This window comes from Streptomyces aidingensis (assembly GCF_900112355.1).
GTDB lineage: Bacteria > Actinomycetota > Actinomycetes > Streptomycetales > Streptomycetaceae > Streptomyces > Streptomyces aidingensis.
This window is the reverse complement of sequence record NZ_FOLM01000004.1, coordinates 276,881-334,551: the sequence shown is the minus strand read 5'-3', so window position 1 is coordinate 334,551 and position 57,671 is coordinate 276,881. Positions and strand designations below refer to the sequence as shown.

The following is a 57,671-nucleotide window of genomic DNA, read 5'->3' as shown; positions in this document are numbered from 1 at the left end:
GCGGGGGTGGATGTCTCGGCCAGGCTGCGGAGGTCCCGCTGTGTCAGGAGTCCGATGTCCCCTTGGCGTCGGCGGTCGAGCCACCGGACGACGCGCCAGGCGATGACGGGGCCGGCGACGGGCACCTGACCGATCAGGTCGAGGGGCATGCGTTGCGGTCCGACGCCGGCATAGGCCAGGTCGCGGACGAGATGGAACATGGTGTCCGCGTGATCGCAGGCAGCCGGGCCGCGAGCACTGGCTTCCCAGTCGACGACGTGGACAGCTTTCCCGTCGACCAACAAGTGTTCCGGCTTGATGTCTCCGTGCAGGTAGACGGTGGAGTCGTCGTCCAGCGGAGCGAGCATCGAGGCGAGTTCCTCCCACCAGGGCTGTCGGCGGCAGGAGACCGACAGTTGCTCCAGCAGGAAGTCGCGGTGGGTATGAGATGCGGGGCCGGTGGCTTGCCAGCCCGCCCCGGGAACGAGTCCGGCCACGCTGCCATGCAGCGCGGCCCCAACGGCAGCCGCCAGCTCGATGAAGATCTCCATGTCCCTGGTCGTGTCGACGGAACACGGTGCACCGGGAACGATGTCCGTCACCGCCCAGGCCGCCTCCCCGTCCTCCCCGGTGCCGTGCACGGCCGGAGTCCGCAGCCCCATCCGGCGGGCCATCCCGAGTGCGGCGACCTCACGGTCTCGCCGCCCGAGCGGCTCGATACCGCGGTAGACCTTCAGAAGCGCCGTCCCATCGAGAGTCCTGCGGGTGACCGACAGAGGCTTGACGGCGGCGGGGCCGAACGGGCCGTACTTCTCGGCTCCGCACGCCAACCGTGCCGCAGCCCTTTCCTGCTTCACTCAGCAGCCTCCCTGTCCGTCGACGACGGCCGTTGCTTGAGTCCGGGCGAACGGTCACAGCGGCCGTCCGTGTGACCTGCCCATGGAGTAGTCGGTCTTCGGCGACGCCCGGCCGGCACGCCCCGCCTGTTCTCGGGGCGCTGAGGCGCGGTGCGCTTCCGCCGTTCAGCAGAGTGCCGGAGGCGGACGGACAGCGGGCTGTCGTGGTGCCGCACCCCTGCCGCACCGCCGCCGCTCACCGCTTCGGGTGCCCTCGGCGGCTTCCTCGCCACCGCTGTGGCCGGAGGTGTCGAAGTGGCGCTGCACTCCCGTCGCAGTGAGCCGTCTTCAGGGCTGGCCGGACCGCCCTAGGCTGTTAGCGTCGTCGATGTCGGTCCCAAGGAGCTTCGGTGGGCACGGTGCAGCGCTGGACCGGACAGGAGGCGCGCGCACTGCGGCTGGCGCTGCGCATGAGTGTGCGTCGCTTCGCCTCCCACCTGGGGGTCAGCGACCGCACGGTGTCCAACTGGGAAGCGCGCGGCGAGAAGATCGCTCTCCTGCCGGACTCGCAGGCGTTACTCGATACGGCCCTGGAGAGGAGTGATCCGGATGTGCGGCAACGGTTCTGGGAATCGACCGGGACTCGCGCTGTCACACCGGCTTCCGTGACCGCCGCCGACACGTACTTACCAATACCCCTTCCGGAGCCCGGATTGGTGCACAGGCCAGAGGACTACGAAAGCCTCCTCACCGTGCTGAACGAGGCGGCCGACGCCGACGGCGTGGCCTCGGTGGCGCTGTGCGGTCCGGGCGGTTTCGGCAAGACGACGCTCGCCACCCAGATCTGCCAGGACTCCCGGGTCCGGGAGCTGTTCCCCGAGATCCTGTGGGTGGAGACGGGCGAAGGGTGCACGCCGGCCAGGGTTGTCGAGCTGATCTCGGACCTGTGTGTGCATCTGGGCGGCGGACGTCCCGCGCTGACCGACCCCGACCAGGCCGGCTTTCACCTGGCCCGGCTGCTCCACGGCCGCAGGGCCCTCCTCGTCATCGACAATGTGTGGTCGGCCGCTGATCTCGCGCCCTTCCTCCTGGGCGGGGAAGGCTGCGTACGGCTCATCACCACACGCAACGTCCGGGTGTGCCCGTCCGCCGCCCGCGTCGTACGGCTCGGCCCCATGGCACCGGGCGAGATCAGAGAACTCCTCACCCGCAACGTCGCCGCCCTGCCCCACACCGAGGCATCCCGGCTGGCGCAGATCTGCGGCGGCTGGCCACTACTCGCCACCGTCATCGGCTCCGCCATCGAACAGGATGTGGCGGCCGGCGCTCCCGCCCACCGCGTGGCCCGGGAGGCCAGCGAGACGATCCAGACGCATGGCCCGCAGGCATTCGACGTCTGGGACGCGGACCAGCGGAAGAACGCCATAGGGCAGGCCATCTCCTCCAGCCTTCGCAGCCTTGAGGACAGCGTCCGGGTCAACGGAGGAACCGGTCTCCGGAACCGCTATCTGTCGCTCGCCGTCTTCCCGCCGTCCGAGCCCATCCCCGTCCAGGTGCTCACCCACTGGTGGGGAACCGCCCACGGCTGGACTCCGCATGCCGTCAGGCAGTTCTGCCGGATCCTCGCCGACCGTTCACTGATCAGCACCTACCTCGCCGATCACGGCGCGATCGTGCTGCACGACGTGTTCCGGTCCTTCCTCCGCCACCTCATCGCTGAGGACTGGCCGGACCTGCACCGCTCGCTGCTGGAGAGCTATCGCCGGACGCCGGACGGGCGGTGGGCGTCCCTGGACGCCACGCACACCTACATGTGGCGGCAGCTGCCCCACCACCTCCATGAAGCCGGCCTCGACTCCGAGCTGATCGGCCTGCTGGCCTCCCCTGCGTACATGGTGCGCAAGGTGAGCGTGGTCGGCCATCAGGCGCTCGCGGCGGACGCGGCCGTCCTCGACTCCTTGCCTCGGCAGCACGAGGACACACACCCCGAGCACCAGGTGTGGAGCACCGCCCGGTTGATGGCTGGCGCCGGATACCTCCTCAGCGGCCTGGACAATCCGGCGGACATCGCCTCCACGCTCTCCGTGGCGCTGCGCCGGTCCTCCTACCCTGCCGCAGCCCGTTCGCTCGACAATCTGACCGCCGCCGGACCCGCCCTCCGGGTCACGTGGCTGCGGGGCGAGGACGACTTCTCGGCCGAGCCACCAGCGGACGGACACGTGGGCGCTGTCGTCGCGGTCTCCTCCGCACACCGCCTCGCCGCCTCGGGCGGTGAGGACGGAGTGGTCCGGCTGTGGGATATCGACGAGCGCCAACTGCTGCGCGACTTCCACGCGCACACCGGCTGGGTGTACGCCACCGCGCTGTCGCCGGACGGCTCGGTCGTGGCGTCCGCGGGCGACGACGCGGTGATCCGGCTGTGGCGTACCGATACCGGCACGCCGGTCGGCGTACTCGCGGGCCACAGCCGCCGAATCCGCACCCTGGCCTTCTCGCCGACAGGCGGCGTGCTCGTCTCCGGTGCCGAGGATGGGGCGGTCTGCGCCTGGGACACCGACCGTCTCACCCTCCTGCGCAAAATGCAGACCGCCGGAACGCCGGTCTGGTCCGTGGCGATCGGAGGCGAGGACGGCTCCGCCGTTGCTGCGGTCGGCGAGGACGAATTCCTGCGCCTCTTCGACCTCGGCACCGGCCGGCTTCTGGACGAGCAGGCCGGGCATCGTGACTGGGTGCGCAGTGTTGCCTTCGCCTCGGAGACCACGCTGCTGGCAACCGGCTCCGGTGATCGCTCGGTTGTCGTGTGGAACACCGCGAATCAGCGGCTCTCTCCCCTGCGCCGGACCACCGGCCTCGGTGGGCGAGTGCGCGCGGTCGCCCTGGACAAGCACGGCGATGTCGTGGTCGCGGCGACGGAGGAACCCAGGATCCAGACGTTCACGGCGGGAGGCCCGTCCGGCGAGGTACGGCCTCCCGCCGGGGTCGACTGGGTCCGGTCCGTGGCACGCACCGACGACGGCTCCCTCATCGCGGGCTGCGAGGACGGCGCCGTCCGGCTGTGGCCAGCGGGTACCGGCCACCTCGAGACGCTGGCCCCCGGTTCGAACACGGTCTGGTCCACCGCCTTCGGCGCTGCGGGCAGCGTGGCGGCGATCGGCGACGGCGCGGGCAACGTCACCCTCCTCGACGCGGCGACCTCCGCCCTGCGACGCAAACTGTCCGCCGGACAGGGCCGGGTGTGGTCCCTGGCAGCGGGGGACGAGTACGTGGCAGCCGCCTGCGGCGATGGCACGGTCAGGGCCTGGTCGCTGGACCCCGCGCGGGCGATGGAGCTGACACTCAACCGGGACGTCTCCCGCACGTGGGCGGTCGCCGTGGCCTCTTCGGCTCCGCGCCTTGCCGCGAGCACCGGGGATGGCCAGATCCGCTGCTGGGACCTCCCGGACGGTTCGCTCCTGTGGTCCCAGGACCTCCACGCCGGCCGCCTGCGCTCCATCGCGTTCGATGACCGTGGTGATCTGCTGGCGGCCTGCGGCGGTGACGGCTCCGTTCGGGTGTGGCGGGCCGTTGACGGCGAGTTCGTCACCCGATTCTCCAACCCCGGCGGCTGGGCCCGTACGGTCACCGTTGACGGACCCGGCACCCGGACCGCCGTGGGAGCCGGTACAGGGGACATCTCCGTCCGCGACCTCCGGAGCGACAGGTTCACCGCCCACCTGTCCGGACACACCGGCCGGATCCTCATGCTCGGCTTCGCCGGCGATGAAGATCGCCTGGTGTCGGCCGCGGCGGACGGCACGGTGCGGCTCTGGTCGCTGTCGGAGCAACGGCAGATCACCCAGGTCCGCGTCGATGCCTCGCTCCACTGCGCAGCCTTCGACAGGGCGACCCATCAGGTACTCGTCGGCAGCGCGGCCGGCGTCGTGACACTCGCCATCACGAACGGATGAGCGGTACAGAAAGGGCAGCGCAGCGGTGACCGCCGAAACACCTCGCAGCAAGGACCAGCAGCCGGCTACTGGCACTACCGGGCGGCCAAGCGACGCCCCGGTGATCCTCAGCAACGTCCCCGGCAGCTTCGCCTGGGGCGTGCTGGAGAAGCGCCACCCGGCGCTGATCGAACAGGTCCGCGACGCCCACCCCTACACCCCCCGGCAGCGTCGCGCTCTCGACGCGCTGCTGGAGGAGATCACGGTCGGTACCATCGAGCCCCTGCCGGAGTCCGCTCACGACGCCGGCCGGTGGGCGACATGGGGCCGCGGCCACCTCGGCCGCCGCTGGCTCGATGTGCCCTTCCTGTGGGCCGAAAGCTTCTTCTACCGCAAGCTCCTCCAGGCTGTGGGCTACTTCGAGCCCGGCCCCTGGCGCGGCACCGACCCCTTCGCACCGGTCAAGCAGGCCGAGCTGGACAGCGACCCCGTCGATCAGGAACTGGCCGCCCTCGACAGCCTCAACGGCCTCCCCCAACGACAGGCGGCCCAGGCGCTGCTACACGCCTCCCTGTGGGGCAACCGCGCCGACCTCAGCTTCCGCCTCACCGCCGAAGACCCCTCCGCCGGGGCCTCCGAGCAGCTCGTCGCCGACGACAGCGCCGCACTGTGGTCCCTCCTGGAAGAGACCGCACCCGCCAGGCTCGCCGTCATCGCCGACAACGCCGGACGCGAACTGCTGCCCGACCTGATCCTGACCGACCACCTCCTGCACCACCAACTCGCCCGGCACATCACCCTGCACGTCAAGCCATATCCCTACTACGTCTCCGACGCCACACTCGCCGATGTCCTCGCCTGCCTGCGCCGCCTCCACCAGGCCACCGGCCCGGCCCACGACACCGGCCGACGCCTCTGGCAGGCCATGACCACCGGAAGACTCGACATCCGCGCCCACGACTTCTTCTGCGCACCCCTCCCCTACCGCCACATGCCCGAGGACCTGCGGCAGGACCTCACCGGCTGCGACCTCACCCTCCTCAAGGGCGACCTCAACTACCGCAGGCTGGTCGAAGACCGGCTCTGGCCGGCCACCACCCCCTTCACCGGCCTCACCGCCTACTTCCCCACCCCCGTCACGGCACTGCGCACCCTGAAATCCGACGTCATCACCGGCCTGACCCCCACCACCCTGACCAAGCTGGAGGACAGCGGAGAACCCTGGCGCACCAGCGGCAGCCACGCCCTGGTCCAGCTTCGCCCGTAGGGTTCAGGCGGTCTCACCTTCGAGGCCCAGCAGTCGCAGCAGGTCGGCGGTCACGACCCGGTACGCCTTGCCCAGCCGGAGGACCTTCACCGGGTACTCACCCCGCTTGGCCAGGGAGTAGCCAGTGCTACGGCCGACGGAGAGAGCGCGGTTGGCGGTGTCGAGGTCGATGGCGGCCGGGAGCGCCAGCAGTTCCTCACGCGACAGCGCCTGGGACCCGCGAGCGGTCTGGGTTGTTGCCATGATGCACTCCTTGCTCTCACCTCGGCGTGTACGACCCCACGAATAGCACAGATGTTGCGGCCACATATTCCCATCGCCTAAGTTGTCGCCATGAGCAATGAAGACTGGGCGAAGCAGCTCACGGCGCGGGTCGCGGAGGAACTGCGGACCGCCCGTAAGGCCGCCGGACTGACCGTGGCGGAGCTTGCCGGCGCCTGTGCCGACCGCGGTCTGCCGGTCCCGGCCACGACCATCACCAACCTGGAGAACGGCCGGCGCCACTCCGTGGACCTGGCCGAGTTCCTGGTCCTGGCCGACGCCCTGGACGTCCCCCCGGTCAGCCTTCTGTACCCCCTGGCCTCCGCGCCCAGCGTGGAGCGGCTGCCGGGCCAGGAGACCTCGACCTGGCAGGCCCTGGCCTGGTTCACCGGCGAGACCCCCACCACCGGCCCCGCCCCAGAGGGCAGCCACCGCGAGCTGCTGGACACCTTCCGCGCCCACGCCGACGCGGTCGCCACCGCCCTGGTCTCCACCTCCCTGGCCAAGGAACGCCGCCGCAAGGCCAGCACCACCCTCGACCCCGCCCGCCGCGCCACCCTTCTGGAAGCCGCCACCGGCTACGAAGAACTGGCCTTCGACGACTGCCGCGAACTGCGCGCCTTCCGCACCACGCTCCGCGAACGCGGCCTGCACCCCCCGGCCCTGCCCGAGGAACTGGCCTTTGTGGACCAGGAGGACACCGAGGACGACCCGAAGGGCGACGAGTGAAAGGCTCCACCTCCCGCCGCTGCTCCTGCCGCGATCCGAAGACCGGCAAGCCATACGGCACCGCATGCCCCAAACGCACCAGCAGACGCCACGGCTCCTGGACCGTGGTGCACGAACTCGTCCCCCGCCAGGACGGCACCCGCCGCCGCTTCCGCCGTGGCGGCTTCGCCACCTCCACCGAGGCCACCGAAGAGCTGCGCAAGGTCGAGGCCCTGCTCGCCATCCCTGAGAAGGACGACGATGCCGGTCTGCTGGCGATCAGCGACCTGCTGGAAGCCTGCGCCAAGACCAAGGAACCGCTGCCCGACTACGACGAGATACGCCGCCGCTTCGCCACCGGCCAGACCCTCAACACCAAAACCACCGTCGGCGAATGGCTCGACCTGTGGCTGGCCGGCAAGAAGCGCCTGCGCGTCGGCGGCCTCAAACGCTACGAGACCGACGTGCGCATCCATCTCAAGCCCCACCTCGGCGACATCCGCCTGGACAAGCTGCGCGTCCACCACATCAACACCATGTTCGACGCCATCAACGAGGCGAACATCGAGATCGCCGAGCAGAACACGCAGCGCCGCGCCGCCCTGGACGAGCTGAAGGCCACCCCCAACCGCGGAGCCGAGAACCGTGCCCACCGCAAACGGCTGCGGGCGGCCATCGCCGCCATGCCACCGTTCCGCCGCACCACCGGCGTCGCCACCCAGCAGCACATCAAGGGCACCCTGCGCGCGGCACTGAACACCGCCATCGCCCAGCAGCTCATGGCCCCCTTCAACCCGGCCGAGCACGTGGAACTCGCTCCCGGCACCAAGCCCAAGGCGCTGGTGTGGACGGACGCCCGCGTCGAGCACTGGCACACCACCGGCGCGAAGCCCTCCCCGGTCATGGTCTGGACGCCCGAGCAGACCGGCCGCTTCCTGGACCACATCGCCGGAGACCGGCTGGAGGTCATGTGGCGGCTGATCGCCTTCCGCGGCCTGCGCCGCGGCGAGGGCTGCGCGCCGCGCTGGATCGACCACGACCCCGCAACCGCATCCCTGGCTATCGCCACCCAGCTCGTCCAGGACGGCTGGGAGGTCATCGAGGGCGCCCCGAAGACCAACAGCGGCATCCGCGTCATCGCCCTGGACGCCGAGACCAACCAGATGCTGCTCGACCACCGCCGCCGCCAGGCCAAAGAGCGCCTGGCCTGGGGGCCAGCCTGGCAGGACACCGGCCGCATCTTCACCGAACCCGACGGCTCCTGGCTCCACCCCGGCAAACTCACCGACCTCTTCGCCCGCCTGGTCGCCGACGCCGACCTGCCACCCATCCGCCTGCACGACCTGCGCCACGGCGCCGCCACCCTCATGCTCGCCGCCGGCGTCGACATCAAGGTCATCTCCGAAACCCTCGGCCACTCCGACACCCGCATCACCCGCGATATCTACCAGTCCGTCCTCGACGAACTCGCCCGAGCCGCAGCCGAAGCCATCGTCAAACTCGTCCCCCGCGCCCACCGCCCCACCAATCCCCGCGACCAGGGCAAGCAGACCGGAAACGAACCCTCCGGCGGCACACGCTCCGCTTGATGAGCAAGGTCTGTTGCTGTGCCCGGTGCCTCCGGGCCGGATCCTCGGCCGGAGGCACCTGTCTCGGCGGCACAGGCCAAAGCTCAGTGACACCCTGGTTCAGTCTGAGCACAAAGGTCTTCCGGCCCTCGACTAGAAGGTAGACGACGAGGTACGTGCCGCACGTAGCGGTCGTCGTCTCGTGAGAATCAAAGAACGAAAACAAGGGCAGATGAGGGAGACCGTTTCACCGTGGACGTCCCGATAGGTCACCCAGTTCAGGCGACGTGTCGTGCCTGCCCGGTGCTAACAGCTGTGTTTTCGCGTGGTCGTCAGCAACGGAGCGCGGTCTCCGCCTGGCTCCGGTTGCCGGTCGTCACGCGAGCGGTTCCGGGAGCTCGAACGTTGACTCGTCCTCGCCGCGCGCCCTAGCGATACGCTCGCGCAACTGATCGATTTGGTTGGTGGGCAGCTTGCTTCCGACCACCATGTAGGTGATCAGGTCAGCGGCGAGATTGTAGTTCTCCTTCTTCGTCAGGATGTTGTGCGCGGAGTTGATGAGGACGTCGCGCCACAGAGGAGCGGTGAGCTTCCAGTCGAGCTCGTAGGTGCGCTCTACGGCGGTTTTCAGGTTCAGGTCAGGATCGGCATTGAGGATCTGGGAGAGCGCCTGGAACAGCACGATGTGGGTGGCCGGCTTGAACAGCAATCCGTAGTCAGCATCCTTGGCGCGCAGCTCGGGGAGAAGCTTGGTGTTGTCCCGGCCGTACTTGAGCTTCGGCATGCCGTCCAGAACGGTCGTCCACCAGCCCTCGACGTGCTCGTATCCCTGGTCCAGGGTCTCCTCTGAGGGACGGACGTGGGTCTTCTTCTCGTTCAGCTCGTCCGCCATGTCGTAGTGCTCAGCGATGATGCGGACGGTCTCGTAGATGGCGCTGAGGGTGGTGAGCTGGGTGCTGCGCTCGGCGATCGTGTTGTTCTTGTAGTTGACCAATGACTCGTTCTTGTGGTTCTTGCCGGCCAGTGGACCACCGTCGTCGGCCAGGCGACGGGTCAAGATGGCGAACCCGTCGTCCTCACTGGTCAGGATGTTGTCGCCGCGACTGGTGTTCTTGGCGTAGCGGTTGACCTTGTTGAAGATCTTCCTCGTGTGCTGTGTGCTGATGCGGGGGACGATGATGACGGTTACCTCGTCATCCCCGACGTCCTTGACGTAGTCACCCTCGACGGTGCGCGCCAGGTGCACCTCGCGCAAGGCGGCGAAACGGTGTTGGCCATCGAGGATGATGCGCTCACCGCTGTCGATGGTCAGGAAGCCAAAGGAGTCCTTAGCCATCGCGGACCGGTACGCCTTCGGCAGGTTCTTGGCAACTTCGCTGAACGACTCGAACTCTGGCTCCTCCTCGGCGTCCAGCAGCAGGATGATGGCGCCAAAGAAGCGGTCCGGTGAGTTGGCCAGGTACGGGGCGATCTCGGTGCGCACGCGGGAGTCGTTGAGATCGCGCTGGAGTCGCTCGGTCAATCCGCTGGTAGCCCATTCCTCCTGCTCGCTCGCTGGCCGGGCAACCTGGACGAGATCGCTCACCTTCATGGTGGTCACGTAGTACGGGGTCGATCCCATCTTGGCGCGGATCGCCGTGTGCAGGGTCGGCATCTCAACTCCCTTGTGCTCCATCACCATCCTACGGCAGGCGGTGGATTGTTTGTGATTCCAGCGGAGTTGTTTGCGAAAACAGGGTCAGACGGTGTACTGATGGTACGTCAGCATTGACGGGTGCACGTGTGGCGGACCCCTCCACAGAGGCGTGCGTACGTTAAAACGGTGACGTACAGATAGAGTAAGGTGACGTTCGCGCCCGCGAGGTTCTCCCCTCAACTGGCTGTGCAGCAAGGGCTGTTCAGCGTGGCGCCCTGACGGTCAGGGCTGGAGGATAGGAGGCGCGAGATGGCTAGGTTCAATGAAAGGAAGCCCAGTCGACCGTGGACCGCACCTGAAGTGGCCCAGGTGGCTATCGGTGTGATCGGGCTGGTCATTGCGCTTGCCGCCATCGTGGTGCAGTGCGTCTCCTAGGCAACTAGGGAGCGTCCACGCGCGAGTACGCCCGGCCGTGGCGGGCCGCTGGATATGCAGCGAGCCCGGCCTCAACCAAGGCGACCGGGCTCGTGTTACTGCAGGGAGGGCCTGGCTCTGGCAGGAGCCGGGCCCTTCTCCCTCTCTGGTACCCGGCCGTGTTGGGCGGCTACCTACAAGTAGGGACTGTACACCAGGCCCGAGGTTCGGCGTAAGGTACAATGCGGGCTGCCAGCGTCTGTATGCACGGGAAGTGTCACTCGGGCCACGTGTCAGCACTGACTTGAGTCAACACCACCTCGCAGACCGGGTGTCTGGGGGATGGTTGCCAAGCCGATTCGTTTGGATCACCCCGCTGGCCGAGGCTGTCGTTCACGGCCTTGTGACGAAGCGCGTCAACACCCTGTCCTTGACCTTCGGCGTCCTCGCCAGCAGGTTGCTGCTCGTCCTGGCCGTTCGTGAGTTCCCCTCCGGGGGACATCGGCCATCCGAATCGGGCGTGGAGCTGTGGTCTTCATCAGCGCCCTCGTGCGGAACGTTCGGCGGCGGCGCATGCGGCCGACGGTCTGACGAGCGGTGCCGCTCCCGACCGAGCCCGCCGCTCGTTGTTCGTTTTGCGCCGTTAAACGTAACGGTGTAGTGCACGTATAAGTCGTGATCAAGGTGTGGCATGGGCTCTGTGGCATGGTCCGGTTGCGTCTTGTGTGACGCGGATCTCTCCTGGACCGTCCGGTGAACATGTCTCGCTGCGCGAGCCCGAGACGGCTGTGGCACCTGACATGATCTCCGGGCCGAGGCCCAGCGGTTCCACACCTTCAAGGCACAGCCTGTTTCTGTCCTCGCCTAGTGCGAGCAGCAGGCTTTCCGGCGCCCAGCGTAAGCGGATCTATTGGGTTGGTGGCCGAGCAATCAGAAAACGGACGAAGGCGGAGTCGGTGTGCATGCTGGCCGCGATGCCAGCGTCCAGCTCGCCCTGGTCATGCCTCTCACCACATGGGCAGGTGCTCCAGTTCTTTGCCTCCATACGAGCGGCCACCGACTCCACTGTGGAAGCCAGTTCCTCAAGCAGGCCCGCCGAGAGCTCGATCGCCTCGTCCTCCTGGGCGGAAGAGAGGGCGGCGCCCAGTTCGGTGATCAAGTCGAGGGCGTGAGTGGCGAGGGCGCTGGTGTGGTCGTTGAGGCCGGCGCATTTGGCGGCCTGGGCGGCGGCCATCACCATGCGGCCCGCTTCCCGGGGGGTGATGGGCACGGTGCCGGTGTCGTGGCGCACGGGGCGGATGGCGTGGAAGGGGGCCGGGCCGGGGGCTCCCTCCTCCGCGATGGCGCGGTCGACGGTGTCGGCGACGGCCTCCGGGGTGACCAGGTGGAGGGCTTCTTCCTCGTCCATGCCGATGCGCTTGGCGATGGTGGCGATCAGGTGGGCGACGACGCCCTGGAGGGCGACCGGCTCGACCTGCATGTCTCGGGTGAGCAGGACCGCGCCGGCTTGTGCGGTGAGAGCCTTGAAGGCCACGGTGTTCCGGAGATCTTCCGCCACGCGGCCACTCTACGGGTGTTTTGTGGGGTGTCTACAAGGAGGGCGATGGCGGACAGCGACCGGGCGTGAGGCGGTTCGGCCACGCCTGTGCACGGGTGCTGGCTCGATGGCCACCCCTTGGCCACCCCTGGGGGTTTGGGCGGGGAGGGAAGCAGTGGAGGTGAGGGGGCGTCAGGGGGAGGGAAGGGTAAAGGCCAGGTCAGAGGGGGTCTGACCTGGCCTTTGGGAGAGCCGCCTAAGGGAATCGAACCCTTGACCTACGCATTACGAGTGCGTCGCTCTGGCCGACTGAGCTAAGGCGGCGGGGCGGTGGTCAGTTTACACGGGGTGGGGGGTGGGGTGCGTCGGGGTCAGGTGCAGGTGGTGTCCGGGGGTGGGGTGGTGCCGGTGAGGAGGTAGGTGTTGACGGCGTCGTTGATGCAGGTGGTGCCGGGGTAGGCGCCGTGGCCGTCGCCGTCGTGGGTGAGGAGGACGCCGGTTTCCAGCTGGGCGGCGAGGGATTCGGCCCAGGCGTGCGGGGTGGCCGGGTCGCGGGTGGTGCCGAGGACCAGGATCGGCGGGGCGTCCGGGGCGGTGATGGGGGCCGGGGTGTGGGCGGAGGGGACCGGCCAGGAGGCGCAGAGCAGGGTGGACCAGGCGAAGTCGGTGCCGAAGGTGGGCGAGGCGCCGGTGAAGTCCGGGAGGGCGGCCTGCACGGCTTCGGGGTCGGCCAGGGCCGGGGGGTGGTCCAGGCAGGCGATGGCCGGGAAGGCGTACATCAGGGTGCCGTAGCTGCCGTCCGGGCCGCGGTCGTGGTAGGCGTCGGAGAGGGCGAGCAGGGGGGCGCCGTCGCCGTCGTCGATGGCGGCGGCCAGCGCGGTGGTGAGCTGGGGCCAGGAGGAGGGCGAGTACAGGGCCATGGCCACGCCGGTGAGGGCGAGGGACTCGGTGAGCGGGCGGTCGGGGTCGTTGGTGGGGAGCGGGTCGGCGTCGAGTTCGGCCAGGAGGGTGGTGAGGGAGTCGGGGGCGGCGAGGGGGCAGGGAGAGGTGCAGGAGGCGAGGAAGGAGGTGAGGGCGGTCTCGAAGCCGGCGGCCTGCTGGAGGTCGGTTTCGTAGGTGGAGAGCGAGGGGTCGACGGCGGCGTCCAGGACCAGCCGGCCGGCGCGGCCGGGGAAGAGACCGGCGTAGGTGGCGCCCAGCAGGGTGCCGTAGGAGGCGCCGTAGTAGTGGAGCCGCTCGTCGTCCAGCACGGCGCGCAGGATGTCGAGGTCGCGGGCGGATTCCTCGGTGGAGATGTGCTCCAGCAGGCGACCGGACCGTTCCTGGCAGCTTTCGGCGAAGGCGGTGAAGGCGTCGAGCAGCGAGTCGATTTCGGCGTCGGTGTCGGGGGTGCGGTCGGTGGCTGTGAAGGCGTCCATGTCGGCGCCGTCCATGCAGGCGACGGGCTCGCTTCGGCCGGTGCCGCGCGGGTCGAAGCCGACCAGGTCGTAGGCGGCGCGGACTTCGGACGGGAAGGCCACGGCGGCGCCGTGCTGGAGGAAGGCGATGCCGGAGGCACCGGGGCCGCCCGGGTTGAGCAGCAGTGAGCCGATGCGCTCCTCCGCGGAGCCGGCGCGGCGGCGGCTCAGGGCGAGCTGGAGGTCTTCGGCCGGGTCGATGTCCGCGTAGTCCAGGGGGACGTTGAGGGTGGCGCACTGGAAGCCCGGTTCGTCGCAGGGGCGCCAGTTGAGTTCCTGCTCGTAGTACGGGCGGAGGCTTTCGGAGACGGCCGGGGCGGCCGTGGCGGTGCCCGGACCGGAGGCGGCGGGGCCTTCGGAGCGTTCGCTGCCGAGGGCGGAACAGCCGGACAGCAGCAGGGCGGTGAGGGCCGCCAGCGTGGTGGCGGTGCGGCGGCGGGGTGCTGGGTGGGGGGTGGCCATGGGTTCCCGGTCGTGGAGGAAGGAGGGAGGGGCGGGGGCGGGGGCGGAGGTGGGGGCGGGGTCAGGCGGCGCGGAGGGTGAGGGTCATGGCTTCCAGGGCGAGGAGCGGGGCGACGTTGCGGTCCAGGGCCTGGCGGCATTCGAGGATCGCTTCGAGGCGGCGCAGGGTCTGTTCGGGGCGGGAGGCGGTGGCCAGGCGCTCCACCGCCGCGGCGCTGTCGCCGGAGGCCAGGGCCGGGGCGGTGCCGAACTGGCGGGCGAGGACGTCGCGGTAGAACGCGGCGAGGTCGGTGAGGGCCAGGTCCAGGGCGTCCCGCTGGGCGCGGGTGGCGCGGCGCTTCTGGCGTTCTTCGAGGTCCTTCATCAGGCCCGCGGTGCCGCGCGGCATGCGTTTGCCTTCGGTGCCGCCGAGGGCCGTGCGGAGGTCTTCGGTCTCGCGGGCGTTGAGCTCCTCGGAGAGCTGGGCGGCTTCCTCGGCGGCGGCGTCGACGAGTTCCTGGGCGGCGCGCAGGCAGCCGCCGATGTCGGCGACGCGTTCGGGGACGCGCAGGACGGCGGTGCGGCGGGCCCGGGCCCGCTCGTCGGTGGCGAGCCGGCGGGCGCGGTCCAGATGGCCCTGGGTGGCGCGGGCCACCTCGGCGGCGGTCTCCGGCTCGATGCCGTCGCGGCGGACCAGGGCATCCGCCACGGCCGCCACGGGCGGGGTGCGCAGGGCCAGCAGGCGGCAGCGGGAGCGGATGGTGGGCAGCACATCCTCCGTGGAGGGGGCGCAGAGCAGCCAGACGGTGCGGGGCGCGGGCTCCTCCACGGCTTTCAGCAGGACGTTGCCGGCGCCCTCGGTGAGCCGGTCGGCGTCCTCCAGGACGATCACCTGCCAGCGCCCGCCGGCCGGGGAGAGCTGGGCCCGGCGGACCAGCTCACGGGTGTCCTTGACGCCGATGGAGAGCAGATCGGTGCGGATGATCTCGACGTCCGCGTGGGTGCCGACCAGGGTGGTGTGGCAGCCCTCGCAGAAGCCGCAGCCGGGCTGCCCGCCCAGCGCCCGGTCCGGGCTGACGCACTGCAGGGCGGCGGCGAAGGCCCGCGCGGCGGCGGTGCGGCCCGCGCCCGGCGGGCCGGTGAACAGCCAGGCGTGCGTCATGGCGGAGCCGGCGAGCGGGGGCTGCTCGCCGCGCTCGTGCGCGGTGACATAGGCGTCGGCGTGCCGGGCGGCGGCGGCGAGCTGTGCCGCCGCCCGGTCCTGTCCGACCAGATCGTCCCAGACTGGCATTGCCGTGTGCCGTGCCCTTCCTGCCGTGACCGTCCCGTGGTGTGCCGCCGTCCGTGCCCGGCTGGTGATCCATTGTGCGGGACGGCACCGACAGTCAGCGGCGGCGTCCGCCCCGGCGGCCCCGGCTGCCGCCGCGGCCGTCGGTGTCGCCGGAGTCTCCCGGGGCGCCCGGGTCGTCGTCCGCGCCGCCCGGGTCACGCTCGTCGTACTCGCGCGGGCCGAGCAGTTCGTCGGCGAGAGTGGGCAGATCGTCCAGCGGGGTCTCCTCGGCCCACGGCGGGCGCTCGGCGCGCGGCAGGCGCGCCGTCTCGTCCACCGGGCGGGCCGCGGGCAGGACGGCCGTCTCGTCCTCGGGGCCGGAGCCGTCCTTCTTCATGCGGGGCAGGACGGTGGTCTCGTCGTCCGGGGAGGCGGACGGCGGCTGCTGGCCGGGCCGCGTGGCCCTGGGCAGCGGGGCGGTCTCCGCCTCCCGAGGCGCCGAAGCGTCCGGCGCCGCGCCGGCCGCGTTCGCCGCCCCGGACGACCCGGACGACCCGGACGACCCGGACGACCCGGACGCCTCGCCGGCGCGCCGGGCCTGCTCGGCCCGCAGCAGGGCCTCCTCGGCCTTGCGCTGCTTCTCCCGGCGCCGCTCCTCGGCCTCCCGGCGCAGCCTGGCCTCCTCCTCGGCCTGCCGCCGCAGCCGCGCCTCCTCCTCCTGGCGGGCCCGTTCCTCGGCCTCCCGCCGACGCCGCTCCTCCTCGGCCCGGCGCTGCATCTCCTCGGCGCGGCGGCGGGCCTCCTCGGCCTGCCTGGCGGCCTCGGCGCGGCGTTCCTCGGCCTCCCGGCGGCGCCGTTCCTCCTCCTCGGCCTTCCTGCGGGCCTCCTCCTCGGCGCGCAGCCGGGCGAGCTCGGCCTGCCGCTCGCGCTCCCGGCGCTCCTCTTCCTCCTTGCGCTTGCGCTCCTCCTCGGCACGCCGCCGGGCCTCCTCCTCGGCCTTCCTGCGGGCTTCCGCCAGGGCTTCGCGCTCGGCGTCGGAGAGCGGCAGCATCTGGTCGAGCCGGTGCCGGGCGGCCGTGGTGACGGACTCCGGATCCTGTCCCGCGTCGATCACCAGATACCGGGACGGATCGGCGGCGGCCAGGGCCAGGAAGCCGGCCCGGACGCGCTGGTGGAACTCGCCGGGCTCGGACTCCAGACGGTCGGGGGCCTCGGTGAAGCGTTCCCGGGCGGTCTCCGGCGAGATGTCCAGCAGCACGGTCAGGTGCGGGACCAGGCCGCCGGTGGCCCAGCGGGAGATCCGGGCCACCTCGGTGGCGGACAGCTCGCGGCCGGCGCCCTGGTAGGCGACGGACGAGTCGATGTAGCGGTCGCTGATCACCACGGCGCCGCGGGCCAGCGCGGGCCGGACCACCGAGTTCACGTGCTCGGCGCGGTCGGCGGCGTACAGCAGGGCCTCGGCGTGGTGGGACAGGCCGCCGGAGGAGACGTCCAGCAGGATGGAGCGCAGCCGCTGGCCCAGCGGGGTGGCGCCGGGCTCCCGGGTGACGACGACCTCGTGGCCCTTGGCCCTTATCCATTCGGCCAGTGCCTCCACCTGGGTGGTCTTGCCGGCCCCGTCCCCGCCCTCGACCACCACGAAGAACCCGCTGTCGGACGGGGCGAGTGCCGGCTCGGGGTCGGCGAAGGAGCGCCGCAGGTCCTGGCGCAGCGGCACGCCGCGCCGGTCGTCGGTGGCGCGCAGCAGCAGCGCGGCGACCGGCAGCAGCAGTACGCCGATGATCATCAGGGCGAAGCCGGCGCCGCCCTGGTCGATCACGAAGTCCCCGCGCACCACCCGGTGGTGCCCGATCAGGGCGGCGAGCAGCGGCCCGGCCAGCGCGGCCAGCGCGATGGCGACCCGCAGCACGGCATGCAGATGCTGGGTCAGCCGGGCCCGGCGGAATTCCTCGGTCTCCTGGTCCAGCAGGGTGTGCCCGGTGCGGGCGGCGACGCCGGCGGCGAGGCCGGTGGCGAGCGCGCAGAACAGCACGGTGGCCGGGTCGGCGACGATGCCGACGGCGAACAGGCCGAGCCCGGTGACGGCGACCGTCACGGCCAGCAGCCGGCGCCTGGTCAGCCCGGGCAGCGCGCCGTGCGCCAGCCGGATGCCCAGCGCGGCACCGCCGGTCAGGGCCAGCACCAGCAGTCCGTAGTAGACCGGGCCGCCGCCCAGCGAGAGGGTGTGCGGCACGGCCAGGGCGACCCCGGCGGCGATGCCGGCGGCCAGCGCGGCGCAGCCGGTGACCAGCAGCGGCACCGCGCCGGTGCGGCCTTTCTCCGGTGCCGTTCCGGCGGACGGCCGGCGCAGCCCCTCCAGCGGGGAGCGCGGGCGCGGGGTCTCGGTGCCCGGCAGCTTGAGGAAGACCAGGCCGGAGACGGAGGCGGCGAAGAAGCCGGCCGCCACATAGGAGGCCAGCGCGGCCTGGTGGGTGTCGAACCACTCCAGGCCGGTGGCCAGCAGATTGCTCACCAGGCCGGCCAGTACCAGGGTGGCGGCGCCCAGCGGCACGGCGAGGAACGCGGTGCGCAGCCACAGGCCGCGCAGCGCCTCGGGGTGATCGGGCAGCGGGCGGACCGCGGCGCCCTCGGGGGGCGGCGGTGGCAGCAGCGCGGGGGCGGCGCTGTCCCGGGTGATCACCCACAGGCGCTCGGCCGCTCCGGTGACGAAGAGGGTCACCAGGATCCAGACGTAGGCGGCGCCCGGGGTCCAGTCGATCCACAGCGGGGCGACGATCAGCGCCACCACCCGGACCGCGTCGGCGCCGACCATGGTCCAGCGGCGGTCCAGCGGGCCTTCGCCGGCGACCAGCCGGGCGAGCGGCCCGAGCAGGACGGCGCCGAACAGCAGGCCGGCCAGCAGGCGGGTGGCGAGGGCCACGGTGAGGGCAAGGAAGAACGCGCGGTCGTCGTCCCCGAAGACTCCGCCGCCGGCCGCGGCGGCCTGGACGGCCAGCAGCAGCAGGGCGAGCGTGGCCACGACGTCGGCCACGCCGCCGGAGAACTGTGCTTCCCACAGCCGGCGCAGATCGGGTACGCGCAGCAGGGCGCGTACCGCCCGCCGCCGGGAGTCCGCCGCGAGCGTCTCGTCGGTGGCGCCAGCGGTGGGGTCGACAACCTGAGGTTGCTCTGCTCGCGTCATTCGGCCAGCGTATCGGTCCGCACCCCGGGGTCCGCCACTTTGCCCGAACATGCGCGCGAGATTGCGGGTCCAGTGTTTTGTCGCTTCGGCGATGTGCCACCGCCGTCGCCGGGACGTCGCTCACGGCGCGCACACCGCATGTGCACCGGGGCGCGCACGCCCATCGCGGGGCGTGCGCGCGGGGGCCGGGCGCCGCCAACCGGGGCGCGTGCCCGGGCCCGTCAGCGTCAGCCGGAGAGGTCCTTGGCCGCCGCCGTCGGCTCGGCGGCCGTCTTCTTCGCCGTGGTCTTCTTGGCCGTGCTCTTCTTCGCGGCCGTCTTCTTCGCCGCGGTCTTCTTCGCGGCCGTCTTCTTGGCCGCGGTCTTCTTGGCGGCCGTCTTCTTCGCGGTCTTCTTCGCCGGCCCCTTGGCCCGCTTCTCGGCGAGCAGTTCGAAACCGCGTTCCGGGGTGATGGTCTGCGGATCGTCGTCCCGCCGCAGCGTGGCGTTGGTCTCGCCGTCCGTCACATACGGGCCGAAGCGGCCGTCCTTGACCACCACCGGCCGGCCGGTGGCCGGATCCTCGCCCAGTTCCTTCAGCGGCGGCCGGGCCGCCGCCCGCCCCCGCTGCTTGGGCTGGGCGTAGATGGCCAGCGCCTCCTGAAGGGTCACCGTGAAGATCTGCTCCTCGTCGGTGAGCGAGCGCGAGTCGGTCCCCTTCTTCAGATACGGCCCGTAGCGGCCGTTCTGCGCGGTGATCTCCTGGCCGCTCTCCGGGTCGGTGCCGACCACCCGGGGCAGGGACAGCAGCCGCAGCGCCTGCTCCAGGGTGACGGTGTCCGGCGTCATGGACTTGAACAGCGAGGCGGTGCGCGGCTTCACCGCGTTCTTGCCGGTCTTCGGCACGTCCTCGGGCAGCACCTCGGTGACATACGGCCCATAGCGGCCGTCCTTGGCGACGATCGGATGGCCGGTGGCCGGGTCGGTGCCCAGTTCCCGCTCGCCGGTGGGTCTGGCCAGCAGCTCCTGGGCCCGCTCCATGGTGAGCTCGTCCGGCGGCAGGTCGTCGGGCACATCGGCGCGCCGGGCCGGGGCGTCCGGCGCCGCGCCGGGCTCCGGCGGCGCCTCCAGATACGGCCCGTAGCGGCCGACCCGCAGCACCACCCCGTCGCCGACCGGGAACGACGAAACCTCCCGGGCGTCGATCGCGCCCAGGTCGGTGACCAGGTCCTTCAGCCCGGCCAGATGGTCGCCGCCGTTCGCCTCCTCGCCGAAGTAGAAGCGGCGCAGCCAGGGCACGGCCTCGGTGTCGCCGGCCGCGATGCGGTCCAGGTCGTCCTCCATCTTGGCGGTGAAGTCGTAGTCCACCAGCTGCCCGAAGTGCTGCTTGAGCAGGTTGACCACGGCGAACGACAGCCAGGACGGGACCAGCGCGGTGCCCTTCTTGAAGACATAGCCGCGGTCCAGGATGGTGCCGATGATCGAGGCGTAGGTGGAGGGACGGCCGATCTCCCGCTCCTCCAGCTCCTTGACCAGGGTGGCCTCGGTGTAGCGGGCGGGCGGCTTGGTGGCGTGCCCGTCCACCGCCATGGCGCGGGCGGCCAGCGGGTCGCCCTCGGCCACGGCCGGCAGCCGCCGCTCGCGGTCGTCCAGCTCGGCGGCCGGGTCGTCGGAGCCCTCCACATACGCCTTCATGAAGCCGTGGAAGGTGATGATGGTGCCGGAGGCGGTGAACTCGCAGTCCCGGCCGTCGGCGGCGGCCCCGCCCACCCGGACGGTCACCGACTGGCCGGTGGCGTCCTTCATCTGGGAGGCCACGGTGCGCTTCCAGATCAGCTCGTAGAGACGGAACTCCTCGCCGCGCAGCCCGGTCTCGGCCGGGGTGCGGAAGCGGTCGCCGGAGGGGCGGATCGCCTCGTGCGCCTCCTGGGCGTTCTTCACCTTGCCGGCGTAGGCGCGGGGCCGCTCCGGCAGATAGTCGGTGCCGTAGAGCTGGGTCACCTGGGCGCGGGCCGCGGCCACCGCCGTCTCGGACAGGGTGGTGGAGTCGGTCCGCATATAGGTGATGAAGCCGTTCTCGTACAGCCGCTGGGCCACCTGCATGGTGCTCTTGGCGCCCATGCCGAGCTTGCGGGACGCCTCCTGCTGCAGGGTGGTGGTGCGGAACGGTGCCGAGGGGGAGCGGCGGTAGGGCTTGGAGTCCACCGAGCGGACGGAGAACGCGGTCCGCTCCAGGGCGGCGGCCAGGGCGCGGGCGGCCTGCTCGTCCAGGTGCAGCACACCGGTGCTGCCGCTCTTGAGGCGGCCGTCCGGGCCGAAGTCGCGGCCCTGGGCGACGCGCCGGCCGTCCACCGTGACCAGCCGGGCGGTGAAGGTCCCCGAGTCGCCCGCCGGTTCCGGGTCCCGGGCGAAGGTGCCGGTGAGGTCCCAGTACTCGGCGCTGCGGAAGGCGATCCGTTCCCGCTCCCGCTCCACCACCAGCCGGGTGGCCACGGACTGCACCCGGCCGGCCGACAGCCGGGGCATGACCTTCTTCCACAGCACCGGGGAGACCTCGAAGCCGTAGAGGCGGTCCAGGATGCGCCGGGTCTCCTGGGCGTCCACCAGCCGCTGGTTCAGCTCCCGCGGATTGGCCACCGCGGCCTGGATGGCGTCCCGGGTGATCTCGTGGAAGACCATCCGGCGGACCGGCACCTTGGGCTTGAGCACCTCCTGGAGATGCCAGGCGATGGCCTCGCCCTCCCGGTCCTCGTCGGTGGCGAGATAGAGCTCGTCGGATTCGGCGAGAAGCTCCTTGAGCTTCTTGACCTGGTCCTTCTTGTCGCTGTTGACGACATAGAGGGGCGCGAAGCCCGCGTCCACATTGACCCCGAGCCGGGCCCACGGCTCGCCCTTGTACTTGGCAGGCACCTCGGCGGCGCTGCTCGGCAGGTCGCGGATGTGCCCGACGCTGGCCTCGACCACATAGCCCGGGCCGAGGTAGCCCTTGATCGTCTTGGCCTTGGCAGGCGACTCGACGATCACAAGTCGGCGTCCGCCCTTCGCGGTGTCGCTGGTCGGGGACAACGTCTTCTCGCTCTTCTCTCTCCGGTCGGTGTCGGCCCTTCCGGGCTCACCCGGGCGGCGGCCCGGGAACATACGGCTGTCTGCGGAGTGTGACGGTACCTCCCGCATGCGTGTCAAACGGGAATACCCCACAACGCCTTCCGACGGTAACCGAACGACCGGCATTCCCGCCGCCCGATCGCCCCTGGCAGGATGTGCCTGGCCGGTCCCTCCGGTTCCGTGCGGGGCGGACCGGCCGCGGTGCCGGACAGCCCGGACATCGCGCGTCCGACCGGCTTCCGACGCTTCGGAAGACTTACGGAAGAATCGACCCCCAGGGGGAGACGTGTCCAACCCGAACCCTTACGGACAGCCGTCCGAGCAGCCGGGCGGCCAGCCCGGCTACGGCTACCCGCCGCCCGTCGGGAACAACCCCTACCAGCAGCAGCCGCCGCAGGGACAGGGCGGGCAGCCCGGCTACGGCTACCCCCCGCCCGGCGGAGCCGGCTACGCGCAGCCGGGCCAGGCCGCCTACGGCTACGACCCGAACGCGCCGTACGGCTACGACGCCTACGGCCGGCCGTTCTCCTCCAAGACCAAGCTGGTGGCCGGGCTGCTTCAGCTCCTGGTCGGCGGGCTGGGCGCGGGCCGCTTCTACACCGGTCACTACGGTCTGGCCGTGGGCCAGCTTCTGACCTGCGGCGGCCTGGGCATCTGGGCCCTGATCGACGGCATCTACCTGCTGGTCAAGGAAGGTGTCACGGACTCCGACGGCCGGGTCCTGCGGTCGAGCTGAACCCGTTGGGGGTGGGTGCCATGAACCGGACGGCAACGCCCGCGGAGGCCGGGCAGCCGGATGCGGCGCGCACGGATACCGGGCACACGGATACCGGGCACACGGATACCGGGCACACGGATACCGGGCGCGCGGACGCCGGGGCGGCGGAGGCGGTCCCGGCGCCCGGCGGGCGCCGGCGGCGGCCCCGGCCGGCCCTGCCCGGCCCGCTGTCCCATCCCGCCGTGCCGCCGCTGGCCGTGCTGGGCGCCGGGGTGGCAGGCAGCGTCTACCTCTGGCACACCGATCCGCACCAGGCCGGGCAGTTTCTGCCGCGCTGCCCGTTCCACTGGGCCACCGGCCTGCTCTGCCCGGCCTGCGGCGGCACCCGGATGGCCTACGACCTGATGCACGGCGACTTCGCAGCGGCCTTCCACGACAATGCCGCGCTGCTGCTCCTGGGCATGCCGCTGGGCGCGTATCTGGGCGGGCGCTGGCTGTACGACGGGCTGCGCGGGCGGCGCCGGCGACCGCAGGTCGGCACCGCCGGGACGGCCGTCATCCTGACCGTGGCGGTGCTCTGGACGGTTGTCCGGAATCTCACGGGCTGAGGTACGGCAGATGGAGTGATCATGACGAAAACCCGATGAGATCACGGTTGCGTCAAGATCTGCTGAGCGCTGCAACCAGGCGCGGGCGGTAGCGGTCACAAACGTTGCTCATGGCGCAGAAGTTCCCGCCATGGGCGGCAGATTCACACCGTCATACCGCTCAACGGAACACCAGATACGAGGTCCACACAACATGGCCAACTACGAGACCGCCCCCAACGGCCAGCCGTACTCCGAGAAGTCGAAGATGGTCGCCGGCCTGCTGCAGATCCTGGTCGGCGGGCTGGGCGCCGGCCGCTGGTACACGGGTCACACCGGCATCGCCATCGCGCAGCTCCTGACCTGCGGCGGCCTCGGCGTCTGGGCGCTGATCGACGGCATCCTCTTCCTGACCAGCAACGACCGGACGGATGCCCAGGGCCGCGTCCTGAAGCCGTGACACCACGGGGGCGCTGATGCCGCGGCACGGCCGCGGCCATGACGCAGGTACGGGCCGTGCGGGGGATGCCCCGCACGGCCCGCCCGCGTTTCCCGCGCGGGCGGGCGGTCAGCGCTCACCGCCGGCCGGCAGCAGAAAGCCCTGCTGCACCAGGGAGCGCAGCACATCGGGCGCGGCGGCCCGCAGCACCACCGGGTCCTGATCGAGCAGCCGGGCGATGGCGTCCACGATGGTCCCGGCGGTCATGGTGCCGTCGCAGCTTCCGGCCAGTCCGGCGGCCACCGTGTCCACCGTCATGGCCCGCATCATGCCGTGCCGCTGACGCAGCACCAGATGCTCCGGGTGTTCGGCGCCCGGCTCGCCGATCTGCTCCTGCACCACCCCGTCGGCCAGCAGGAAGCGGGTCTGGAGCAGCGCGGCGTCGTCGTGGCCGCGCAGGAACTCCCGGCGGGCGAAGTGCTCGCGCACGGTGCGGCCGAGGGGCTGCCGGACCGCGTGCGGCCACTCCTCGGCGACCACCGCGCCGGCGCCGGAGGCGCCCGTGCGGCGCACGGTGATCCAGCCGAAGCCGACGCCGCGGGTGCGGCGCCCCGCGAAATCCTCCAGCCAGGCGTCGTAGCGCACCGCGTACTCCTCGCTCTCCGGGCGCAGCCCGGCGTCCCGCAGCCACAGCTCGATGTACTCGGTGACGTCCTGCTGCTCGCGCTGCACGATCCAGGCCTCGCAGCCGGCCGGCACCCAGCCGGCCACCCGCTCGCGCCAGTCCTGGCCGTCGGTGTGCTCCCAGTTGGCCAGCAACTGGCACCAGCCGCCCTCGGTGAGGTGGGCGGCGCTGCCGCGCACCAGGGCCCGGCACAGCTCGTCGCCGGCCATGCCGCCGTCCCGGTAGGTCAGCCGGCCGGCGCCGCCGGTGGCAGCAGGCGCGGCGGGCGGGGCGGGCGGGGAGATGACGAACGGGGGATTGGAGACGATCAGGTCGAACCGCTCGGGCTCCGCGCCCTGCCCGGCCCGGCGCAGCGGCTCGTAGAGCGAGCCCTGGCGCAGCTCGGCCCCGGGCGCCCCGGAGAGCGCCAGGGTCAGCCGGGCGGCGCGCAGCGCCCGGGGATTGACGTCGGTGGCGGTGACGCGGGCGGCGCGCCGGGAGAGATGCAGTGCCTGGATGCCGGAGCCGGTGCCGATGTCCAGGGCGCGGGCCGCCGGCCCGTCCACGGTGATCCCGGCCAGGGTGGTGGAGGCGCCGCCCACGCCCAGCACCACATCCGGGTCCCGGCCGCGGCTGCCGGCCGTGCCGCCCACCGCGCAGCCCAGGTCGGAGACGATCCACCAGTCCTGGCCGTCCGGGCCGGAGAAGGGGCGCACATCGGCCGTGGCACGCACCTCGTCGCCGTCCCGGCGCAGCCAGCCGTCGGCCAGCGCGGCGTCCAGCACGGCGGCGGGCAGTGCGGCGGCGGCGCGGCCGTGCGGAACCGGCTGCTGGAGCAGGAAGAGGCGGATCAGCACGGCCGTCGGGGAGCCGTCCCGGGTGGCGCGCAGCGCGGGCACGGTCTCGTTGCGGGCCAGCGCCGCGTAGGCGGGGGCGCCGAGCAGTTCCAGCACGCCGTCGGCGGTGAAGGAGGCGGACAGCAGGGCGTCGCGCAGCCGGGCGGTGTCCGGCCCGGCGACGGGCAGTTCGGTGTTGGTCACGGGTCCATCCTCGCCCGGGCCGGGGTGGCGGCCACGCGCCGGTCAGCCGTCGGTGTTGCCGGCGGATTCCTCCGGGGAGGCCTCCGGGGACTTCTCGGGAGACTTCTCCGGGGACTCCTCGGCCTGCTCCTCGCCGGCCTCCGCCGTGCCCTCGGTCCCGCCGCCGCCCTCGGTCTCGCCGGCGCCCTCCGTCTCCTCCGTGTCGGGCGGGCCCGGGGTGGGGGTCCGGCAGCTCGGCTGGGCGGCCAGCGCCTCGCCCAGCTCACCGGACTGGAGCTCGCTCAGCGCCTCGTCCCCGGACCGGGTCAGCTCCTCCACCTTGCCGGCCAGCTCGCGCAGCCCCTCGGCGAACCTGGCGCGGTCCGAGGTGTCCAGCTCCTCGGCGGTGGACTGGAGCTCGCCGTACGCCTGGGAGAGGGCGTTCAGCTCGCCCTGGGCGTCCTCCCGCAGCTGGGCGCCGTCGTCCACCGGCGGGTCGCCGGCCTCGCCCAGCGCGTCGGCGAGCGCCGCGTAGGCCTCCGAGAGGTTCTGGTACGCCGTGACGTCGACCTCCTTGACCTCCTCCGGCGTGGCGTCCTCGCGCTCGCTGACATCGGCGATCGACTGGTGCGCGGCGGCGATCTTCTCCGCCTGCGGCTGCCGCAGGTCGCAGAAGGTCTGGGCCCATGCCTCGCGCTGCTCCCCGCTGTCGTCCGCGCATCCGGTGAGGGCGAGGACGAGCAGCGTGCACCCGGAGATCCAGCCGGACACCCCCGTCACGAGCTTCTTGTTCACCGTTTCGGTCCCTTCTGCCGGTTCGGCCCCGGAACCTAGCACCGCCGGGCGGGCGGCGTGCCATCGGCACACCGCCCGCCCGGCGGTCATCACTCGTTGTCGAATATTGCCGATCAGCCGGTATCCGGCGCGGGATGCGGGCCGCCGGGCCGCCGGGCCGCCGGCTACTCCGTGCCGGCCGCGCCGGCCGCGCCGGCCACGGCCCGGGCGGCCGGGTCCCCGGGGCCCGCTCCCCCGCCGTCCGGCTGAGCACCGGCCTCGGTGTCGTCGTCGTCGCCGACCGCGATACCGCGCCGCCTGGAGACGTACACCGCGCCGACGATGACCACCAGGGCGAGGCCGGCGATCAGTCCGCGCAGCGGCGCGCTGGCGTCGTCGCCGTAGGACAGCGCCACCACCGCGGGAGCGATCAGCAGCGCCACCAGGTTCATCACCTTCAGCAGCGGGTTGATGGCCGGGCCGGCGGTGTCCTTGAACGGGTCGCCCACGGTGTCGCCGATCACGGTGGCGGCGTGCGCCTCGCTGCCCTTGCCGCCGTGGTGCCCGTCCTCGACCAGCTTCTTGGCGTTGTCCCAGGCACCGCCGGAGTTGGCCAGCAGCACGGCCATCAGGATGCCGGTGCCGATCGCGCCGGCCAGGTAGGAGCCGAGCGCGCCGATGCCCAGGCCGAAGCCGACCGCGATCGGTGCCATCACCGCCAGCAGGCCGGGCGTGGCCAGCTCGCGCAGGGAGTCGCGGGTGCAGATGTCGACCACCTTGCCGTACTCCGGCTTCTCCGAGTAGTCCATGATCCCGGGGTGCTCGCGGAACTGGCGCCGCACCTCGTAGACCACCGAGCCGGCGGAGCGGGAGACGGCGTTGATCGCCAGCCCGGAGAACAGGAACACCACGGAGGCGCCGATGATCAGGCCGACCAGGTTGCTGGGGTAGGAGATGTCCAGCGACAGGCCGGTCTCGTCGGCGATCTGGGAGGCGGTGAGCTGCGCGTCCCGCACCGCCTCGATGACGGCGTCCTGGTAGGAGCCGAACAGCGCGGCGGCGGCCAGCACCGCGGTGGTGATGGCGATGCCCTTGGTGACGGCCTTGGTGGTGTTGCCGACCGCGTCCAGGTCGGTGAGCACCTGGGCGCCGCCGCCCTCCACATCGCCGGACATCTCGGCGATGCCCTGCGCGTTGTCCGCCACCGGGCCGAAGGTGTCCATGGCGACGATCACGCCGACCGTGGTGAGCAGCCCGGTGCCGGCCAGCGCCACCGCGAACAGCGCCAGCATGATGGTGCCGCCGGCCAGCGCGAAGGCCGCGTACACGCCGAGGCCCACCAGCAGCGCGGTGTACACCGCCGACTCCAGGCCGACCGAGAAGCCGGAGAGGACGACGGTGGCCGGGCCGGTGCGGGAGGTCCGGCCGATGTCCCGCACCGGGCGCCGGCCGGGCTCGGTGAAGTAGCCGGTGAGCTGCTGGATCACGGCGGCCAGCAGGATGCCGATGGCCACCGAGGCCAGGGCGAACCAGCGCGGGTCGGCGTCGTGGCCCAGGATCTCCTCGTCGGCGCCGGTCAGTTCGGCGAAGGTGCCGGGCAGGTAGGCGAAGGCGGCGATGGCCACCAGCACCAGCGAGACACCGGCGGAGATGAAGAAGCCGCGGTTGATGGCGGTCATGGAGCTACGGTCGCCGGCCCGCGGCTGGACGACGAAGATGCCGAGCATGGCGGTGAGCACGCCGATGGCGGGGACCAGCAGCGGGAACGCCAGGCCGGCGTTGCCGAACGCCACCGAGCCCAGGATCAGCGCGGCGACCAGGGTGACGGCGTAGGACTCGAACAGGTCGGCCGCCATGCCGGCGCAGTCGCCGACGTTGTCGCCGACGTTGTCGGCGATGGTGGCGGCATTGCGGGGGTCGTCCTCCGGGATGCCCTTCTCGACCTTGCCCACCAGGTCGGCGCCGACGTCCGCGGCCTTGGTGAAGATGCCGCCGCCGACCCGCATGAACATCGCGATCAGGGCGGCGCCCAGGCCGAAGCCCTCCAGCACCTTGGGGGCGTCGGCGGCGTAGACCAGCACCACGCAGGTGGCGCCGAGCAGGCCGAGGCCGACCGTGCACATTCCGACCACCCCGCCGGTGCGGAAGGCGATCTTCATTGCCTTGTGCCGGACGCTCTCGACGGCGGCCGGGGAGGATTCCGTTCCGTCGGAGGACGGGTTGGCCTCACGGGCAGCGGCGGCCACCCGCACATTGCTGCGCACCGCCAGCCACATTCCCAGGTAGCCGGTTGCCGCGGAGAAAGCGGCGCCGATCACGAAGAAGAGTGACCGGCCGATGCGCTGATTCCAGTCGTCGGCGGGAAGGAGAAGCAGCAGAAACACCACGATCACCGCGAAGACGGAGACCGTGCGCAACTGCCGGGCCAGGTAGGCGTTTGCGCCCTCCTGGACGCCGGCCGCGATCTTCTTCATGCTGTCGGTGCCCTCGTCGGCGGCCAGCACTTGCCTGACCAGCACCACGGCGAGCGCCAGGGCTGCTGCGGCGATCACCGCGACAACCAGGATGAGTACCCGGTTGCCGTCGGTGAGCTCGGCGGCTCCGGCTGCCTCGGTGACATTCCCCAGGGGGGTTGGTGACCCCACCATTTCGTCCTCCTTGACGCTCGGGCTTGACGCTCGGGCTGATCCAGTACACACAGGTGTGGCCGGAGTGTAGAGAGAGGACCCGAATTCAGACAGGGGCCACGTAGGGCAATTCACTGGCAAAGACCAGAGCCAATACCGGAAGGGCGGATGGAGTTACGGAATACGCCATCTTTATTCAGGTGGTTCAGCCGGCCGGAAGATCGCGGAAAAGATCCACAACGCAGAAATTCCCTGGTCAGCGGGGAACCAGGGAAGTAAACAGGCGCGCGGCGGCGCCACTTGGCACATCCGGGCGCGGCATGCCTCTGCCGCCCGGGCGGGCGCCGCTCAGGCCAGGGACGGCGGCTTGGCCGGCCAGCTCATCCGGATCAGCCCGCCCCGGGCGTCCGAGGTGACCTGCACATCGTCCACCAGCCCGCGGATCACGGCCAGCCCGAGCTGATCGGCCTCGCCGTCCCCCGGGCCCTCGGCCCGCTGCCCGCCCGGCGGCGGGGCGTCGTCCCCCACCTCGATGGAGAACGCCTTCTCGCCCTCGCTCAGGGTCACCCGCACCGGTGTGTCCAGGGCGTGCGCCGCATGCAGGCCGACGGCCCGGCTGCACGCCTCGCCGACCGCCAGCCGCAGCTCGTCCAGGACCGACTCCTCCACCCCGGCGCGGCGGGCCACCGCCGCGGCCACCAGCCGAGCGGTCCGCACATGCTCCGGAGAGGCGCTGAAGCGCAGTTCGACGGTGGCCATGATTCCCCTCCAGATCGGCGTCCGGATGCCGCCCCGGCGGCCGGCGCGGTACGGCCGGGCCGGGACGGCATCCGGGTGATGCTTGTGTCGCAGCCTATGTGGTGCTCACCGGCGCACGGCGCACCGCCCGCGCGGCAGCGCGGGGCGGGCGGCCGGGAATGCCGGCTCAGTCGGTCGCCGAGACGGCGTCGTCCACCGTGGCGTGGATGGGGAAGACCTTGGTCAGACCGGTGATCCGGAAGATCTTCAGGATGCGCTCCTGGTTGCACACCAGGCGCAGCGATCCTTCCTGGGCACGCACCCGCTTCAGCCCGCCGACCAGCACACCGAGGCCCGTGGAGTCGAGGAAGTCCACCCGCTCCATGTCCACCACCAGGTGGTGGTTGCCCTCGTTCACCAGCTCGACAAGCTGCTCGCGCAGCTTGGGCGCGGTGTAAACGTCAATCTCGCCGCCTACCTCGACGACCGTCCGGTCGCCAACGGAACGGGTCGACAGGGACAGATCCACGGAACCTCCAGCACCTCAGCCAACGTACGGTCGCCCGGCAAACCCCGTGCGGCACGGGGCGGAATCGGCAGCCGCGATGGCATTCAATCACTTACCCCCGGCCCGGGACGACGACTTACCGCCATTGTCCGTCGGACCGATGACAGCCACACCCGGCCGAGCCGGGTGCCACACTCGTGGTGATGTCCCACGAAGAAGCCCCGGCCACCGCCGACGGCGGTGCGGCCCGCCCCGCGCCGCGGGCCCTGCTCGCACATCTGAGCAGGGGCGCCGGACGGACGGAGCGTGTCACCCACACAGAGCATGTGCCCGCTCGTCCCGCCCGGCATTCCCCCTGGCCGGACGGGGTTCACCCGGATCTGGCCGCGGCCCTGGCGGCCTCCGGCATCGACCGCCCGTGGCACCACCAGGCCGAGGCCGTGGCCCGGGCCCTGGCGGGCGAGTCGGTGGTGGTGGCCACCGGCACCGCGTCCGGCAAGTCGCTCTGCTATCTGGTGCCGGTGCTGAACGCCCTCCTCTCCCCGGAAATCCCCCCGGAACCGGCCCCCGCCGCCGGGCGTGCCGCGGCCCGCGGCACCCGGAATCCCACGGCCACCGCGCTCTACCTCGCGCCCACCAAGGCACTCGCCAACGATCAGCTCCGCGCGGTGAAGTCCCTCGCCGGGCCGCTGGGCCCGGCCGCCGTCCGGGCGGTGTGCTACGACGGCGACACCCCGCCCGAGGAACGGGCCTGGGCCCGGCTGCACGCCAATCTGCTGCTGACCAACCCGGACATGCTGCACCGCTCGCTGCTGCCCGGCCACCGCCGCTGGTCCGCCTTCCTGCGCTCGCTGCGCTATGTGGTGGTGGACGAATGCCATGTCTACCGCGGCGTGTTCGGCTCGCACGTCGCCCAGGTGCTGCGCCGGCTGCGCCGGGTGTGCGGCCACTACGGCAGCGAACCCGCCTTTCTGCTGGCCTCCGCCACCACCGCCGAGCCGGCCGGCTCCGCCGAGCGCCTGACCGGTGTGCCGGTCGCCGAGATCACCGAGGACTGCTCGCCCCGCGGCGAGCTGGTCTTCGCGCTCTGGGAACCGCCGCTGACCGAGGCCCGGGGCGAACGCGGCGCGCCGGTGCGGCGCACCGCCACCGCGGAGACGGCCGAACTCCTCACCGAACTGGTCGGCGCGGGGGTGCGCACCGTCGCCTTCGTCCGCTCCCGGCGGGGCGCGGAACTGGTCTCGGTGATCGCCCAGGAGCAGCTCGGCCGCCGGGACGCCGCCCTGGGCCGGCGGGTCGCCGCCTACCGCGGCGGTTATCTGCCGGAGGAGCGCCGCGGTCTGGAGCGTGCCCTGCACAGCGGCAGTCTGCTCGGCCTGGCCGCCACCAACGCCCTGGAGCTGGGCGTGGACATCGCCGGGCTGGACGCCGTGCTGCTGGCCGGCTATCCCGGCACCCGGGCCTCGGTGTGGCAGCAGGCCGGCCGCGCCGGCCGCCACCGGCAGGGCGCGCTGGCCGTGCTGGTGGCCCGCGACGACCCGCTGGACACCTATCTCGTCCACCACCCCGACGCCCTCTTCCGGCGGCCGGTGGAAACCACCGTGCTGGACCCGGCCAATCCCTACATCCTGGCGCCGCACCTGTGCGCGGCGGCGGCCGAGGTCCCGCTCACCGAAGCCGGGCTGGCCCTGTTCGGGCCGTCCGCGGCGGCGCTGGCGGAGAAACTGGCTGCCCGCGGGCTGCTGCGCCGGCGGGGCAGCGCCTGGTACTGGACCCGCAAGGAGCGGGCCGCGGACCTGGTGGACATCCGGGGCAGCGGCGGCGAGCAGGTCCAGGTGGTCGAGGAGGACACCGGACGGCTGCTCGGCACGGTGGACCGGGCCGCCGCCCACACCGCCGTGCACGAGGGCGCGGTCCACCTGCATCAGGGCCGCAGCTATGTGGTCCGCCATCTCGACCTGGAGGGCCATGTGGCGCTGGTCGAGGAGTCCAGCCCGCCCTGGACCACCTGGCCGCGCGACACCACCGAGATCGGCGTGCTGGACACCGAGCGGGAGATCCCCTGGGGCGACGCCCGGCTGTGCTTCGGCTCGGTGCAGGTCACCCACCGGGTGGTCTCCTATCTGCGGCGCAAGCTGGTCACCGGGGAGGTGCTGGGCGAGACCAGGCTGGACCTGCCGCCGCGCACCCTGCGCACCAGGGCGGTGTGGTGGACCCTCACCGAGGACCAGCTCGACCGGGCCGGCATCGGCCCGGAGATCCTGCCCGGCGCGCTGCACGCCGCCGAGCACGCGGCCATCGGCATGCTGCCGCTGTTCGCCACCTGCGACCGCTGGGACATCGGCGGCGTCTCCACCGCGCTGCATCCCGACACCCTCCTTCCGTCCGTCTTCGTCCACGACGGGCACCCGGGCGGGGCCGGCTTCGCCGAGCGGGGCTTCCACACCGCCCGGGAATGGCTCACCGCCACCCGGGACGCCATCGCCGCCTGCGAGTGCGAGCACGGCTGCCCGTCCTGCATCCAGTCCCCCAAGTGCGGCAACGGCAACGAGCCGCTGCACAAGCAGGGCGCGATACGGCTGCTCACGGCACTGCTGCGCGGGAGCGGGCCACCACCCGGTACGGACCCGCCCTGACCTCCACGGTCAGATCGGCGAGACCGGCCCCGGGCACCGCGCACCGCACCAGCCGGGCGCCCTGCGCCGCGGCCACCTCGCCCGCCCGGGAACAGGCCGCCGCCGGAGTGCCGGCCGCCCGGCCGGAGAACGCCCGCTCGGCCGCGGCCAGCACGGCCAGGTCGGCTGCGGTGGCCGCGCGCTGCCGCACCGTTGCCACCTGCCCCAGCGCCAGCACCCCGGCGAAGGCCGCGCACAGCACCCCCACGCAGGCCACCGTCCACACGGTGCCGCTGCCGCGGTCGCGAAGGTCACGGCTGTTCGGCACCGGCCACCGCCTCCCCCGCCACCCGCACGGCCAGCGGCCCGGGGCCGGACACCGCGGCCGTCACCCGCACCCGGTACCGGCCGGCCTCCGGCGTCACCCGGATCTCCGCCCCGGGCGGCGCGGCGGACCGCGCCACCTCGCGCACCGCCGCCACCGGTTCCCCGCGTGCCGCCGCCCGCGCCCCGGCCCGCGCCGCGTCGCCGCACTGCAACTGCGCGGCCACCGCGCCGAGGCCCCACAGCACCATGCCCAGCAGCGCCAGCAGACACGGCATGGCCAGGGCGACCTCCGCGGTCACATGTCCGCTCGCGGCGCTACGGCTGCGCATCCAGGGCCCGCTCGACAAGGCCGCGCAGGGCATCGGCGACCGCGCCGGAGGTGACGATCTGGTGCAGCACGGCGGCGAAGGCCGCCGCCGCGATGGTGCCCACCGCGTACTCCGCCGTGGTCATCCCGGCATCGCCGGGCCCCGCCGGGCGGGCCGCCGCCGTCCGCCACCGCCGGACTCCACGCCACCTCATCGCCATCCCCTCGCCTCCTTCGTCCTCCTGCTCCCCTTGCACACGCCCATCAGGCCGATCACCGTGCTGATCATTTCGGTCCCTTCATCCGTCCTGTTCTTTTTCTTCCGGTTCTTCTCCCGGTTCTTCTCCCGGTCCTTGCCGGGGCGGCGCTTCCTGCGCGGCTCACAGCAGGGTGCGGGCCAGACCGATCACCACCGGGGCGACGCCGATCAGCAGGAACGCCGGGAGGAAGCACAGCCCCAGCGGCCCGGTCAGCCAGACACCCGCCCGCTGGGCCCGTATCCGGGCCGCCCGGACCCGGCGTCCGCGCTGCTCGGCCGCGGTGGCGGCGAGCGCCGCCACCGCCGGGACTCCGCCGCGCCCGGCCAGCTCCAGCCGGCGGGCCAGCGCCGCGGCACCCGGCAGACGGCCCAGCCGCCCCCACACCACGGCCGGATCGCCGCCCAGCCGCAGCTCGCCCGCGGCCCGCCGCAGCTCCCGGGCCAGCGGCCCGTCCAGCGCTCCGCCGACCACGGCGGCGGCTGCGGCCGGGCCCGCCCCGGCGGCCATGCAGGCCGCCAGCAGCTCGGCGGCCAGCGGCAACCGGGCGTCCGGCCGCGCCCGGCGCTCCGGGCCGGGACCGGGCCGGTCCGGGGCAGCCGGACGAGCGGCCGGGACGAGGCCGGGCAGCCGCGCCCGCACCCGCCGCCGGTGACGCACCGCGGACCACAGCCCGAGCAGCAGCACCACCAGCCCGCCCGAGGACACCGCCCGCAGCATCCATGGCCACACGGCGTCGGCCGTCACCGGGCCGCCCCCTCGGCCCGGCGGACGATGGCGGCCGACCAGGCGAGGCCGGCCCACTCCAGCAGCCCGCCCGCCACCAGGGCGGCCAGCCCTTCCGGGGTGTGCAGCAGCACCTGGAGCGGCGCCACCCCCATCCCGGCACCGAGCAGCAGCCCGGCGGCCGGCAGCAGGGCCAGCACCAGCACGGTGGCCCGGGGGCCCGCCAGCTGCGTCCGCAGGTCCTCCCGCTGGTCGCGTTCGGCACGCAGCGCCTCGGCCACCCGCTCCAGCCCGGCGGCCAGGGAGGCGCCGCTGTCCACCGCCACCTGCCAGCAGGCGGCGACCCCGCGCAGCCCGTCCGCGCCGGGCAGTCCGGCCGCCGCGCGGAGGGCCTCCGGCACATTGCCGCCGTAGCGGGCGGCGGCCAGGATCCCGGCCGCGGCCTCTTCGCCCAGCCCCGGCACCCCCGCGGCCAGCAGTGCCCGCTCCGGCGGGCGCCCGGCCAGCACCTCGCCGGCCAGCGCTCCGCACAGGGCGATCACCGCCTCGGCGCGGCGCTCCGCCCGGCGCCGGGCGGCCCGGCGGCGCCGGACCCGCACCGCGGGGACGGTGACCAGCAGGCCGGTCAGCAGCGGCAGCGGCGATCTCCCGGCCAGCGCCGGGACGCCGCCCAGCAGCAGGCATCCGGCGGCCACCACGCTGTCCGGAACGGACCAGCGGCGCGTCAGCCGCCGCAGCGGCGGCCCGGCGGCGCGCAGCGGGCGCCGCCGGGCGGCCCGCCCCGGGGCGGGCCCGGGGGCGGGCGGCAGCAGCAGCCGTACCCGCCGCCGCGGTGGCCCGGCGACCGCCAGCCAGCCCGCCACTCCGGCGCACAGCCCGGCCAGGGCCGGCAGCGCGGTCCCGGTCGTGGCTCCGGCCGCAGCGGCCGGGACCGCGCCGGCCAGCACGGTCATCACGGGGCCGCTCATCGCCCACACCCCCGCGCCGCCCGGCTCCGGACGGGCACCGGAAGCGGCACGGCGCCCGGCGGGCTCCCGGCACCGCCCGGCCGCGGCGCCCGGCGGTGCCGGGGCGGCGGGTGGTGGCGGCGGGCAGCGGCCGGGGAGGGACCGGCGGTCATGGAGACTCCTTTCTGAGATACCGGCGGGGGCAGGCCGGCCGGGTGCCGGCCGGGCAGCGGCAGGGACGGCCCGGCGGGCGGGACGGCCGGCCGCGGCGGCGGTGCCGCTGCCCGCCGCGGCCGTGGCGCTCCGGCGGGGGCGGGGCGGCGGTCGGCGCGACGGTCACAGTGCGGCCTCCAGCCGCGGCCAGCCGGCTTCCTCGACGAAGCCGTCCGGGGACCAGCGGGCCGCCGGAACGGTCGTGACCAGACCCTCGGCCGTCCGTTCCAGCACCCGGATCTCGGCGATCCGGCGCCGTCCGGTCGCCCGGTCCCGGGCGAGATGGACGACGAGGGACAGAGCGGCGGCGAGCTGGCTGTGCAGGGCGGCCCTGGGCAGTCCCGCGGCCACCGCCAGCGCCTCCAGCCGGGCCGGGACATCGGCGGCGGCATTGGCGTGCAGGGTCCCGCAGCCGCCCTCATGGCCCGTGTTGAGGGCGGCCAGCAGCTCGCGCACCTCCTCGCCCCGGCATTCGCCGATCACCAGCCGGTCCGGCCGCATCCGCAGCGCCTGGCGGACCAGTTCCCGCAGCCCGATCTCCCCGGCGCCCTCCTGGTTCGCCGGGCGGCTCTCCAGCCGCACCACATGGGGGTGGCTTGGCCGCAGCTCGGCGGAGTCCTCCACCAGGACGATGCGCTCGCCGGGATCGGCCTCGCCGAGCAGGGTGGCCAGCAGGGTGCTCTTCCCGGTGCCGGTGCCGCCGCTGATCAGAAAGGACAGCCGGGCCCGCAGCACCGCGCGCAGCAGCCGCGCGCCACCGGGCGGCACGGTGCCGGCCGCGGTGAGCTCCTCCAGGGTGAACGCGCGGGGCCGCACCACCCGCAGGGACAGATAGGGGAAGCCGCTCGCCGCCAGCGGCGGCAGTACGGCATGCATGCGGGTGCCGTCCGGCAGTCTGGCGTCGGCCCAGGGCCGGGCGTCGTCCAGCCGCCGGCCCGCGACCGCGGCCATGCGCTGCGCCAGACGGCGGACCTCTTCGGGTCCGGCGAAGCGGATTCCGGTGCGTTCCACGCCCCGGCCGCGGTCCACCCACACCTGGTCGGGGCCGTTCACCAGCACATCGGTGATCTCCGGGTCGGCCAGCAGCGGCTGCAGCGGTCCGGCGCCGACGAGTTCGAAGCGCAGTTCGCGGGCCGCGGAGAGCACGGCGGCGTCGCCGAGCAGCCGGTCCTGCCCGCGCAGCGCGGAGGCGACCCGGGCCGGGGTGGGTTCCGCCTCGTCCTCCACCAGCCTGCGGCGCACCCGGTCGAGGAGTTCGGCGGCCCCGGCCATGGTGCGGGCGCCGGGCCGCGGCGGACGGTGCCCGGTGCTCATGACCGCTCCTCCTTGCCCGGTGCGGAGGGAACGGCGGGCAGCACGTTGCCCAGCAGGGCGGTGCAGAACGCGGCGAGCGGGGAGCCGCGGTCGGCGCCCGGCGGCTCGCCCGCGTCACCGGCGGCCAGCCCCGGCTCCTCGGGCAGCTCCCCGGCCAGCGGCAGGCCCAGCAGCGCGGCCAGCTCCGGCCCGGCCAGGCCGGCGCCCTGGCGCGACGGTTCGCGGGCCACCACCCGCAGATCGCGGATCAGCGCGCCGGAGGTGTCGGTGACCCGCCGGGCGGCGGCCACCGCGCGCAGTTCGCCCGGGACCACCAGCAGGCCCAGATCCACCCTGCCCAGCGCCTCGACGGTGGGCTCGTCCAGGGTGCGCGGCAGATCCAGCACGACCAGCCCGCCGCGCCGCCGGGCGGCGGTCAGCACGGAGCGCATGGCCGCCCCGGGCAGCGGTTCGTCGCCCGGGGAACGGTCCCAGCTCAGCAGGGAGAGGCCGCGCGGATGCGGCAGTGCCTCGTCCAGCGCGCCGGCCGGGAGCCGCCCGCGGGCCGCGGCCAGGGCGGGCCAGCGCAGGCCGGGCGCGCGTTCCGCGCCGAGCAGCACATCCAGCCCGCCGCCCAGCGGATCGGCGTCGACCAGCATGGTGTGGTGGCCGGCCCGGGCCGCGGCCACCGCCAGCGCGCAGGCCAGGGTGGAGGCCCCGGCCCCGCCCCGGCCGCCGAGCACCCCGAGGACCAGCGCCGGGCCGTGCTCGGGCTCCAGGGCGTCGGCGATGCGCTCGGCGAGCCAGGGCTCGTCGTCGGGCAGATGCAGGACATGTTCCACGCCGAGGGCGACGCCGCGCGCCCAGACGGTGTGGTCGTCCAGATCGCGGCCGATGAGCAGCACCCCGGCGCGCCGGGCGGGCGGCCCGGCCCCGGGGACGGCGGCCCGGCCGGCCCAGTCGTCCCCGGCGAGCACCAGTGCGGCGCGCTCCCACTGGGCGGCCGGCACCGTGGTGCCGTGCACCACCTCGGCCTCGGCGCCGGCCGCGGCGCAGAGCCGGAGCAGGTCGTCCAGGAGTTCGTCGTGCTCGGTCAGGATCAGCACGGGTGCGGTAGCGGCGGTGGTGGCCGGTGCGGAAGAGGTGGTCGCCGAATGCGTCATTGCGGTCCCCCCGTGTTCGGGCATGCGTGATGGGTGGTGACGGCCCGGCGTGGCCGGTCGTCGTGGCAACCACGGTGGCGCATTCCGGAAGACCTTGGTGATCTTGGACGGAATCTGTGGATAACCCTCAGCCTGTGGAAAACCCCGTCACTCACACGGGTGAAGTCGGGCATCCGGCCGTGGATTTCTCGCACAGCAGTGCAACCATCACCGTCGGTCACTCGTCTGTTTGATGAGAAGTACGGCCGGAAGGGGAAGCGAAGAGGAACCGAAGGGGAAGCGAAGAGGAAGCGAGACGGATCCGGGCGGCTCCCGGCCACGGGCCGGAGGAAGGCGGCGACAGGCCGGGAACGCAGCGCGAAGAACCGCGAAGAACCGCGAAGAGCACGGCGGGAGCCGCCGGGCGTATGGCCCCGGACATGCGACGACCCCCGCCGGGGGGGAGAGCGGGGGTCGTCTTTCACGGGCCGACTCGGGGGGGAGGAGTCGGGCCGCGTCAGCACGGTCGCGAACGATCCGTGACTTCCATGGTGTACCCGAGAGCCCTCTCAGGCAAACCCACGCGCCCTAGCGTACGCCGAATGGCTGGCGTTTATGCTCGGGCGCGTGGAAATTCCGCCGCAGCCTCGTACGGCCGCCTTCTTCGACCTGGACAAAACGGTCATTGCCAAGTCCAGCACACTTACTTTCGGCCGGTCCTTCTACCAGGGCGGACTGATGAACCGGCGCGCCGTGCTGCGCACCGCCTACGCCCAGTTCGTCTTCCTGCTCGGCGGCACCGACCACGACCAGATGGAGCGGCTCCGCCAGTATCTTTCCGCGCTCTGCAAGGGCTGGAGCGTGCAGCAGGTCAAGGAGATCGTGGCCGAGACCCTGCACGAGATCATCGACCCGATCATCTACGACGAGGCCGCCTCGCTCATCGAGCAGCACCACGCCGCGGGCCGGGATGTGGTGATCGTGAGCAGTTCCGGGGCGGAAGTGGTGGAGCCGATCGGCGAGCTGCTCGGCGCCGACCGGGTGGTGGCCACCAGGATGGTGGTCGCCGACGGCCGCTACACCGGTGAGGTGGAGTACTACGCCTATGGCCCCACCAAGGCCGAGGCCATCCGGGAACTGGCCGAAGACGAGGGCTACGACCTGGACCGCTGCTACGCCTACAGCGACTCGGTCACCGATCTGCCGATGCTGGAGACCGTCGGCCACCCGCACGCGGTCAATCCGGACCGCGGGCTGCGCCGGGAGGCCGCGGCCCGGGACTGGCCGGTGCTGACCTTCAGCCGCCCGGTGCGGCTGAGGCAGCGGCTGCCCGCGCTGCCGCCCCGGCCGGCCCTGGCGGCCGGGGCCGCGGTGCTGGCGGCGGCCTGCGCGGCCGGTCTGGTCTGGTACGCCGGGCGGCGCCGGCGGCGGCACGCACTCATGGCGCGGACCGCCGCGGGGCACACCGCGGCGGCGAACGGTATCTCGCTGTTTGCCGCCTAAAGTAAATTTTTGTCGCCCGGCTTCCGGTTTGCCGGATTCGGCGGTACAAAGGAGTCAACGGCCCGCGAGACCAGCGGTATCCGGGAGGATCACCGTGTTACTTGTGGCCCCACGGACCGGAAACATGAAAACCGGGTACCCACGCGTAGCCGACCCGCGATACGGGCCCAGCCGCAGGCAGGAACCGGGCAAAGACCCCGTCCTGATCGGCGATTGAGGTTGCACGCATGATCACCCGGCGGACATGTGGTGGCGGCGCTCCCGCACAGGGGGCGCCGTCGCGTGTCCGGCCGGTCAGGCGGCGCCCCGCTGAAGCGCCTCGCAGACCGCCACCGACTCCCGCACGCCCAGCTCCACCGCCTGCCCGCAGTGTGCGATCCAGGCGCCGACCCCCTCGGCGGTGCCGGCCGCATAGCCGCGCAGCGCCGCCGCATACGCCTCCCGGCCCAGTTCGGCCAGGCCGACCTCGGCCGGCGCCACCGCCTTGGGGTCCAGCCCGCCGCCGGTCAGCACGATCCGCTGGGCGGCCCGCGCCACCAGGCCGTTGTGCGTGCAAAACGGCCGCAGGGCCAGCAGTTCGCCGTGCACCACCGCGGCCGTGACCAGCGCCGGGACCGGCGGACCGGCCGCCGCGAGCGCCACATCCTTGAGCCCGTCCAGCCGCACCGCCAGCGCGGCGGCGTCCGGCAGCGGCAGCCCGGCGGCGATGCCGTCCGCCCCGTCGTCGGTGACCGGCTCGCCCGCCCGGCGCGGCCGGCCCACCCGGTCGCCGGCCGGGGCCGAGGGGCCGCCCGCCGCGACCAGATGCAGCCGGGCCAGCGCGCGCAGCGGCGAGACGCGCCACACGTCCCGCAGTTCGGCGGCCTCGGCGGTCACCCGCAGCCCCGCGCCCACCGTGCGGGCCTCGCCCCCGGAGCCGAAGTCGCTGCGGCGGCGCACCTCCTCCAGCGCCCAGTCGGCACCGGCCAGCGCCGCCGTGGCGCGGGCGCCGCGCAGGGCGGCCTCGGCGCTGATCTCGGAGCTGCGGCGGCGCATCACCCGGTGGCCGTAGAGCCGGTCCACGGCGGCGCGCAGCGACTCCACGGCACCGGCCACCCCGGGCAGTCCGGCCAGTGCGGACAGCGCACGCAGCGCCTCGGCGGACGCGGCGGACGCGGCGGGCCCGGGGGCGGCGGTCTCCCGCCGGGGTTCGCCGGCAGGATGGTTGGCGGCGTTCATGGCTTCGCACCCTATGCCACCGCCCGGCCCCCGGCGCGCCCCCGCCCCGGTCCGGCACCACCGCCGCCGGCCACTACCCTGTTGCTCATGAAAATCGCTTTCGTTGGCAAGGGCGGCAGCGGCAAGACCACGCTGTCCGCCCTCTTCGTCCGGCATTTGGCCGCCGCCGGGGTCCCGGTCACGGCGGTGGACGCGGACATCAACCAGCATCTCGGCCCGGCCCTCGGCCTGACGGAGGAACAGGCGGCGGCGCTGCCCCCGCTGGCCGGCCGGCTGCCGCTGATCAAGGAGTATCTGCGCGGCGACAATCCCCGGATCCCCTCCGCCGACGCGATGATCAAGACCACCCCGCCCGGCTCCGGCTCCCGGCTGCTGCGTCTGGACCGGCCCAACCCGGTGTTCGACGCCTGTGCCCGCACGGTGCGGCTGGACGGCGGCGCCGGCGGCGAGGTACGGCTGCTGGCCACCGGCACCTTCACCGAGGACGATCTCGGCGTCTCCTGCTACCACAGCAAGACCGGCGCGCTGGAGCTGTGCCTGAACCATCTGGTGGACGGCCGCGGGGAGTATCTGGTCGCCGACATGACGGCGGGCAGCGACAGCTTCGGCTCGGGCCTGTTCAGCCGCTTCGATCTGACCTTCCTGGTCGCCGAGCCGACCCGCAAGGGGGTCGCCGTCTACCGCCAGTACCGGGACTATGCCCGGGAGTTCGGGGTGGCGCTGCGGGTGGTCGGCAACAAGGTGCAGGGCGAGGAGGACGAGGAGTTCCTGCGCGAGGAGGTGGGTGACGACCTGCTGCTGACCTTCGGTCACTCCCCCTGGGTGCGGGCCCTGGAGCGCGGCCGGTCCCGCCCGTTCGCCGAGCTGGAGGAGCCGGGGCGGGCGGCGCTGCGGCTGCTGCACCAGGCCGCGGACGCCGCCCACCCGCGGCGCGACTGGGAGCGCTACACCGAGCTGATGCACCACTTCCATCTCAAGAACGCGGAGAGCTGGGGCAACGCGCGCGCCGGGGCCGATCTGGCGGCCCAGATCGACCCCGGTTTCGTGCTGCGCGAGGACGGGACGGCGGAGCCGGCCGGGCGGGCGGCCGTTCCGCAGCCCGCCTGAGCGGCGTCGGCCTCAGGCCCCGGCGCCGTCCCCGCCGGGGTCCCGTTCCGTGCCCGCGGTCTCCCCGGCGGTGGCGGCGTCGGTGGCCGCGCCGCCCAGGAAGGTCTCCCAGCCCCCGGCCGGGGCCTGCCCCACGTCCAGGGTGCGCAGCTTGTCCAGCACCGCCGGGTCCTGCGCGTCCAGCCAGTCGACCAACTGCCGGAAGGAGACGCACTGCACGTCGTCGCGCGGGCAGACCTCGGCGACGACCTCCTCGATGGCCTCCATGTAGATGCCGCCGTTCCACTGGTTGAAGTGGTTTCCGATGATCAGCGGAGCCCGGTTGCCGTGGTACGCCCGTTCGAAGCCGGCCAGCAGCCCGTCGCGCATCTGCTGCCGCCAGTGCGGGTACATGGCCGGATCGCCGTCCGGGCCGCCGGACTGGTTGACCATGAAGTTGTAGTCCATGGCGAGCGTTTCGAAGGACCAGCCCGGCACCGGCACCTGCTGGAGCGGGATGTCCCAGACACCCTCCCGCCGGGACGGCCAGACCTGCCGGCCGTTGCCGCTGGAGTCGTAGCGGAAGCCCATGTCGGCGGCGACCGCCAGCAGACTCTCCTGCCCCTCCAGGCAGGGGGTACGGCCGCCGACCAGCTCCTGTTCGTAGTCGAACGGCAGCGGCTCCCGGTCCGTCCAGCCGGTGGTGGTGCGCCAGTTCTGCACCATCCACTTGGCCTGCTCGGTCTCGCTGCGCCAGTCCTCCGGGCTCCAGGAGTCCACGCCGGTGGGGCCGCAGAAGTGCCCGTTGAAGTGGGTGCCGATCTCGCTGCCGTCCAGCCAGGCGCCGCGCAACTGCTCCAGGGTGGCGGCGATGTTCTCGTCCTTGAGGTAGCCGATGTCGGCGGCGCCGGGCTCCCTGCCGGGCGGCCGGTAGAGGTGCGCCTTGTCCTCCGGCAGCAGATAGAGGCCGGTGAGGAAGTAGGTCATGTGCGCGTCGTTCTCCCGGGCCACCTCGCGGAAGTGGGAGAACAGCTTGTTGCCGTCCTCGCCCGCGCCGTCCCAGGAGAAGACGACGAACTGCGGCGGCGCCTCGCCGGGGGACAGCGCGGCCACCTCGGGCTGACGGGGCTGCGGGCCGGTGACCGAGGTGGAGCCGTCCCCGATGAGCTGCGGCTCCTGCTCGGCGCCCTCGGGTGCGCCCGCACCCTCCTCCTGCCCCTTCTCCTTCTCCTTCTCCTGCCCCTCCTGTTCCCGCTGGCGGTCCGCGGAGCCGGATTCACCGACCGGCCCGCCGTCGTAGGTGCGGCCCGAACAGGCCGCCAGGGAGAACGCGAACACACCCGTCGCCGCGATCGCCGTCAGCCGGCGCCGGCGGGCCGCCCGCGCCCCTGGATTCCTCTGTCTGCCGCGTCCGGCCGGTCTCCGTTGTCCCGCCATGTGCTGCTCCCACCCGTTGTCCGTGTGGCCTGATGCCGGTACCCGGCGGACATGAGGGATCCGGCGGATCAGGAAGCGGCGACCCTACCAGAACTTGTCCGATTTACGGCTTAACAGGTTTTAGTACCGGCACCGCTACGGTGCCCCTTGCCCACTAGGAGGCGTTTGTACGACAAGCGGTTTCAACTACTTTTCACCCGATGGTTGGAAACCGGGCACCGCGGGACGGTCCGGACTAGTGCGGATCTTTACTCGGCATTACTCTTCGTTTACCGAGGCTTTGAGTAGTCATGAAGGCACTCTCCGTAGTCCTCCCTGGGAGACGGAGGTGCCCGCAAGCCTGCTGGCCGACCGCACCGGTGCCGCCTCGCGCCCGTGCCCGACGGACGGAGACGGAAATGTCCGCCTGCGCCCCCACGACCGATCCCCGCCGCCCCGGGCTCCCCCACCGGCCGCGGCTCTTCCCGCACCGGTCCGATGTGTCCGCGTCCCTCTCGGTCTTCCTGATCGCCCTGCCGCTCTCCCTGGGCATCGCCCTGGCCACCGGCGCCCCGCTCCAGGCCGGGCTGGTGGCGGCGGCGGTCGGCGGGATCGTGGCAGGTGCGCTGGCCGGGGCGCCGCTGGTGGTGAGCGGCCCCACGGCAGGCCAGACGGTGATCACCGCCGAGCTGATCCACAGCTACGGCTGGCGCGTGACCTGCGCCATCACCGTGCTGGCCGGCCTGGTGCAGATCCTGCTCTCGGTCCTCCGGGTGGCGCGCTTCACCCTGGCGGTCAGCCCGGCCATCGTGCACGGCCTGCTGGCCGGCATCGGCGTCACCATCGCCGTCGCCCAGGTGCACATCGTGCTCGGCGGCGCGCCGCAGAGCGCCGTGCTCCAGAATCTCGCCGAACTGCCGCGCCAGCTCGCCGCCTTCGACGGCGCCGCGGTGACCGTCGGCGCGCTGACCGTGGCCGTGCTGCTGCTCTGGCTCCGGCTGCCCGGCCGGGCCGGCGCCCGGATCCGGCGCGCCGTGCCGGCCGCCCTGGCCGCGGTGGTGGTGGCCACCGTGACCACGGTGCTGGCCTTCCCCGGGCTGCCCCGGGTGGATCTGCCCTCCTGGGACAGTCATGCGCTGGCCGGGCTGCCCGAGGGGCCGGTGCTCGGCCTGATCGCCGCGGTGATCACGGTCACCCTGGTGGCCAGCACCGAATCGCTGATCTCCGCGGTCGCGGTGGACAAGCTGGCCGCCGCCCGGCGCCAGGCGGGCGGTCCGGCCGTGCCGCGCGCCGATCTGGACCGCGAGCTGCGGGCCCAGGGTGCCGCCAACATGGTCTCCGGCACACTGGGCGGTCTCCCGGTGACGGGGGTGGCGGTGCGCAGTGCCGCCAATGTGGCGGCCGGGGCGGTCAGCCGGATGTCCACCGTGCTGCACGGCTGCTGGGTGCTGCTGGTCACCGGGCTGCTGGTCGGGCTGCTGGAGCAGATCCCGATGCCGGCGCTGGCCGCGCTGGTCATGGTGGTGGGCGTGCAGATGGTCAACCGCACCCATATCCGCAGCGTCACCCGGCACCGGGAGGCGGTGGTCTATGCGGCCACCCTCGCCGGGGTGGTGCTGCTGGGCGTGCTGGAGGGGGTGGGCATCGGCATCGCGGTGGCGATCGCGGTGGCGCTGCACCGCCTCACCCACACCCGGTTCACCCACCGCACCGAGGCCGACGGCGGCCACCGCATCCAGGTGGACGGCCCGCTGACCTTCCTGGCGGTGCCCCGGCTCAGCCGGGTGCTGGGCGAGGTGCCGGAGGGCACCGGGGTCACCGTGGAGCTGCACGGGACCTTCATGGACCACGCCGCCTACGAGACGCTGCACGAGTGGCGAGCCGCGCACACCGCGCACGGCGGCCGGGTGGACATCACCGGCCGCACCTCCTCGGGGACGGCGGACGGCCGCCCGGGCACCCGCCCCGGGGCCGACGGAAATGTGCGGCCCTGGCTGCCCTGGCGCAACTACCAGGATCCCGCCGTGCAGGAGACGGCCGCCGGGGGGCCGCCGCCGCGCTCCGGCCGCCGTCCGCCCGGCGCGGCCGGAGGGCCCGACGGCCCGGGCGCGGCGGACGGCGCGGGCGCGGCGGACGGCGCGGGCGCGGCGGACGGCGCGGGCGCGGCGGACGGCGCGGGCACCCCGGGGGTCCCGGGGGACCGGCTGCTGACGGGCGTGCGGGCGTTCCAGCGGGTCACCGCGCCGCTGATGCGGGAGGAGCTGTCCCGGCTGGCGCGGGAGGGGCAGCGTCCGGACCAGCTCTTTCTCACCTGCGCCGACTCCCGGCTGGTGACCAGCATGATCACCTCCAGCGGCCCGGGCGATCTGTTCACCGTGCGCAATGTGGGCAATCTGGTGCCGCTGCCCGGTACCGAACTGGCCGAGACCTCGGTGGCGGCGGCCATCGAGTACGCGGTGACGGTGCTGCGGGTGGGCACCATCACGGTCTGCGGCCACTCGGGCTGCGGTGCCATGCAGGCGCTGCATGCCGGGGCCGGCGCCGAGGCGGCGGGCCCGGGGAGCTCGCTGGAGCGGTGGCTGCGCAACGGGCTGCCCAGTCTGGCCCGGCTGGCCGATCCGGCCGCCCGGCCCCGGCTCGAGGGCCGGGAGACCGGGGACGAACTGGAGGCGCTCTGCCTGGCCAATGTGATCACCCAGCTCGGGCATCTGGCGCTGCACGAGTGCGTGGCCCGGCGGCTGGCCGAGGGGACTCTGGTCCTGCGCGGCATGTACTTCCACGTGGGCGAGGCGCAGACCTATGTACTGGAGTCCCGGGAGGCGCCGGCGGACGCGGCGCCGGTCTTCCATCCGGTCCGTCCCGAGGTGCTGACCAGGTGATTTTTTCCGCCGTCGGCCGTTCGGCGCGCAACCTTGCCGTTCGGCGCGCCGTTCCGGCCGTTCACCCGGAATAGGTCTATACCAGTTGCCCGGAAGCCCTTGTCAAAGGCCGACCGGGCTGATGAGGTGTGCCGTGGGACACCGCTGTCACAAGGGAGCATGTCGTGAGCAACGAAAGCCTGGCCAACCTCCTGTCCGAGAACCGGAGGTTCGCCCCGCCCGCCGAACTCGCCGCCCGGGCCAATGTGACCGCCAGTGCCTATGGCGAGGCCGCCGCGGACCGGCTCGCGTTCTGGGCCGCGCAGGCCCGCCGGCTCACCTGGGAGACCGAGCCGACGCAGACGCTCGACTGGTCCCGTCCGCCGTTCGCCAAGTGGTTCGCCGACGGCACCCTCAACGTCGCCTACAACTGCGTGGACCGCCATGTGGAGAGCGGCCACGGCGACCGGGTGGCCCTGTACTTCGAGGGCGAGCCGGGCGACACCCGCACCCTGACCTACGCCGACCTCAAGCGCGAGGTGTCCAAGGCCGCGCACGCGCTGACCGAGCTCGGGGTCCGGGCCGGGGACCGGGTGGCCATCTACATGCCGATGATCCCGGAGACCGCGGTGGCCATGCTGGCCTGCGCCCGGATCGGCGCCCCGCACTCGGTGGTCTTCGGCGGCTTCTCCGCCGACGCCCTGGCCACCCGGATCGAGGACGCCGACGCCCGCGTGGTGATCACCGCGGACGGCGGCTACCGCCGCGGCAAGCCCAGCGGGCTCAAGGGCGCGGTCGACGAGGCGCTGACCCGCCCCGGCACCGAGAACGTGCGCAGCGTGCTGGTGGTGCGCCGCACCGGCCAGGAGGTGGGCTGGACTGCGGGCCGGGACGTCTGGTGGCACGAGCTGGTGGACCGGCAGAGCGAGGAGCACAGCCCGCAGGCGTTCCCCGCCGAGCACCCGCTGTTCATCCTCTACACCTCGGGCACCACCGGAAAGCCCAAGGGCATCCTGCACACCTCCGGCGGCTACCTCACCCAGACCGCCTTCACCCACCACTCGGTCTTCGACCTCAAGCCGGAGACCGACATCTACTGGTGCACCGCGGACGTCGGCTGGGTCACCGGCCACTCCTACATCGTCTACGGCCCGCTGGCCAACGGCGCCACCGGCGTGATGTACGAGGGCACCCCGGACACCCCGCACCGCGGGCGCTGGTGGGAGATCGTGCAGAAATACGGTGTCACCCTGATCTACACCGCGCCCACCGCCATCCGCACCTGCATGAAGTGGGGCGACGACATCCCGGCCCGGTTCGATCTCTCCTCGCTGCGCATCCTCGGCTCGGTCGGCGAGCCGATCAACCCCGAGGCCTGGATCTGGTACCGGGAGAACATCGGCGGCGGCCGTACCCCGGTGGTGGACACCTGGTGGCAGACCGAGACGGGCGCCATGATGATCAGTCCGCTCCCGGGTGTCACCGAGGCCAAGCCCGGCTCGGCCCAGGTGCCGCTGCCCGGCATCTCCGCCACCGTGGTGGACGACGAGGGCCGGGAGGTGCCCGACGGCAGCGGCGGCTATCTGGTGCTCACCGAGCCCTGGCCGTCCATGCTGCGCACCATCTGGGGCGACGACCAGCGCTTCCTGGACACCTACTGGTCCCGCTTCGAGGGCCGCTACTTCGCCGGTGACGGCGCCAAGAAGGACGACGACGGCGACATCTGGCTGCTCGGCCGGGTGGACGACGTGATGCTGGTCTCCGGGCACAACATCTCCACCACCGAGGTGGAGTCGGCGCTGGTCTCCCACCCCAAGGTGGCCGAGGCCGCGGTGGTCGGCGCCACCGACCCCACCACCGGCCAGGCCATCTGCGCCTTCGTCATCCTGCGCGGCAATGTCGCCGAGGACGAAAGCCTGGCGGAGGAGCTGCGCTCCCATGTGGCCAAGGAGCTGGGCCCGATCGCCAAGCCCAAGCGCATCCTGCCGGTGGCCGAGCTGCCCAAGACCCGGTCCGGCAAGATCATGCGGCGGCTGCTGCGCGATGTGGCGGAGAACCGCGCGCTGGGCGATGTGACCACCCTGACCGACTCCTCGGTGATGGATCTGATCCAGGCCAAGCTCCCCGCCGCCGCGGCCGAGGACTGAGCCCCGCGGCAGGGCGGAACACCGGACGCCGAGCGCGGGTTCCGGGGCGAGGGCCCCGGAACCCGCGCTCCGTTGTGCCGCGCCGCAAAGGGCCGCCGCCCGGCCGGGCGTGGTAAGGGTGACAGGGGTGACAAGGACGGGGGTGCCGCTTCCGCTGACGCGCCGCCGCCCTCGCACCGTCCCGAGTAGTGTCCTGTCTGACGGTCATGACGCCTCGGGGGTCCCGGGCCGGGTCCCACGCCTGCGCAGACCGCGTCCGGCCCGGCCGGCGACCGGCCCGCACGCACGGAAGGGAAGAGGAACACGCGATGAGCGCAGCCGACGAGGGCCGCAGCCTGGGCACACTGGTGGCCACCGCCCGCAATGAGGCCGGTGCACTGATGCGCGACGAGATCGCCCTGATCAAGGCGGATCTCCAGCGCGACGCCAAACTCCGCACCATTCCGATGCTGGCCCTGCTGACCGCCGGGCTGCTGGCCCTGTTCGCCTTCCTGGCCCTCACCCTCGGCCTGGCCTACTGGCTGCACGCCTGGTGGGGGGTGCCCCTGGCGATCGCCTTCACCATCACCGGCGGGCTGTATCTGCTGCTGGCCGGCGCACTGGTGGCCTTCGCCGGGCGGGCCTTCAAGACCATGCCCAAGGCCGATGTGACCGCCTCGGTCAAGGAATCGGTCTCCGCCGTCCTCACCGCCCTCAAGGCGCATCCCGACGGCAGCGGCGGTGCCGGCCGGTGAACGGAACCGAGAACGCCGGGGCCCGCGGCACCGTGGTGCGCCGCGACGGCCCCTGGACGCACCGCGATGTCGCCGCCAACGGCGCCCGGTTCCACATCGCCGAGATGGGCGACGGCCCGCTGGTCCTGCTGGTGCACGGCTTCCCGCAGTTCTGGTGGACCTGGCGGCACCAGCTTCCGGCCCTGGCCGAGGCCGGTTACCGGGCGGTGGCCATGGATCTGCGCGGCACCGGCGGCAGCGACCGCACCCCCCGCGGCTACGATCCGGTCAATCTGGCGCTGGACATCACCGGCGTGATCCGCACCCTGGGCGAACCGGACGCCGCGCTGGTCGGCCACGACCTCGGCGGCTATCTGGCCTGGACCGCCGCGGTGCTGCGGCCCAAGCTGGTGCGCCGGCTGGCGGTCGCCTCCATGCCGCATCCGCGCCACTGGCGGGCCTCGCTGCTGCGCGACCCCCGGCAGACCGCGGCCGGCGCCTACATCTGGGGCTTCCAGCGCCCCTGGCTGCCCGAGCGCAAGCTCCAGGCCGACAATGCGGCGGCGGTGGCCGGGCTGCTGCGGGAGTGGTCGGGGCCGCGCCGGCCCGACCCGGCGGACCTGGAGGTCTACCGGCGGGCGATGTCCATCCCGTCCACCGCGCACTGCTCCATCGAGCCCTACCGCTGGCTGGTGCGTTCCCTGCTGCGGCCGGACGGCATACAGTTCAACCGGCGGATGCGCCGCCCGGTGCAGGTGCCGACGCTGCATCTGCACGGCGCGCTGGATCCGGTCATCCGCACCCGGTCCACGGCCGGCTCGGGGGAGTATGTGGAGGCCCCCTACCGCTGGCGGCTGTTCGAGGGCCTGGGCCACTATCCGCAGGAGGAGGGCCCGCTCACCTTCTCCGCCGAACTGATCGACTGGCTGCGCGACCCCGAACCCGACCGCTGACACCCGGAACCCGGCCGCCGCACCCGGCGCCCCGGCACTTCCGGCCTTGTGCTCCCCGCTTATGACCGGTGGCCACACGTATCGGCGGGACTATTGCGGCGGTGATCGCCACATGTGCCCGGCGCATAGGCCGATTTCGCTCCCTCCGCGGCGGTTACCGACCTTGAGCCCCGGGCAGGGACGTGGGTATGAGCTGGACGCACGACTTCCGTGACGTGACAGGCGGTCGTGGCGGCAAGGGCGCCGCCGGCCGCGCACAGGGAGCCACCCGGACGGGTGGCGTCAGCCGGCTCCATGCCGGTGCCCGCCAGATCGGCTTTCCGCAGATTCTGCGCCGACGAGCGCGCTGGGTGGGCACCCGGCTGCGCCATCCGCGCGGCTGAGCCGCGCCGGGCGCCGCAGCCCCGCCCGCACCCCGGCCCGCACACGAGCCCGCACACGAGCCCGCACACCAGCACCGCGCCGCACCCCCGCCGCCGCGGCTAGATGGCGCAGTTCTGGCTGTCCACCGGCTGCTCGGCGGCGGCGCCGCGGGTCACCGTGTCCCACACCTCGTCGTTGGTGAGCGCATAGCCGGTGTCCGGATCGTCCAGCGACTTGGCGAAGACCACCCCGATCACCTCGCCCTGCGGGCTGAGCAGCGGACCGCCCGAATTGCCCTGCCGGACGGTGGCGTACAGCGAGTAGACATCGCGCTGCACCGTGCCCCTGCGGTAGATGTCCGGGCCGTTGGCCTGGATGCGCTCGCGCACCCGGGCCGAGCGCACATCGAACGGCCCGCTCTCCGGGAAGCCGGCCACGATGGCGCCGTCCCCGGAGACCGCGTCGTCCTCGGCGAACGGCAGCGGAGCCGCATCGAGCTGCGGCACATACAGCACGGCGATGTCCCGTTCCCAGTCGTAGAGCACCACCCGGGCGTCGTAGAGCCGTCCCTCGCCGCCGATCTGCACGGCGGGCTCGTCCACCCCGCCGACCACATGGGCGTTGGTCATCACCCGCTGCGGCGCGAACACGAAGCCGGTGCCCTCCAGCACCTTGCCGCAGCCGGGCGCGGTGCCGCTCACCCTGACGACGGACTCCCGGGCCCGTACCACCGCCGGGCTGTTCACCAGCTCCGGGTCCGGGGCCGGCACATCGGTGATCGGCTCCTGGGTGAACGGTGTGAAGACCTGCGGGAAGCCGTGCTGGGCCAGTACCGAGGAGAAGTCGGAGAACCAGGTGTCGGCCTCGGCCGGCAGCACCTGCGAGACCCCCTGGAGGACCTTGGAGCCGCGCACCTCCCGGCCCACCGTGGGCAGGGTGGTGGTGGCCAGGGCCGAGCCGATCAGCCAGGCGACCAGCAGCATCGCCAGCACATTGACCAGCGCGCCGCCGGTGGCGTCCAGCGCCTGCGCCGGGGACCAGGTGATGTGCCGGCGGAGCAGGTTGCCGAGATGGGTGGTGAGTGCCTGGCCCACCGAGGCCAGCACGATCACCACGGCCACCGCGGCGATCACCCCGGCGCCGCCGGGCTCGGCACCGTCCGTCGCCCAGTTCCATACCACCGGCATCAGCCAGATCGCCAGCAGCCCGCCCCCGATGAACCCGACCACCGACAGCACGCCCACCACAAAGCCCTGGCGGTAGCCGACGAACGCGAACCACAGGGCGGCGAGCAGCAGCAGGACGTCCAGGGTGTTCATGGTGGTCACCGTCTCATGCCCGGCCGGAGGCGCCGTCGAGGGGAAGTTCACGGCCGGCGTCCCAGGGACGTTCCCAGCCGGCGAAGTGCAGGATGCGGTCGATCACGCCGGCCGTGAAGCCCCACACCAGGGTGGCGCCGACCTGGAAGCAGGGGCCGCGGTAGCCGCTGGGGTGCAGGGCGGTGCCGCGCCGGGCCGGATCGGTGAGATGCGCCACCGGCACGGTGAACACCCGCGCGGTCTCCCGCAGATCCACCGGGGCGACCGGGGAGGGCTCCCGCCACCAGCCGAGCACCGGGGTGACCACGAAGTCGCTGAACGGAATGTAGAGGCGGGGCAGGGTGCCGAAGACCTGCACGCCGGCCGGGTCCAGGCCGGTCTCCTCCTCGGCCTCGCGCAGCGCGGCGCGCAGCGGGCCGTCGCCCAGCGGATCGCCGTCCTCCGGGTCCAGACCGCCGCCGGGGAAGGAGGGCTGGCCGGCGTGCTGGCGCAGGCTGGTGGCGCGCTCGATCAGCAGCAGCTCCGGGCCCTGCGCGCCCTCGCCGAACAGGACCAGGACGGCGGACGGACGGCCGCCGGACGGGGGTGGCAGAAAGCGGCTGAGCTGGGCGGGGCGGACGGTGCGGGCGGCGTCCCGGACCGGGAGGAGCCAGTTGGGCAGTCCCTCGTCGGTGACGGTGACCGTCGCGGCGGCCGGCGGCGGCTTCCGTGCCGACGCGGACCCGAACGCTGACGCGGACGCCGATGCAGACGCAGACGCGGACGCCGGTGCGGGCGGAGCGGCACGGCCGTTCCCGCGGCCCGGAGCCGTGGGCGGCACCCCCCGCCCGCTCATGCGTCCCGCGCCGGGGCCGCCGCGTCCGAGGCGGGCGCGGCCTCGGGCGGCATGGGCACCGCGGGCTCGCCGGGGTAGTCCGGCGGCGGCTTGAGCCGCTGGCCGGGACGGCCGCCCATCTCGTACTTCAGCAGCTTCTTCGCCTTGGCCGGGTCGGTCTCGCCCTCGCCGAAGGAGGGGCAGACCGCGGCGATCGGGCAGGCCCCGCAGGCCGGTCTGCGGGCGTGGCAGATCCGCCGGCCGTGGAAGATCGTCCGGTGCGAGAAGTCCGTCCATTCCTTCCTGGGGATCAGATCGGCGATCTCCGCCTCCACCCGGTCGGGGTCGGTCTGCTCGGTGAGCCGCCAGCGGCGCACCAGCCGGCCGAAGTGGGTGTCCACGGTCAGGCCGGGTACGCCGAAAGCGTTGCCCAGCACCACGAAGGCCGTCTTGCGGCCCACGCCGGGCAGCTTCACCAGTTCCTCCAGCCTGCCCGGCACCTGACCGCCGTAGTCGTCGCGCAGCCGGGCGGACAGGCCGAGCAGGGAGCGGGCCTTGGCGCGGAAGAAGCCGGTTGGGCGGAGGATCTCCTCCAGTTCCGCCGGGTCGGCGGCGGCCATGGCGGCCGGGTCCGGGTAGGCGGCGAACAGCGCCGGAGTGGTCAGATTGACCCGCAGATCGGTGGTCTGGGCCGAGAGCACGGTGGCGACCAGCAACTGAAAGGGGTTCTCGAAGTCGAGTTCCGGATGGGCGTAGTAGTACACCTCGCCCAGCTCACGGTTGATCCGGCGGGCGCGCCGCACCCGGGACAGCCGGCTCTCCGGCCCGGCGGCCGGCTTGCGCGTCCGGCCGGAGGCGGAACCGCCGGCCGGACGGGACGGAGCCGCCGAGGCCGAACCACTTCGCCTACCCGGCCGGGCGCGCTTCACGCCCGCGCCTCGCCGCTGTTCGCCCTCAGCGGAATTCGGCTCTTCTCGCACCCGCCCAGCCCTCTCTTCCTCCAGTGTTCATCGGGTCGTTGACCACCCGGCCAGCGTAAATCGACACGCCTCCGTTCGCGCCGCACAGCACCTGATCCAAGCCCAAACGGCCCCCTGACGTGATACGGCGTGGGTGAGTACGTCAAACTTGTGACTGATAGCACTGCTGTGGAGTCCGGCCCGGTATGCGGGAGATCCGCCGGCCGGGCGGGCGACCGCCGACAGGGAGAGAGATTCTCGTGGACGACGTGCTGCGCCGCGCCCCGCTTTTCGCGGCGCTCGATGACGAGCAGGCCGCAGAGCTGCGCGCCTCCATGACCGAGCACACGCTCACCCGCGGGGAGGCCCTCTTCCACGAGGGCGACCCGGGCGACCGGCTGTATGTCGTCACGGAGGGCAAGGTCAAACTGCACCGCGCCTCGGCGGACGGCCGGGAGAACATGCTGGCGGTGCTCGGCCCCGGCGAGCTGCTCGGCGAGCTCTCCCTCTTCGACCCCGGCCCGCGGACGGCCACGGCGACCGCGCTGACCGAGTGCCGGCTGCTGGGGCTGGGCCACGGCGATCTCCAGCCCTGGCTGAATGTGCGGCCCGAGGTGGCGGGCGCGCTGCTGCGGGCCATGGCGCGGCGGCTGCGGCGGACCAACGACTCCATGTCCGACCTGGTGTTCTCGGATGTGCCGGGCCGGGTGGCCAAGGCGCTGCTGGATCTGTCGCGGCGGTTCGGCGTGCAGTCCGAGGAGGGCATCCATGTGGTGCACGACCTGACCCAGGAGGAGCTGGCCCAGCTGGTGGGCGCCTCCCGGGAGACGGTGAACAAGGCACTGGCCGACTTCAGCGCCCGCGGCTGGCTGCGGCTGGAGGCCCGCGCGGTGATCCTGCTGGACATCGAACGGCTGGCCCGCCGCAGCCGCTGACCGCTGCGCGTGCGCGCTGCGGGCGGCGCTCACCCTGCCGACGGCGCGAAGCTCGCCGCGCGGCCGGAGGCAGAGCACGGGAATGCCGCACCGCACGCCCCCGCGGGCGCGCGGCCTGTGAATGCTAGATCAGGCCGTGGTCACGGAGGTAGTCGAGCTGGGCGCGGACGGACTGCTCGGCCGCCGGCCACAGCGCCCGGTCCACGTCCGCGTAGACCCGGGCGACCACCTCGGCCGGGGTGCGCAGTCCGTTCTCCACGGCCGTCTCCACCTGCGCCAGCCGCTTGGCGCGGTGCACCAGGTAGTAGTCGACGGCGCCCTGGGCGTCCTGGAGCACCGGGCCGTGCCCTGGCAGTACCGTGGCCACCCCGTCGTCCACGGTGAGCGAGCGGAGCCGCCGCAGCGAGTCCAGATAGTCGCCCAGGTCCCCTTCCGGATGGCTGACCATGGTGGTGCCCCGGCCCAGCACGGTGTCGCCGGTCAGCACCGCCCGGTCCGCGGGCAGATGGAAGGAGAGCGAGTCGGCGGTGTGCCCGGGGGTGGGCACCACCCGCAGCTCCAGCCCGTCGGTCTCCAGCACGTCCCCGGCGGCCAGCCCTTCGTCCCCGAGCCGCAGCGCCGGGTCCAGGGCGCGCACCGCCGAGCCGGTCAGCTCGGCGAACCGGGCGGCGCCCGCGGCATGGTCCGGGTGGCCGTGGGTGAGCAGGGTGAGCGCCACCCGCCGGCCGGCGCGCCGCACGGCCTCGGTGACCCGCCGCAGATGCCCCTCGTCCGCCGGGCCCGGATCGATCACCACGGCGGAACGCGCGTCGGGTTCGGCCACGATCCAGGTGTTGGTGCCGTCCAGCGTCATGGGCGACGGGTTGGGCGCCAGCACGCACACCGCCCGTTCGGTGGCGGGGCCGTCGATGGCCCCGATCCGGGGGCGTCCCGGCAGTGCTCTGGCCTCGCTCATGACCGCGGTCCCCTCGCTTCGCTCTCGCTCTCCCCGGTGACGGCGCCGGTGCGCCCGATGCGGTACTCGAACTCGTCGTGGCCGGGCCAGCTCACCACCAGTTCCTCCGTCCCGCCGCCGGCCGGCCGCACCCGGGCCAGCACCGGCTCGGCCGCCGCCGCGGGCCGGGCGGCGGCGTCGGCCAGCGCCCCGGCCACCTCGCGGTGGCGGGCCAGGCGGCGCAGGGTGGCCACGGTCGGCGGCATCATCAGCATCCCGCCCGCGCGGTAGCCGCGCAGCGCGGCGGCCGGGGAGAGCCAGACCGAGCGGTCCGATTCGGTGGACGCCTGCCGGGTGCGCTGGCCGGCGGGCAGCGCGGCGACGAAGAACCAGGTGTCGTAGCGGCGTTCCTCGAACTCCGGGGTGATCCAGCGCGCCCAGCCGCCCAGCAGATCGGTGCGCATGGCCAGCCGGCGGCGGAGCAGGAACTCCCCGAAGGACAGCTCACGGGAGACCAGGGCCAGCCGGTCGGCCTCCCACTCGGCCCCCGAGGTGTCCGGCACGATTCCGGGGGCGACGCCGGCGGCGGTCCCGGCCGGTCCGGCCGGTCCGGCCAGCAGGACGCCGGCCTCCTCGAAGGTCTCCCGGACCACCGCGCACAGGATGGCGCGGGCCGACGCCGGGTCGGTGCCGAGCCGGCGGGCCCACTCGGCCGGGCCCGGGCCGGCCCACAGCCGGGGCGGCACCGCCTCGTCGCGCGGGTCCACCCCGCCGCCCGGGTAGGCGTAGGCGCCGCCGGCGAAGGCCATGGATGTCCGGCGCCGGATCAGATGCACCTCCAGACCGCCGTCTTCGCCGCCCGGCCGGGCGGGCGCGTCCCGCAGCAGCAGCACGGTGGCGGCGCGCCGGGGCGTCACCGGCACCAGTTCCCCGCGGTGCAGCGCGCGGATGCGTTCCGGCCAGTCCGGCGGCAGCCACCGCCCGCGCGCGGATTCCGTGCTCCGTCCCATTGACCGGATGCTACGCGCCGGGCCCACGGCCCGCGCTCCCGGGCGCCGGGGGCGGACCGGAAATCCGGCTGCGCCGACGCTACCTGCTGTGCTGGGATGTACACCCTGAGCGACGCACGTCGCCCCGCGGCGGACCGCACTGCGCGGACCGCCGCGGCACAGTGGCGGACTCCCGGGAGGTGATGCCCGCATGCCCCTGCCGAAACGGCCGCGGTCACTCCTGCGCACCATGCTGCGGCCCCGGCGTTCCCGGCGGCGCCCGCCGGCGGACCCGGAGTTCGTGTCCGAGTCCGAGCGGCTGCTGTTCGGCGGCCGGCTCCGCTACGACATGGGCTGGTCCCGGCATCTCGACGCCCAGGCCGAGCTCACGCTGCGCGCCACCCTGGTGCGGCTGCCGCAGATGGTGGCCATGAGTGTCAGGCTGGCCTGGTCCGCGGACCGGCACGCCACCTGGACGGTGGCCGCCGCCGAGATCCTGCGCGGCATCTGCCAGGCGGTGCTGCTGCTGGGGGTGCAGGCGGTGCTCACCGAGGTGCTGGCCGACGAGGACGTCACCGCCGGGCTGCGGGCCGCGCTGCCCGCCATGCTGCTGATGACGGCCGCCGCCGGGGCCGCCGCGGTGCTGGGCGCGGTGTCCACCTATGCCGACGGCACGCTGCGTCCCAAGGTGGAGCGGGTGGCCCGGGAGCGCTATCCGGAGCGGGCGCTGCGGGTGGAGCTGGCGGCGATCGAGGACCACGCCTTCCACAAGCTGCTGGAATCCGCCCAGTACGGCGCCTCCTCGGCGCGCGAGATGATCGGGCACGGCACCCGGGTGGTCTCCGGGCTGCTCTCGCTGACCGCCGTCGGCGGCGTGCTGGCCGTGCTGCATCCGCTGCTGCTGCCGATGCTGCTGGTGATGACGCTGCCCAGCGCCTGGGCGACGCTGACCATCGCACGCCGCCGGTACTCCTCGTACCACGAGTGGGTCCAGCACACCCGGGCGGCGCACGAGATCTCCCGGCTGATCATCGAGGAGGACGCGGCGGCCGAGGTGCGGGTGCACGGCGTGGGCCCGTTTCTGCTGCACCACTTCCGGGCGATGTCCCAGTCGTACGAGGGCGAGCAGGAGCGGCTGGCCCGGCAGGCGGCGGGCACCCGGCTGATCGCCTCCACCCTGACCGGCGCCACCGCCCTGGCCACCTATCTGGTGCTGGGCGGCCTGCTGTGGACGGGGATGATGGCGGTGGCCGCGGCCGGCGCCGCGGTGGTCGCCATCCGCACCGGCACCGCGTCCCTGGACGCCCTGTTCCAGCAGGTCAACAGCATGCACGAGGACAGCCTCTTCGTGACGGACCTGCATCGGGCGATCGACACCGCCACCGGGCGGGAGATCCCGGAGGGCGGCAGCCCGCTGCCGGAGGACCCGGAGGCGATCACGGTGGAGGGGGTGACCTTCGCCTTTCCCGGCACCGAGACCGGTCCGGCGCTGCGGGATGTCTCGCTCGCCATCCCCATGGGCAGGGTCACCGCCCTGGTCGGGGAGAACGGCTCGGGCAAGACCACCCTGGTCAAGCTGGTGTGCGGGCTGTACCAGCCGCAGTCCGGGCGGATTCTCTTCGGCGGCCAGGACATCGCAGGGGCCGACCGGGCGGCGCTGTTCTCCCGGTTCGCCGTGGTCGGCCAGGACTTCTACCGCTGGCCGTTCACCGCGGGCGTCAATGTGGCGGTGGGGCGGGCGGAGGCACCGCTCACCGAGGAGCGGCTGGACCGGGCGGCCGGGGTGGCCGAGGCCGGTCCGCTGATCGACGGGCTGCCGCAGCGCTGGTCCACCCTGCTCTCCCGGATCTTCCAGCGCGGGCACCAGCTCTCCGGCGGCCAGTGGCAGAAGCTGGGCATCGCCCGAAGCCGTGCGCGAACAACGTCATGGTTTGTGGAGGGCATCAATATCTCCTGCGGCCTGGACGGACTGGAGAAGCTCTTCGGCGGTGTAGAACCG

The 57,671-nt window shown here is 73.1% G+C and carries 44 protein-coding genes and 1 tRNA gene (1 of these 45 cut by a window edge); 17 read left to right on the top strand and 28 right to left on the bottom strand.

Going from position 1 to position 57,671, the window contains the following annotated elements:
- Positions 1-836: the 5' portion of an aminoglycoside phosphotransferase family protein gene (locus BM242_RS10900; protein WP_093838535.1), read on the bottom strand. It extends 64 nt beyond the left edge of the window; 836 of the gene's 900 nt are visible here — the first part of the coding sequence; its start codon is at positions 834-836; its stop codon lies off the left edge, out of view.
- 389 nt (positions 837-1,225) lie between these two features.
- Here BM242_RS10900 and BM242_RS10895 point away from each other — a divergent pair, with 389 nt between their 5' ends.
- Both BM242_RS10895 and BM242_RS10890 read left to right on the top strand, forming a co-directional pair.
- Positions 1,226-4,762, top strand: a complete 3,537-nt coding sequence (locus BM242_RS10895) for an NB-ARC domain-containing protein (protein ID WP_093838534.1) — start codon at positions 1,226-1,228, stop codon at positions 4,760-4,762.
- A gap of 100 nt (positions 4,763-4,862) precedes the next feature.
- Complete coding sequence (locus BM242_RS10890; RefSeq protein ID WP_245833972.1) at positions 4,863-6,008, top strand: damage-control phosphatase ARMT1 family protein; 1,146 nt, start codon at positions 4,863-4,865, stop codon at positions 6,006-6,008.
- A gap of 3 nt (positions 6,009-6,011) precedes the next feature.
- Here BM242_RS10890 and BM242_RS10885 read toward each other — a convergent pair whose 3' ends face one another.
- Positions 6,012-6,251, bottom strand: coding sequence for a hypothetical protein (locus BM242_RS10885; RefSeq protein WP_093838532.1), 240 nt, complete (start codon positions 6,249-6,251; stop codon positions 6,012-6,014).
- Between the two features lie 90 nt (positions 6,252-6,341).
- Here BM242_RS10885 and BM242_RS10880 point away from each other — a divergent pair, with 90 nt between their 5' ends.
- Positions 6,342-6,998 (top strand): helix-turn-helix domain-containing protein, encoded by a 657-nt coding sequence (locus BM242_RS10880; RefSeq protein ID WP_093838531.1) that lies wholly within the window; start codon positions 6,342-6,344, stop codon positions 6,996-6,998.
- Positions 6,995-8,566: a site-specific integrase gene (locus BM242_RS10875; protein WP_093838530.1), complete on the top strand. Its 1,572-nt coding sequence runs from the start codon at positions 6,995-6,997 to the stop codon at positions 8,564-8,566. Before BM242_RS10880 ends, BM242_RS10875 begins: the two co-directional genes overlap by 4 nt.
- A 355-nt stretch (positions 8,567-8,921) precedes the next feature.
- On the opposite strand, the gene BM242_RS10870 is transcribed toward BM242_RS10875, so the two are convergent.
- The 7 genes from BM242_RS10870 to topA all read right to left on the bottom strand — a co-directional run bounded on the left by BM242_RS10870 (position 8,922) and on the right by topA (position 21,525).
- Positions 8,922-10,199 carry a DNA sulfur modification protein DndB gene (locus tag BM242_RS10870; protein WP_175541355.1) on the bottom strand — a complete coding sequence of 426 codons (1,278 nt, stop codon included), beginning with the start codon at positions 10,197-10,199 and terminating at the stop codon, positions 8,922-8,924.
- A gap of 1,303 nt (positions 10,200-11,502) precedes the next feature.
- Positions 11,503-12,153 carry a hypothetical protein gene (locus BM242_RS10865; RefSeq protein WP_139238312.1) on the bottom strand — a complete coding sequence of 217 codons (651 nt, stop codon included), beginning with the start codon at positions 12,151-12,153 and terminating at the stop codon, positions 11,503-11,505.
- A gap of 229 nt (positions 12,154-12,382) precedes the next feature.
- Positions 12,383-12,456 (bottom strand) — tRNA-Thr (locus BM242_RS10860).
- 47 nt (positions 12,457-12,503) lie between these two features.
- A complete protein-coding gene (locus BM242_RS10855; protein ID WP_093838527.1) occupies positions 12,504-14,051 on the bottom strand; it encodes an alpha/beta hydrolase in 1,548 nt (515 codons plus the stop codon).
- 61 nt (positions 14,052-14,112) lie between these two features.
- The gene (locus tag BM242_RS10850) at positions 14,113-15,321 is read right to left on the bottom strand and encodes a DNA polymerase III subunit delta' (protein WP_093838526.1); all 1,209 of its coding nucleotides are present in this window, start codon (positions 15,319-15,321) and stop codon (positions 14,113-14,115) included.
- A 94-nt stretch (positions 15,322-15,415) separates the two neighbouring features.
- Positions 15,416-18,481, bottom strand: coding sequence for a dTMP kinase (tmk, locus tag BM242_RS10845; protein WP_093838525.1), 3,066 nt, complete (start codon positions 18,479-18,481; stop codon positions 15,416-15,418).
- Between the two features lie 227 nt (positions 18,482-18,708).
- Entirely contained in the window at positions 18,709-21,525 is a 2,817-nt protein-coding gene (gene topA / locus BM242_RS10840; RefSeq protein ID WP_093838599.1) for a type I DNA topoisomerase, read from the bottom strand.
- A 325-nt stretch (positions 21,526-21,850) separates the two neighbouring features.
- Between topA and BM242_RS10835 the strand changes: the two genes are divergently transcribed.
- The 3 genes from BM242_RS10835 to BM242_RS10825 all read left to right on the top strand — a co-directional run bounded on the left by BM242_RS10835 (position 21,851) and on the right by BM242_RS10825 (position 23,329).
- On the top strand, positions 21,851-22,300 hold the full coding sequence (locus BM242_RS10835) for a TM2 domain-containing protein (RefSeq protein WP_245833971.1): 450 nt from the start codon (positions 21,851-21,853) through the stop codon (positions 22,298-22,300).
- 224 nt (positions 22,301-22,524) lie between these two features.
- Positions 22,525-22,890 (top strand): DUF2752 domain-containing protein, encoded by a 366-nt coding sequence (locus BM242_RS10830; RefSeq protein ID WP_425443831.1) that lies wholly within the window; start codon positions 22,525-22,527, stop codon positions 22,888-22,890.
- Positions 22,891-23,083: 193 nt separating this feature from the next.
- Positions 23,084-23,329, top strand: coding sequence for a TM2 domain-containing protein (locus BM242_RS10825; protein WP_093838522.1), 246 nt, complete (start codon positions 23,084-23,086; stop codon positions 23,327-23,329).
- A 108-nt stretch (positions 23,330-23,437) separates the two neighbouring features.
- Here the strand turns inward: BM242_RS10825 and BM242_RS10820 are convergent, their stop codons facing one another.
- The 5 genes from BM242_RS10820 to BM242_RS10800 form a co-directional block, all read right to left on the bottom strand.
- The gene (locus tag BM242_RS10820; protein ID WP_093838521.1) at positions 23,438-25,012 is read right to left on the bottom strand and encodes a DUF7059 domain-containing protein; all 1,575 of its coding nucleotides are present in this window, start codon (positions 25,010-25,012) and stop codon (positions 23,438-23,440) included.
- A gap of 42 nt (positions 25,013-25,054) precedes the next feature.
- Positions 25,055-25,786, bottom strand: a complete 732-nt coding sequence (locus tag BM242_RS10815) for a small secreted protein (RefSeq protein WP_175541354.1) — start codon at positions 25,784-25,786, stop codon at positions 25,055-25,057.
- Between the two features lie 164 nt (positions 25,787-25,950).
- Positions 25,951-28,413 (bottom strand): sodium-translocating pyrophosphatase, encoded by a 2,463-nt coding sequence (locus BM242_RS10810; protein ID WP_093838520.1) that lies wholly within the window; start codon positions 28,411-28,413, stop codon positions 25,951-25,953.
- A gap of 327 nt (positions 28,414-28,740) precedes the next feature.
- Positions 28,741-29,151, bottom strand: coding sequence for an ATP-binding protein (locus tag BM242_RS10805; protein WP_093838519.1), 411 nt, complete (start codon positions 29,149-29,151; stop codon positions 28,741-28,743).
- Between the two features lie 166 nt (positions 29,152-29,317).
- Positions 29,318-29,659 carry an STAS domain-containing protein gene (locus tag BM242_RS10800; protein ID WP_093838518.1) on the bottom strand — a complete coding sequence of 114 codons (342 nt, stop codon included), beginning with the start codon at positions 29,657-29,659 and terminating at the stop codon, positions 29,318-29,320.
- Positions 29,660-29,841: 182 nt separating this feature from the next.
- Here BM242_RS10800 and BM242_RS10795 point away from each other — a divergent pair, with 182 nt between their 5' ends.
- The gene (locus BM242_RS10795; RefSeq protein ID WP_093838597.1) at positions 29,842-32,274 is read left to right on the top strand and encodes a DEAD/DEAH box helicase; all 2,433 of its coding nucleotides are present in this window, start codon (positions 29,842-29,844) and stop codon (positions 32,272-32,274) included.
- On the opposite strand, the gene BM242_RS10790 is transcribed toward BM242_RS10795, so the two are convergent.
- From BM242_RS10790 to ssd, 7 genes are all read right to left on the bottom strand, one after another.
- Complete coding sequence (locus BM242_RS10790) at positions 32,222-32,581, bottom strand: Rv3654c family TadE-like protein (protein ID WP_093838517.1); 360 nt, start codon at positions 32,579-32,581, stop codon at positions 32,222-32,224. The two genes, BM242_RS10795 and BM242_RS10790, sit on opposite strands and share 53 nt — an antisense overlap.
- The gene (locus tag BM242_RS10785; RefSeq protein WP_093838516.1) at positions 32,565-32,909 is read right to left on the bottom strand and encodes a TadE family type IV pilus minor pilin; all 345 of its coding nucleotides are present in this window, start codon (positions 32,907-32,909) and stop codon (positions 32,565-32,567) included. The genes BM242_RS10790 and BM242_RS10785 overlap by 17 nt, the downstream gene beginning before the upstream one ends.
- Complete coding sequence (locus BM242_RS10780; RefSeq protein ID WP_093838598.1) at positions 32,896-33,108, bottom strand: DUF4244 domain-containing protein; 213 nt, start codon at positions 33,106-33,108, stop codon at positions 32,896-32,898. Before BM242_RS10780 ends, BM242_RS10785 begins: the two co-directional genes overlap by 14 nt.
- 159 nt (positions 33,109-33,267) lie before the next feature.
- The gene (locus tag BM242_RS30115; RefSeq protein ID WP_245833970.1) at positions 33,268-33,891 is read right to left on the bottom strand and encodes a type II secretion system F family protein; all 624 of its coding nucleotides are present in this window, start codon (positions 33,889-33,891) and stop codon (positions 33,268-33,270) included.
- Complete coding sequence (locus tag BM242_RS10770) at positions 33,888-34,838, bottom strand: type II secretion system F family protein (RefSeq protein WP_245833969.1); 951 nt, start codon at positions 34,836-34,838, stop codon at positions 33,888-33,890. Before BM242_RS10770 ends, BM242_RS30115 begins: the two co-directional genes overlap by 4 nt.
- A gap of 315 nt (positions 34,839-35,153) precedes the next feature.
- A complete protein-coding gene (locus BM242_RS10765) occupies positions 35,154-36,344 on the bottom strand; it encodes a TadA family conjugal transfer-associated ATPase (RefSeq protein ID WP_245833968.1) in 1,191 nt (396 codons plus the stop codon).
- Positions 36,341-37,486, bottom strand: a complete 1,146-nt coding sequence (gene ssd, locus BM242_RS10760; protein WP_093838515.1) for a septum site-determining protein Ssd — start codon at positions 37,484-37,486, stop codon at positions 36,341-36,343. The genes BM242_RS10765 and ssd overlap by 4 nt, the downstream gene beginning before the upstream one ends.
- 594 nt (positions 37,487-38,080) lie before the next feature.
- Here ssd and BM242_RS10755 point away from each other — a divergent pair.
- The gene (locus BM242_RS10755) at positions 38,081-38,968 is read left to right on the top strand and encodes an HAD family hydrolase (protein WP_093838514.1); all 888 of its coding nucleotides are present in this window, start codon (positions 38,081-38,083) and stop codon (positions 38,966-38,968) included.
- A 294-nt stretch (positions 38,969-39,262) separates the two neighbouring features.
- Here BM242_RS10755 and BM242_RS10750 read toward each other — a convergent pair whose 3' ends face one another.
- The gene (locus BM242_RS10750) at positions 39,263-40,186 is read right to left on the bottom strand and encodes a Fic family protein (protein WP_245833967.1); all 924 of its coding nucleotides are present in this window, start codon (positions 40,184-40,186) and stop codon (positions 39,263-39,265) included.
- An 87-nt stretch (positions 40,187-40,273) separates the two neighbouring features.
- Between BM242_RS10750 and BM242_RS10745 the strand changes: the two genes are divergently transcribed.
- Entirely contained in the window at positions 40,274-41,293 is a 1,020-nt protein-coding gene (locus BM242_RS10745) for an ATP-binding protein (protein ID WP_093838513.1), read from the top strand.
- Positions 41,294-41,305: 12 nt separating this feature from the next.
- On the opposite strand, the gene BM242_RS10740 is transcribed toward BM242_RS10745, so the two are convergent.
- Entirely contained in the window at positions 41,306-42,610 is a 1,305-nt protein-coding gene (locus tag BM242_RS10740; protein ID WP_175541353.1) for a polysaccharide deacetylase family protein, read from the bottom strand.
- Between the two features lie 497 nt (positions 42,611-43,107).
- Between BM242_RS10740 and BM242_RS10735 the strand changes: the two genes are divergently transcribed.
- The 5 genes from BM242_RS10735 to BM242_RS10715 all read left to right on the top strand — a co-directional run bounded on the left by BM242_RS10735 (position 43,108) and on the right by BM242_RS10715 (position 49,742).
- Positions 43,108-45,567 (top strand): bifunctional SulP family inorganic anion transporter/carbonic anhydrase, encoded by a 2,460-nt coding sequence (locus BM242_RS10735; protein ID WP_093838512.1) that lies wholly within the window; start codon positions 43,108-43,110, stop codon positions 45,565-45,567.
- A 164-nt stretch (positions 45,568-45,731) separates the two neighbouring features.
- Positions 45,732-47,693: an acetate--CoA ligase gene (acs, locus tag BM242_RS10730; RefSeq protein WP_093838511.1), complete on the top strand. Its 1,962-nt coding sequence runs from the start codon at positions 45,732-45,734 to the stop codon at positions 47,691-47,693.
- Positions 47,694-48,001: 308 nt separating this feature from the next.
- Entirely contained in the window at positions 48,002-48,427 is a 426-nt protein-coding gene (locus BM242_RS10725) for a phage holin family protein (RefSeq protein ID WP_093838510.1), read from the top strand.
- Positions 48,424-49,359 carry an alpha/beta fold hydrolase gene (locus tag BM242_RS10720; protein ID WP_093838509.1) on the top strand — a complete coding sequence of 312 codons (936 nt, stop codon included), beginning with the start codon at positions 48,424-48,426 and terminating at the stop codon, positions 49,357-49,359. The genes BM242_RS10725 and BM242_RS10720 overlap by 4 nt, the downstream gene beginning before the upstream one ends.
- A gap of 188 nt (positions 49,360-49,547) precedes the next feature.
- Positions 49,548-49,742, top strand: coding sequence for a hypothetical protein (locus tag BM242_RS10715; RefSeq protein ID WP_093838508.1), 195 nt, complete (start codon positions 49,548-49,550; stop codon positions 49,740-49,742).
- Positions 49,743-49,841: 99 nt separating this feature from the next.
- On the opposite strand, the gene BM242_RS10710 is transcribed toward BM242_RS10715, so the two are convergent.
- The 3 genes from BM242_RS10710 to nth form a co-directional block, all read right to left on the bottom strand.
- The gene (locus BM242_RS10710) at positions 49,842-51,041 is read right to left on the bottom strand and encodes a MarP family serine protease (protein WP_093838592.1); all 1,200 of its coding nucleotides are present in this window, start codon (positions 51,039-51,041) and stop codon (positions 49,842-49,844) included.
- A 13-nt stretch (positions 51,042-51,054) separates the two neighbouring features.
- Positions 51,055-51,702 (bottom strand): NUDIX hydrolase, encoded by a 648-nt coding sequence (locus BM242_RS10705; RefSeq protein WP_245833986.1) that lies wholly within the window; start codon positions 51,700-51,702, stop codon positions 51,055-51,057.
- A gap of 170 nt (positions 51,703-51,872) precedes the next feature.
- Positions 51,873-52,784, bottom strand: coding sequence for an endonuclease III (gene nth, locus BM242_RS10700; RefSeq protein WP_093838506.1), 912 nt, complete (start codon positions 52,782-52,784; stop codon positions 51,873-51,875).
- A gap of 290 nt (positions 52,785-53,074) precedes the next feature.
- Here nth and BM242_RS10695 point away from each other — a divergent pair, with 290 nt between their 5' ends.
- Complete coding sequence (locus BM242_RS10695; protein WP_093838505.1) at positions 53,075-53,749, top strand: Crp/Fnr family transcriptional regulator; 675 nt, start codon at positions 53,075-53,077, stop codon at positions 53,747-53,749.
- 124 nt (positions 53,750-53,873) lie between these two features.
- On the opposite strand, the gene BM242_RS10690 is transcribed toward BM242_RS10695, so the two are convergent.
- Together BM242_RS10690 and BM242_RS10685 are read right to left on the bottom strand one after the other, a co-directional pair.
- Positions 53,874-54,704, bottom strand: coding sequence for an MBL fold metallo-hydrolase (locus BM242_RS10690; protein ID WP_093838504.1), 831 nt, complete (start codon positions 54,702-54,704; stop codon positions 53,874-53,876).
- Complete coding sequence (locus BM242_RS10685) at positions 54,701-55,693, bottom strand: NUDIX hydrolase (RefSeq protein ID WP_245833966.1); 993 nt, start codon at positions 55,691-55,693, stop codon at positions 54,701-54,703. The genes BM242_RS10690 and BM242_RS10685 overlap by 4 nt, the downstream gene beginning before the upstream one ends.
- 190 nt (positions 55,694-55,883) lie before the next feature.
- Between BM242_RS10685 and BM242_RS10680 the strand changes: the two genes are divergently transcribed.
- Positions 55,884-57,671, top strand: a 1,788-nt coding sequence (locus BM242_RS10680; protein ID WP_245833965.1) for an ATP-binding cassette domain-containing protein, incomplete at its 3' end; no start/stop codon positions are given.

Bases quoted from the DNA above. Each gene is read 5' to 3' on its own strand.
- BM242_RS10735 (WP_093838512.1), top strand. From the start codon at position 43,108: ATGTCCGCCTGCGCCCCCACGACCGATCCCCGCCGCCCCGGGCTCCCC.
- BM242_RS10780 (WP_093838598.1), bottom strand. From the start codon at position 33,108: ATGGCGATGAGGTGGCGTGGAGTCCGGCGGTGGCGGACGGCGGCGGCC.
- BM242_RS10855 (WP_093838527.1), bottom strand. From the start codon at position 14,051: ATGGCCACCCCCCACCCAGCACCCCGCCGCCGCACCGCCACCACGCTG.
- BM242_RS10880 (WP_093838531.1), top strand. From the start codon at position 6,342: ATGAGCAATGAAGACTGGGCGAAGCAGCTCACGGCGCGGGTCGCGGAG.
- BM242_RS10785 (WP_093838516.1), bottom strand. From the start codon at position 32,909: ATGCGCAGCCGTAGCGCCGCGAGCGGACATGTGACCGCGGAGGTCGCC.
- BM242_RS10690 (WP_093838504.1), bottom strand. From the start codon at position 54,704: ATGAGCGAGGCCAGAGCACTGCCGGGACGCCCCCGGATCGGGGCCATC.
- BM242_RS10885 (WP_093838532.1), bottom strand. From the start codon at position 6,251: ATGGCAACAACCCAGACCGCTCGCGGGTCCCAGGCGCTGTCGCGTGAG.
- ssd (WP_093838515.1), bottom strand. From the start codon at position 37,486: ATGACGCATTCGGCGACCACCTCTTCCGCACCGGCCACCACCGCCGCT.
- BM242_RS10710 (WP_093838592.1), bottom strand. From the start codon at position 51,041: ATGAACACCCTGGACGTCCTGCTGCTGCTCGCCGCCCTGTGGTTCGCG.
- BM242_RS10805 (WP_093838519.1), bottom strand. From the start codon at position 29,151: ATGGCCACCGTCGAACTGCGCTTCAGCGCCTCTCCGGAGCATGTGCGG.
- BM242_RS10745 (WP_093838513.1), top strand. From the start codon at position 40,274: ATGAAAATCGCTTTCGTTGGCAAGGGCGGCAGCGGCAAGACCACGCTG.
- BM242_RS10770 (WP_245833969.1), bottom strand. From the start codon at position 34,838: ATGAGCGGCCCCGTGATGACCGTGCTGGCCGGCGCGGTCCCGGCCGCT.
- BM242_RS10765 (WP_245833968.1), bottom strand. From the start codon at position 36,344: ATGAGCACCGGGCACCGTCCGCCGCGGCCCGGCGCCCGCACCATGGCC.
- BM242_RS10685 (WP_245833966.1), bottom strand. From the start codon at position 55,693: ATGGGACGGAGCACGGAATCCGCGCGCGGGCGGTGGCTGCCGCCGGAC.
- tmk (WP_093838525.1), bottom strand. From the start codon at position 18,481: ATGACGCGAGCAGAGCAACCTCAGGTTGTCGACCCCACCGCTGGCGCC.
- BM242_RS10725 (WP_093838510.1), top strand. From the start codon at position 48,002: ATGAGCGCAGCCGACGAGGGCCGCAGCCTGGGCACACTGGTGGCCACC.
- BM242_RS10755 (WP_093838514.1), top strand. From the start codon at position 38,081: ATGCTCGGGCGCGTGGAAATTCCGCCGCAGCCTCGTACGGCCGCCTTC.
- BM242_RS10795 (WP_093838597.1), top strand. From the start codon at position 29,842: ATGTCCCACGAAGAAGCCCCGGCCACCGCCGACGGCGGTGCGGCCCGC.
- BM242_RS10870 (WP_175541355.1), bottom strand. From the start codon at position 10,199: ATGCCGACCCTGCACACGGCGATCCGCGCCAAGATGGGATCGACCCCG.
- BM242_RS10810 (WP_093838520.1), bottom strand. From the start codon at position 28,413: ATGGTGGGGTCACCAACCCCCCTGGGGAATGTCACCGAGGCAGCCGGA.
- BM242_RS10850 (WP_093838526.1), bottom strand. From the start codon at position 15,321: ATGCCAGTCTGGGACGATCTGGTCGGACAGGACCGGGCGGCGGCACAG.
- BM242_RS10715 (WP_093838508.1), top strand. From the start codon at position 49,548: ATGAGCTGGACGCACGACTTCCGTGACGTGACAGGCGGTCGTGGCGGC.
- BM242_RS10825 (WP_093838522.1), top strand. From the start codon at position 23,084: ATGGCCAACTACGAGACCGCCCCCAACGGCCAGCCGTACTCCGAGAAG.
- BM242_RS10750 (WP_245833967.1), bottom strand. From the start codon at position 40,186: ATGAACGCCGCCAACCATCCTGCCGGCGAACCCCGGCGGGAGACCGCC.